The organism is Lachnospira pectinoschiza (genome assembly GCF_900103815.1).
In the GTDB taxonomy this organism is placed as follows: Bacteria; Bacillota; Clostridia; order Lachnospirales; family Lachnospiraceae; genus Lachnospira; species Lachnospira pectinoschiza_B.
Genome location: NZ_FNHZ01000001.1, coordinates 634,385 through 692,055, shown reverse-complemented (window position 1 = coordinate 692,055; position 57,671 = coordinate 634,385). Strand labels below are relative to the sequence as shown.

The window sequence follows — 57,671 nt, the reverse complement described above, 5'->3', positions numbered from 1 at the left end:
TTATCATCTGACCTAGAAAACTCTTTACCAAATAATGAATTGAAATAAACCTTAGCAGCATGTCCCTCTCTATTATTTGCGTCACCGAATTGCATCTCTTTAATATAGTTGAATAGCATTTCAGATTCTTTGTGTAAGCATTTTTCTTCTAAATGTTCAGCCTGCTTTCTAATCTTATCTGAAACAACCTCTGTCCATACTGCTCTTTTTATATCAGTACTCCAGTTCACTTGTTTTCTAACTTTTGCGCTTGTATCATGTGCACCGTAATAAGCCAATAATTCTGATGACGGGTTATGTTTTTCATCACAAAAAATAACTTTTACTTTTCTTTTCACCAGCTCATTAAGTAAGGCTGCTGTTAAAGAGACAGCCGTTGATTCAATCATTAATGTCTCTATTTCATCAACATTAACTTTAACAACGTCGCCTCTTCTAACAACCATATAACCCATTTGATAATCTAGTTTAGCACTATTGCTTATTACTACTGTTCTCCAACTCATACAGTTTTTAAATCAACAACCTGATCTTTATAGATTCCTGCTGGTGATTGGTTGATAAGTTTAAACACAGTATATTTTGTTAATTCTTTTGATATTAACATTTTTCCTGCATTTTTTGATTCTTTCAATAATGTCAAATCACAATCAGAACCTTTTATACTTAAAGATTGTATTATTTGATATAAAACCTCTACTTGATCATTTATTTCTAATTCTTCAAAGTATTCCTTTTTCTCTAATAATTTTTTATAAATACTATTTATTCTATTTTTAAATAGTGTTTTTTCCAACTTACTTAAGATTATCTCATATAAGCTAACATTCTTATCGTAGTCTAATTCTTCTTTCTTTTTTCCTTCATTTATGTATTTTTCAATATACGAAATATACTCATAACAATCAACTGAAGCTTTAAAGTTCACTGCGTTCTGAATAATAAACTGTTTATTAGTCTTTCCTGTTATATACACATAATAACCATCAATCTTCAATAATGACTGAACTTTAATCTTTCTATATCTTATTGAAAAATTCTTTAAGCCCAATTCCTTTTCACAAAACATTTCAAGTTCATTAGGATTATCTTCTACCCTCTTCTGCATATATCCTGGTAAACATTCTATAGTTCTTATCTTTTTACCTTTCACTTCATGTTCAACTAGGAAATAATAGCAAATATTAACACTAGTAAAACCACCATACTTTGTAACATCAGCCATTTTAGGATCACTTGTCTTTAAAGGTATATAACTCTCAGGATTTGCTTTATTCTTGCCATAAAGTGTTACCTTATTAATTACTCCTTGCTTTTCAAAACTACGTCTTGTAAGAATAGGAGTATTTTTAGCCATCATCTCTCTTACTGTATTAATTGTTGGCTCATAGTCAGCTCCTTCTCTTTCAGGTAACCAAGCAACATAACCATTACGTTCAACTTTATATTGGAACATCTTTTTTACAGCTAAATGATAGTTATTCTTTTCCTTATCCTTTTCATATTCATTCTTAATAAAGTTTCTAGGACTATCTGTAAATTTTGTAAAATAAACATTACCAACTACAATATTAAGATAGGCATCGTGAGCATGATGGAATTCATTAACTATTCTTGACTTTCTAAACTCATATATTTTTCTAAATTCAGAAACATTACCTGCCTTAGAATAAACTATCTTAGAATTTGGTAATGTCATCTTTAATATATCTGCTATACCCTTAGTTGCTTGTCCTGTTTCTACTAACTGTCTTGCAATAAATCCTGCTAACTGATCCTCTGTAAATGGCTGATTATTCTTAAGTCTTGCATACTTAACATCATTAATCAAACCTGCCTCATGTAATCTTTCCCATAAAGCTCTTACCTTAGGATTAGTTCTTATAGTGTCTGGTATAGGATAATAATCCTTCTTAATATTTTGGTTAGCATTCTTACTTACAAGAACTAAATTGTTCTCTAAATTATCATCTTTAACAAAGTGACGTGGGTGAATATGATCTATATCATATCTACTATCATCAAATAGATAATCTAAATCAATTTCTTCACCAGAATACATATCCATTCCCATCTGTTTAATGTATAGATACATTTTCTTGGATTTAAGACGTCCTGATTTAGCTTCCTCATTGACAAGATTTGTCCAATAATCCTTATTATCAAACTCTTCTTTTATCTTGTTTAATAGATCATTTTTTCTCGAATCTTTTCTACCTTTGTCACCTTTTTCATCATCAGATCTTGTCATTTCAATAAAAATCTTAGTTGGTTCAGATTTCATGACACTACAAACTTCGTTAATAACTTTACTTGTTTGTAAAATCATTCTTTTTACTGGTGCACTAAAATAAAACTCATCTAAAAATTGAGGTGTTATTTCAGATAAAGTCTTAATAGCATTATCCTCTATAGCTTCTAACTGTTCTTTATAATCAAATTTATCACTGTGTAACAATTCCATAAAATTATTATTAGTGTCCCACATAGCATCTAAAATAGAATACACTTCGCCTGTCTCTCTATTGCATCCATTTAAGTCTAGAACATTTGCAGATAATCTACCCCAATCTTTAAATTTACAACTTACAATCTTTCTAATATTCTTTTCATTTAAAGCTGGATACTGAGTCTCAGGATATGTCTTACCGATATAATCCTTAAGCATTTCCGTAGAATCACCAAATATAGTACATCTAAAAATGATATCTTCAATTACTGTCTTGATTGAATCTTTCTCAATATCCTCTCCAAATATTTCCTTAAACTTACCATAGCTAGTAAGTCCATTATTAATTTCTTTATCTATACCTGTAATAGTTGCGTTTTTAGAAACTCCATTATTAAATAAGTATTTTTCAACAGCTTTTCTTGTTGGTTTCTTTCCCTTTTTATAAACCTCATTATAAAGTTTCTGCTTTAATTCATTATCAATTCTTACATCATCAATTCTGATATTGTTAATTTCATTTAATACAGCAAATCTCTGATATTTCATTGATGATTTAGCTAATACCTGCTCTTCTCTATAGTATGTACATTTTCTTACCATTTTCTGAATAAACTCTGCTCTAGTTTTTTCAACATCAATAACATCTTTATAATTCCATGGATATATTGTTTTAGTATTCATTCCAGCTCTTCTAATAGCCCATCCTTTAGAATCCTTACTAGATGAAATTGGTCCAACATAATAAGGCAATGTAAATGTAAACAACTCTAAAATTCTTTCTTTAACTGTTAAACCACTTTCATCCTTATCATTTAAGAAATCAAGATAAGCTGATGCATTATCAAGTATAACTTTTAATTCTGCGGCATGAAGCTGATTAGGAATAACACCATTTGCTGCCGTTAACTGCTTTGGCATAAAGTTCTCAGTTTCAATAGAATCTAAAATATACTGCTTATCCTCACAATCTTCTACATTCTTTAACACCTTTTGCACATACTTACGGAATGTATCATAATCGGATCTAATACCTCTTCTGATTTTAGATTCACCCTCATTCTTATCACTATTATTAGAATTTACATATGCACTATAGGAACCTGCCTTTTCTGATCTAAACATTTCATCATAGGCTTCTGGACCAAGTGTTTTAACTAACTTCTTAAGAATTGCTAAATCCTTCTTATGCTTTTCATAATCCTCTACTCTAGCAAATGATAAATATTTCTTGCCTCTAAGTGTTTCTACAAGTGTTCCAATATCATAGATTTTCTTAATAGCTAATAAAACTTGAGCATATTCATCACCTAGTTTTTCTAATATTTCTGGTTCTGACTCTGAATATGAAAAATCTGAAAACTTTGCCTTAATCTCATTATCAGTCTTATCTATATCAAAAAGCTTATTACAGTCTACCTGCAAACCAACAAAACCATTAATGACCTCTATCTCTCTCTTACTCTTTTTATCAACTTTTAAAAGTTCTCTTACTTTTTCACTTTTTGCTTTTCTAGATAATTTTGATGATGCTAATGTATCTCTTAAATTTAAAAGCAACTCATTAGTTATTTCATTATCATGTGGAAATACTAAAGATAGGTCTCCAACCATAGTTTCATCAATTGTGCTAATAAATTCGTTATAAGCATCATTAATTTCTATGTTTGAACTTGCATTCTCTATAGTTAAACTAGAATTAAGGAAGTGCCCTCTTCTTTTAAATAAGTTCATTACTGCTAAATATATTAATCTTACATCATAAGGTGCATGATTATTTTCAATTAATTCTTTTCTTAAATGAAAAATTGTAGGATATTCCTTATAATAATCTTTATCTGTATAGTTTTTATCATCAAAGATAGCATTAGGACTATTTAGTTTTTCATTCTTATCCTCTTCATAATACTTACTATTATCTAATCTGATTAAGAAGTTAGAATCTACCTTCTCTAATTCATTTGTAAAATAAGACTTTACTAAAGCCCTTCTTGTTACTTCTCTCTGTCTGTTTCTTCTAGAAATTCTATGTGTTCTTCTTTCAGCTGCAGTACTCGCTTCTTCAAATTCTCTAATCCCCCATAAATCTTTACCTTTTCTTCTTAAAATTCGATATTTATTATCTGTTACAGCCCATCCTACTGAACTTGTTCCCATATCTAGTCCTAAATAATATTCTTTTTCCATAATTCCTCCCTTAAATTTATTGACATTAATAATTTAACTTGTTATAATTCATCTGTACAAATTAACAGGTGAGTGCAAATAAGGATTTTATCCGAAAACACCATTTGGAGCGCATTGTGCGCATATAAAAAAAGACTTGGTAACAAGTCTTTTTTTATTGTTCTATATATTATATTATCACATTAATTTAATATTTCAATTAAAATGCAACGACTCCTTTAACTATTATTCTTCAGTTTCCTACATTTTAAGCAATAGCCAATCCCTTAACAAGACAGCATTATTATGTTCTTCATCTTTTGCTCCATAAACTAGAGTCAAATTACCCTCTTTAAGCCATTTCTTGCACTTTTCTATAAAGGCCTTTGCCTCTTCATTCTCCTCTAGTTCCTTCTCATACGCTAATTTAAATGCATCATATTTTTCTAGCTCATGATTAAAAGCTTTTCTAATCTCATTAGATGGAGCTATAGACTTTTCCCAAGAAGTTAGTTGAAGAATATCTTTACTCTTACCCCTTGGCCAAAGTCTATCTACTAGTATTCTAGTTCCATCGGTTTCTGATACATTTTCATAAGCTCTCTTAATTAAAATCTTATTATTCACTATATCATCTTCTTTACTTTAAACTCTGCCATTCCTCTTCTTTAAAGCCTAGCAATACGGCATCTTCTGTAATAACTAATGGTCTTTTTACTAACATGCCATCTGTAGCTAAGAGCTTTAGCTGTTCTTCTTCTGACATATCCTTTAGCTTTTTAGAAAGTTCCATGCTTCTATAGAGCTGGCCGCTTGTATTAAAGAATTTCTTTAACTCCTTGCCACTTTTAGCATAGGCTTCTTTTAGGGTCTTAATATCTGGATTGTTCTCCTTAATGTCAATTAAGTCATAACTAATCTTGTTGTCATCTAGCCACTTTAGGGCCTTCTTGCATGTTGAACATCTGCTATAACAATAAACCTTCATATCTCTACCTCCTAGACTAAAGCTCAATTTCCTTGCCAAGGCCTACTGAATAAATCACCTTTCTTAATACCTTAAGTCCAGTAATCTGCTCTATAGCCATAGCATAGTAATCTAACTGAATCTTATAACGTTTCTTTAATTCTTCAATTCCTGCTTTTCCGAAACGTACTCTATCTGTCTTATAGTCTACTATGATTATGCCATCATCTTCAACCATATACATATCGATTATACCCTGTACTAGCTGTCCATCCACATCAAACACAAATGGCTGTTCTCTTTTTAACTTGCCCTTTGCACTAGCAGCTGCTGCCATCTTACCAATATCTGTCTTAGTAAATTTATAGATGTCTTCTGCCTTAACGCTTTTATATTCTGCCATGCTTATCTTCTCATCTGTAAGCATCTTCTTGATATTCTCTTTAACTTCCTCTAGGCTTCCTACCATACTATAATCAAGACACTCAAATACTCTATGGTATGCGCTACCTCTTTCAGTAGCCACAAGCTCTTCCTGCTTATTCTTAATGAAGTTAGGAACGTATTTATTCTCGTATTCTTCTGGCTGCTCTAAGGAATTAGAAGATTCTTTTGAATCTAAACTTTCTTCAATAGATAACTCAGACTCATCACTTGGCGCACCAACTTCTAACTCATCTTCGTAATCTTCCTTAACCACAGACATTGCCTCACTATCAAAGTCTTCATCTGCCTGCATCTTCTTTAAGGCGGAAACAGTTACCTTTACAGGACGTTCTGCCTTTGGATCTATTACATAGTCTGGAAGTGGTGGAAGGCTACCAGCTTTAAGGTCTTCCTTTGTGATTGTTGTTTCGATTTCCTCTGCGTCTGATTTAGCATTTTCAACAACCTCAGCAACTGGAATAACATCAATCTTAAAGTCCCCTGTTAGATTCTCCTTAGGTAAAAGGGCAACTGGTAAAACCATGTCTAGATAGCTACTCTGTTTATTAAGCTGCATGTAGCTAAAACCCTTTGCATTATTAACTAGTTCTGCCTGCTTTGTGGCCTCTTCTATTGTCTTAGTTGCATCCTTAAGGGCTGCAACCATATATAACTTTTCTCTAGCACGAGTCATGGCAACATATAATACACGCTGCTCTTCTGCTCTTGCTTCTCTATCGATTCTATTCTTAATAGCACTTTTAACGATAGTCTTTGTCTTAGTTCTAGTCTCTAATTCTACGTAATCCATACCCATACCAAGATTAGAATCTAGGATTAAAGTTCCTTTTGAATCCGTTAAATTATAGCCCTTATCCATAGCAGCCATAATTACAATAGGGAATTCTAGGCCCTTACTCTTATGGATAGTCATAATACGAACTAGGTCTTCATTTTCTGAAAGTGTTGAGCCTTCTTCAAAGTCGATGTCGAATTTTTTCAAACGCTCAATATATCTTAAGAAGTTAAATAGACCTGTATAACTTGTCTTACCATAAGCTGCTGCCTTATCAAGGAAAATTTCTAGATTAAGCTGGCGGCGCTTACCTGCTGGCATTGTACCTACATAGTCATAGTAGCCTGAATTATAAATAATATCCCAGAGTAAATCGTATACATTTTCAATATTAGACTTCTTACGATAAGTGTTTAATTCCCTAAGGAAAGTCTCAATCTTGGCGTTAAGCTTTAGGATTTCATCATGGCTAATGCCTTCTAAATCTTCATCAAGCACACCATCAATCTCTGCATTAATTGCAAGCATCTCATGATAAAGGTTAGGATGCTCAAGGCAATTTTCCTTCTTTAGGTAGCGACCAAGAATTCTAATGTTAACAAGGTCTGAAGAATTAAAGCCACCAAAGTAAGAAAGAAGGGATGCTGACAATGGAATCTCCTGAACCGGATTATCTACAATAGTTAAGTAGCTAAGTAGCACACTAATCTCTCTTACATTAAAGTAACCCTCGCTATAATCACTATAAGCTGGGATATTATTATTCATAAGGACATTAACCAAGCTATCTGACCAGTTCTTATTAGATCTAACTAAAACTACAATATCTCTGTAGCTTGCCTTTCTATACTGTCCTAAATCTGTATCAAAAACTAATTGATTGCTATTAACAATATTTCTAACAAGAGACACGATGTGAAGAGCCTCTAATTCCTTGTTGTTATAAGTTCCCTCTTCTAGCTCCTTCGCTCCATCAATGTTAGGATTATCCTCTTCTGAATCATCTACTAAGTCAACGCCCTTACCATCTATTAAATGAATCTCTACGGGACTATTCTCATAAATATCCTCTGGGGCATTAGAATTTTCAGGGTATGGAAAACCTGGATTAAGTGCCACCTCTGGTGTATAGGAAATGCCACAAAAAGCCTTATTAAACACATTTAAAAAGACATCGTTAGTTGCAAAAAGTACTTCCTTTCTTGAACGGAAATTCTTCTTAAGCTCTATCTTTTTAAAGTTCACATCTGTAGGGCTATAACTGTCATACTTTTCAATGAACAGGTCTGGGCAGGCAAGTCTAAATCTATAGATACTCTGCTTTACATCACCTACCATATAGACATTGTTTGGTTCTTCTTCAAATCTTACGGTAGAAACAGCATTTAGAATTACTTCCTGTAACATGTTAGAATCCTGATATTCATCAATCATTATGTATCTGAAATTCTTTGCAAGTTCATTGGCAGTATCTGTATAGACAATCTCTCCCTCTTCCTTCTTTATAAGGATTGAAAGAGCCATATGTTCCATATCATTAAAGTCAATAATACCTCTATCCTTCTTTACCTTAGATAGGGCCTCATTATACTCTCTTGCAAGCTTGATTATTGTATTCACATAAGAATAGCAGTGCTTAACATCATCAATTAAACCCTCATAGTCTCTTGAAAAAATTTCCTTAAGCTTATCGATATACTTCTTAAAATCTGATCTTGATTCCGTAACCTGATTCTTTAAAGATTCATCTATATCGCCATTTACACGAATTGATGGCATTCTATCAAATTTAAATAGTCGTAATTTTTCAATAAATTCTTTAAGGTTATGAGTTTCAAGTAAGGCATTAATTCCCGCTAATTCTCCCTGAATTGTTGAGGTATACTTTTCAGGTCCCATAGGTCTTTGGCAAATGTCAATTAAGCCTTCATATAAATCCTTATAACCTTCTAGAGAAAGTACAATACTTGATAGACAATCGCTTATGGCAGCATTCTCACCATCAGATTCTATAGACTTATAGACATCTAAAACCTGCTCATACCATTCATCTGGCCATGGATTAGATCTAGCAAGTTCGTAAACCTTCTCAATTAAATCATTAATCTTAGTGTCATCTCTACCTGTTGCATAAGCCTCTACTAAATCAAGGAATTCCTTGTCCTGACTTTCATAGTGAGCCTCAATTAACTCATCTAAAACATCAGCCCCAAGAAGCTTAATTTCTCCCTGATCAGCAGTTCTAAAGCCTGGATCTAGATTAATTTCAGAAAAATGATTCTTAATAATCCAAAGACAAAAACTATCAATAGTTGTAATCTGAGCATTATTAAGTAAAGTCTGCTGTTTTAAAAGGTTAGTATTAAGAGGGTCTGCCTCAAGCAAATCCTCTAAAGCCTTTCTAATTCTATCCTTCATCTCACTTGCTGCTGCCTTTGTAAAGGTTACTACTACAAACTTATCAATATCTGTGATAGGATCCTTTGTAATCAAAGATACAATACGCTCAACAAGTACAGCTGTCTTACCTGAGCCAGCTGCTGCGGATACTAATATATTCTTATTGCGTTCTGTTATTGCTAATAACTGATCACTAGTCCAACTCTTTGCCACTTTGATTCATTCCTTCCTCTTCTTCTGATTCTCCAAGTTCCTCTTTTATATTCTGCCAAATAAGCTTCTCCTCTAAGTTAGCTAATCGTCTAAAGCCCTTCTTAGATAAGTCACTACTAAAACCACAAATAGACTTATAAGGACAATAATCACATCCTGTCTTAGTGCCTCTAATATAAGGGTTAATCTCAATATTACCCTCTATGATTTCATTGGCCTTCTTTATGTTCTCCTTAGTTGTGTAGTCTGATAATAATTCTAACTGCTTTGTTGACATTACCTTACTTGTCTTAGCAAGGCTGCCATCCTTCTTAAGCTTTAAAGGAATACTAATAGCGCTAGTCTTATCTGTCATGTCCTCCATAAGGTTATAGACATGCTCGTTGTCATTAACTACGCCCTTCATCTTAAGCTCTTCAAGCATTGCATCATCTATATTATCCTGATCCTTAGCATTAGCCTCTACTATTGGATTATCCACGTTATAGTAAAGAATTCCTGCAGGAACATAATTTTTCTTCTTGTAATGTCTCTTCTCTAACTCAATTGCCTCTTTTAGGTAGGTAATAAGCTGAATCTTTAAGCCATAGTAAATAGATAACAGATCAAGGTCTTGTTTACCTGACTTATAATCTACAACTCTTACATATAGATTATCTTCATCTTCGCAAACATCTACTCTATCGATCTTACCATTCATAAGAAAACGCACGCCATCTGGCATCTTATCTACATCTGATAAGAAACCAGCTTCAAACATATCTGGCTTAAATAGGCCTGTAGCTAAATGTTTACCAATAGTCCAAATAGACCTATCCACTATATCTGTCATTCTCTTAATTAGGTACTCACTTCTCTTGCTATCTGTAAGAAGTGACTTAGCATTCTCATCGATTGCTGCCTCCATTCCCTTCTTAACAAGTTCTTGTCTTTGCTCTTCAGTAAGATTAGTAAAAGATAGTTTTCTCTTAACAATCTCAGTAGAGATGTGCTCTAGAGCTCCATGAATGATGGTACCAAAATCCTTAACTTCAAAAGAATACTCTTCTCTTTCCTGTAACTTAAGACCGTAACGAAGGAAATAGGCATAATGACATCTTTCATAATCCTCAAAGGAAGTTACACTACCCTTTAATTCCTTGCCATATAGGCTAAGAGCCTGGGCTGCTGCCAAGGCATCAATAACACTCTCATCATCAAAGCTAAGGTCTGACTTTGGAAATGTAAGATAGAAATTATTGTAATCAATATCCGCACCATACTTAACCTCAAGCCTTGGATACATCTTTCTAAGAGTTCTAATCATATAGGAAGGAAGAATTGACTTACCTTCTGTATTCTTATTGGCATAAGTAATATATAGCTTAGAAGATGCCTTAGTTAAAAATAGATAGAGATAGAAACGCTGAACAAAAGCCTTCTCTCTACTTGTTGGAGAAAGAGTAATATCCATTGCCTCAAGGCTTGCTCTATCTGTCTCTGATAAGATACTTCTAGTATCAGATCTAGCAGGCACTAAGCCATCATTAACACCAAGGAAGAATAAAATCTTAACGTTATCAAGTCTTGTTCTGTTAATATCACCAATTACTACGCAATCATTACTTGGTGGAATAAGACCAATCTTGATTTCCTCAAAGCCTGAATCAAGAATCTTAACGTATTCTGCAATTGATACCTTCTCTGTTCCAAGAAGTTCTACAAGCTTATCTAAAAGGTCAATTACAAGAGCATAAACCTTCTCAAACTCCTCGCTGTAATCCGTATCCTTACCAAGTTCTATAATCTTTCTCTCGCTGTCTGAATCCACTAAGAAATTATAAAGGGCTAGAGTTAAAGCATGGACATTGCCATTAGCTTCTTTAAAGCTCTCCTTTAGACTAACTAAAGGACTTATAATCTCTTCTCTTAGGGCATTTAACTTTTCAAGGTCAGTTTCATTAACACGACCTCTAAACTTTCTAGTCCAAGGATTGACCCATCTTTTATTACCCTTAATTCCAAGAGCTCTAATATAGTTATCAATTAAATCAATGTCATCTACTGCTAGTCCTGTCATGCCAGTTCTTAAATAACGCATAACCGCATCATAACTAAAGTTCTTAGTTACAATTTCAAGGGCAGCACGAATAAACTCAACTAAAGGGTTAGAGCTAACATGTCTCTTATAGTCAAGGAAATAAGGTATATTATTCTGTTCTAGGATATTAGCTGTAAGCTTTCCATAGCTCTCCATATCTGAAGTAACAATGGCAATATCCGCATAACGAAGACCTGAAAGTCTTGTTAACTTTAGGATCTCATTAGTTGCAAAATGTATCTCATCCTTAGGATAATTAGCCGAATAGATAGAAATATTCTCTACCTCATCCTTATAATAAGCCCTCTTCTTTCTAAATAAATTAGCCTCAAGGAAGGCCAATTCTTTATTATCCTTAAAGCGATAATTATTAGTAAGCTTAATGTCCTCAAGCATCTCCACATGCTCTTCATCACAGATTTCATGAAGTTTAAAGATACAATCCTTAGTCATAAAGAAAATGTTCTCCATACCCTTAGAAACACTCATCTTCTCAGATACATCTGCAGTTAATGTCACATAAAGCATGTCTGTTATATTCAAAAGAATTCTAATAAGTCTGTACTGAACTGGTGTAAAACCTGTAAAGCCATCAAGAACAATACTGGTATTCTTTAGCTTCTTAGACTTCTCAGCCACACGACATAAAACATCTAGAATCTCTTCACTTGTTATATAGCTCTTATCAATAAATTCCTTAAAGCCATTATAGATAAGTTCAATATCCTCTAGCTTATAGCTAAGGACAGTATCTCCCTTAACATCCTCTCTAATCTTAGATAACTTATCCTTATCAATGTCATACTGTAAAAGCTCAGAAATAACAGACTTCATCTGTTCTGTAAAGCCTGTATTGCTTGTATTACTAGCAAAATAGCACATCTTAGACTTATTCTGCTCTAAAACTCTTCTTATAATTAAATTCTTACCTGTATCATCAAGGATTGGAAAATTAACTCCTCCAACCTCTTCAAAGACCTTAAAAGCAAGTCTTTGGAATGACACAACATCAATATTTAAAATACCCTTATTAGGGTGTAATTCTACCACTCTCTTCTGAATTGCCATTGTATACTGTTCTGGCACAACAATAATGTAATTCTTCTCTGGATTCTTGATAGATTCATCTATGATCTTCTGATAGATAAATGTTGACTTACCGGCACCTGAGCCGCCAAAAATGAGCTGTAAAGCCATAAACCCTCCCGTTAATCTCTAGTTAGTATCGCTAAGAAAAATTATAGCATAGTCATCTAAAAATAGAAAGTATGTTCGACATATTTTTTAATTTGTCCGATTAACACAAAAATTTCTTCTTAAATTCTAGGCTAAATTTTCCGATATACTTTCTAGATATTCGAGAAGGAAAATATATAGGGACTTATAACGGGGGATAACTATGAAGATAAACACATCTAGCAAGATTCATATCGTTCGAGAAAACATTTTCTATGCCATCGAACCAACAGTTACAGATAACACCTCTAAGCTTAATCTATACGATTGGATTATGCTTATATCCATAATTACTGGTATTGTGCCACTTGCCTTTAAGTACTCAACACCAGGTCTTAGCATTTTAGATAAGGTGGTTGCTGGCATTTTCATCTTTGATTATGTCTTAAGATTTTGCACCGCCGACTTTAAATTTAACGATTTTAGACCAATTTCTTTTGCCAAATATCCCTTCACCATAGGGGCAATAATTGACCTAGTTTCCATACTTCCAGCCTTTACAATTCTTAGTAATACCTCAACTCTTATTCGAATTTTTAGATTTGCCAGATTACTAAGAATCTTTAGAATTTTCAGATATTCAAGAACAATTCGACTAGTTAAAAATGTGTTAAAGAGCCAGAAAGGAGCCCTTGCTTCCGTATTTACATTGGCGGTAGCCTACATTCTTATTTCTGCTACCCTGATGTTTAACATGGAGCCTGATAGTTTCGGGGATTTCTTTGATGCTGCTTACTGGTCCTGTCTTACTCTTACAACCGTTGGTTACGGCGATATTTATCCCGTCACAGACCTTGGTCGCTTCATTGCCATGATTAGTTCTTTCTTTGGAATCGCCATGGTTGCCATGCCAAGTGGTATCATTACTGCAGGTATTATGACCGAATTAAATAAGGACAAGGGTAATGAGGAAGAGGATGAATTTGAGAAGTTAAAAGAGTCTCTTCTTAATGGTACTTATCACGCTGAAGAATATCAGGAAGTGCATGAGAAATATAAAATTAAGAAAAACGGCTGGGGATACATTTTCCATAAGCTCTTTAGTAGGTATTGAAAAAATAAGACATGCCATATGTTCTATGGCATGTCCTTTTTTATGTCTATTTTATTCATTTTTTATGTCGCTTTTATTCAAAAGTTATTTTATCACCAACTTCTTTCTTAGCATAAATGCTACATAAATTGCTACTATTAACTCAGCTATAGGAATTGCAATCCACACACCATTTATTCCAAAGATAAGTGGAAGTAACATAACTAAAAGTCCATTTACAAAGAAGCCTCTAGCTAGGGAAACTACTAGGGATACGCTTAATCTATTAACTGCCTGGAAATAGTAAGTTGAAGCGATGTTAAACATAAGAAATATTAAATCTAGGCAATAAAGTCTTATAGCTCCTGCACCAATTGCGTAAACTTCAGCAGTTGGCTTCATATATAATCTAAGTATTGCGTTTGGGAAAAGCATTGCAATTATGCAAAAGAAAATTCCACCAACTAAGGCAGTTGTTAACATTACACGTCTTGCCCCAATAACTCTTTTAGCATTTCCAGCACCATAATTAGTTGAGATAATTGCCTGTCCTGACTCGCCTACTGCATAACTTACTGACTGTACAGCAGTAACATAAGAACTAATTACGCCATAAACTGCTAGGGCTGTCTCTCCTGAATAGCGCATAATCTGGTTATTTACAAGGATTGTTACAACGCCAATGGCAATATCTACAATAAAGGTAGCGCTACCTGTGGATATAACCTGTCCGATTCTTTTTAGTAAATGTAAGTTTTTAAAGTTAAGTTTGAGATTACATTTTCCCAATAAAATATGAGCAAGTAAAATCAACACGCAAATAAGCTGGCCAATGGCAGTTGCAAGGCTGGCGCCAAGAATACCCATATCAAGGCCAAAGGCGAAGTAAATGTCACCAAAGACGTTAAAAATACCGCCTGCCATTACGGCTACTGTGGTAATAAAGGGCTTTCCATCCACTCTTACAAGGGGGATTAACATTTGCCCAATGATGAAAAGTGGTGAAGCAAATGCTATATAAAAACAATACTTAGTCGATAAATCAAGAACTGCGCCTCTACCACCTGATAAATATAGTAATTGTCTATCCCAAATATTATATACAATAAAAATAATTATTGATGCAATTACTGAAAGAACTACTGATGTTGTAAAGTACTTATTAGATTCCTCAAATTTACCTGCACCTCTTTTATGGGCTAAAAGCACAGAGCCACCTATACCAAAACATATTCCTAGGGCATACATTATTGACCACATGGGCATGAAATTAGCTACCGCCGCAGTACCGTTTGGTCCTTCGTATCGCCCGATTACGATTGTATCTACCAAGGCATAAATTGAAACTATAAGAGCGCTGCCAAATGCCGCTGCTAAGTACTTAAAATAAATCTTGCTTATTTTTCCTGTTAATAAATCCATACATTACCTCTCTTTGTTTTAATTTAGTCTCTTATCTAATGTGAAAATAAAAAAGCACCGGAAAAGACACACAGAAATAAATCTGTCATCTTATCCGGCGCGTAATCTTCGTTTACACATCCTCCGATGAACATAAACCATTATACATAATTAAATTTTAAAAGCAATACATTTTCATAAGGGAAATATTACTTATCTTCGCCAAAGTAGCTAATATCCTCGCCATTTTGTACGTTAACGAAGCCCTTATATCCTCTTTCTTCAAGCTTTCCAAGGAACTTACCCATCTTCTTAGGCTTAAGATAAAGTGAGCAGCTCTTGCCTTCGGCTCTATACTTTTCAGCAATCTTATAAGCCTTAACAACTTCGCCCTCATCATACATAATAGCAATTCTTTCTGGACGAGACTTAGCATCTACGCCGTTTTCCATAAGGATTGAGAAAATTCTTTCAAAACCGATAGAGAAACCAACAGCGCTAACCTGCTGACCTAGGAACTTACCAATAAGGTTATCGTAACGGCCACCACCTGCAATAGCGCCCTTAAAGTCGATGCTTTCTACTTCAAATACAGTACCTGTGTAATAACCCTGACCTCTAACTAAAGATAAATCAAATACTACATCAAAGCTATTATCATCTCCTGCAGTCATCTCCTTAACTGTGTTAATGATGTACTTTAAGCTATCTGCTGGAGTTTTATCCTCTAAAATTGCCTCAACTGATTCAAGGCTAATCTCTGATGGTGATGAAACACCTGTTAAGAAGTCTGTAAACTTAGCAATTGCAGCCTCTTCAAAAGCCTTCTCAACTAATTCAGCCTTAACGCCCTCAAGTCCGATCTTGTCCATCTTATCAAATGTAATACAAACACTATCTAAATCTTCATCCTTAAAACCGCAGTTTGAAAGGAAGGCTCTAAGTAATCTTCTATCGTTAATCTTAACCTTAAAATTCTTCATACCGATTCTCTTTAAAGCCTTAGTTGTTGTAAGGATAAGCTCGATCTCTGAATCTCTTGAGTCTGAACCAATAATATCAATATCGCACTGAACAAATTCTCTTAAACGACCTTTCTGTGGTCTTTCAGCTCTATAAACTCTATCCATCTGAATACACTTCATTGGAAGAGATAACTTTTCCTTATTATTAGCAAAATATCTACTAAGAGGAAGAGTTAAGTCATATCTAAGACCCATATCTGCAAGGACGTTCTCATTCTTTGAGCTAACGCCTGAAGCAATAGCCTTATCAAGCTTGTCGCCTCTCTTCATAATCTTAAAAATAAGATTTAAGTTATCGCCACCCTCTGACTTATCAAGGTTTTCAATATCTTCAATAGCTGGTGTTGTAATATGTTCAAATCCGTTAGCAACGTATGTCTGTAAAATTTCGTTCTGTAAATAATCTCTAATTTCCACTTCATTAGGTAGGTAATCGTTAGTACCCTTAACTGATGTAATCTTCATATTTCGGATCCTTTCTTATTTCATCTATACTTTGCACTATCGCCTAGTCCTATATATTCTACAACAAAGCTCTTAAGATTTCTAGACTTAATTTATCGTGTTAGCAAACTAAATTGTACTATCCTTCTTTATAAAATAACCGTAACGCTTATTAAAGCCTATTAGCAAGCTCCAAGCCACTACTGTTGCTGCAAGTTCTGCCACTGCCACAGCGCCCCAAATACCATTAAGTCCAAAGATTAATGGAAGAATTATTACGGAACTAAGCTCAAAAACCAAGCTTCTAAGAGTAGAAACAAGGGCTGAAACCGGGCCGTTATTTAAGGCTGTAAAGAATGAAGATATGAAAATGTTACCTCCTGCCAACAAGAATGCGAATAAGAAAATCCTAAAAGCATGTATTGTTAATGCCCATAATTCTGCATCGTAACCTACAAAGACAAAAGAAATTGGCTTTGCAAGTAACTGCGCAATTATAAATAGCACAACTCCACCTATGTACTCTAATTTAAGGCTTCGTTTAAGCAAGTTATTAAGTTCCTTCTTATTGCCAGCACCATAATGATAGCCAACAATAGGTGTAGTTCCCAAAGTATAACCAAAAAGAATTCCTATGAAAATGAACTGCACATACATTAAAACTCCATAACTTGCCACTCCATTTTCACCAGCATATTTCATAAGCTGTAAATTATAAACCATACTTACAATAGATGAGGCGATACTTGTCATAAGTTCTGAAAGGCCGTTAAAAGCAGACTTTATAACAGCATCCATCTTAATCATTGTAGCTTTTATTCTTAAATTACTTGTATTCTTTCTTATAAAATAAATCAAAGGTATAACGCCACCTACAGTCTGACCTATGCCTGTAGCAAGGGCTGCGCCAATAACGCCCCATCTAAATATATAGATAAACACAGCATCAAGAACTGCATTAGTTAGTCCTGCTGCAACTGTAACATACAAACCAAGCTTTGGCTTTCCAGCCGCTGTCATAAAACTTTGGAAAGCATATTGAAGGATAAGTGCCACTAAGAAAATAATAGCAGTTCTTCCATAATTAATGGCATTTTCCATTATTAAATCTGAAGCTCCAAGTAGGGCTACAATTCTTGGCATTAGTATAAAGCCAATGACTGATAAAGTCACACCCACCAAGGCTGCAACTTCAATAACCATTGAAAAATATTTATTTGCAAGTTCTTCCTTTTTCTGACCTAGTGTCATTGAAACAAGAGCTGTACCACCAGTACCAAACATAGTACCAAAACCACCTAGAATCATTAAAACTGGCATTACAAGATTAATTGCTGCAAATGCATTTTTACCCACTACGTTAGATACAAACAAGCCATCTACCACACCATAAATCGAGGTTAAAACCATCATACACATAGATGGAAGACTGTATCTAAGCAGTCTCTTATAATCAAAATGATCTGATAATCTAATAATATTCTTTGTCATAATTTCCTCCTAAATTTCTTCCTATGTCCTTTTTATTCAAAATTAATCAAGTCATTTTTATTCAAAACTTAGTTTATAATTTTTCCACTTTCTTCTTAAACTGCACTAAGAAATCTTCATTTAATCTTTCCATTAATTCTCGTTCTTCTTTAGTCCAGCTATCATAGATTTCATTTTCAATCTGAATAATCTTTACTACAGTATCTTTTTGTAATATCTTTCCACTAGGACTTAAATATAATCCAAACTTCTTACCATCAATAGCTTGTAATTTAAGCAAGCCATCAACTTCCATCTTCTTTATCGCCGTGTTAACCGTTGACTTAGTAAGACCTGTAATATCACAAATTTCCTTCTGGCTTAAACCATCTCCCATCTCGTAAAGCACATATAATATATTAAAATAACTATCTGATAGTCCTAATTTCTTAGACGCTTCATGATAAGCTATATCAGTCTTACCAAAAAGTTCATTGAGTTTTTTAAATTTAACTTCCATATTCTTATAAATCCTCCTTTAAAGATTCTTCCTAGCCGATTTCTTTAACTAAAACAAAAAGTCCGAAACCGTACCATTTATATTAGTACGGTTTCGGACTTAAGTCAAGTCTTTTAATTTGCAAATTTTATAATAAGATTGTCTACTAACTCCATAACAAGAAGCAATACATTTACAAAAAGAAACATTAATAGCCTCATAGGATAAATAGTAACTGCACCAGTAAGGAAATAGAATCCTAATAGTAAAAAGAAAACTAAAGATGTCCATAATATAACTTTCACTGTATTATAAAGGCATAATTTTATATAGTTCTTAATGCTAAAAGGCGATAATAAAATCAACTGATGTATTGTGTTTACTTTATATAATCTTAGTTGCTGAACCGAAGAGTTCCTATCACGCATAATAACTCTTTTATAGTTAGTAAAAAACATTTTCCCCAAATAATAAAACATATAAGTTACAATAAACATAACACCTAGCTCTTCTGTAGAGCACACAAATATAAGAGAAATTATAATAAAAAAACTAGTGAATACATAAGCTAGAATTCTTTGAATGAGCTTATAACTAGCCTTCTCATTAACTTTTTCTATAAAATCTTCAATCTCACACATTTCTTTATTTTTAAAGATATTCATCTGCCGCCTCCTCTATATTTTCTTTAAATTCACCTAAAACTCCATCTTTAATTACTGCGAAGAAATCAGTATTTCTCTTAATTTCTTCATAATCATGACTAGTTAATAAAACTGTTAAGCTATCAACTAAGCCCTCTCTAATTAAGTCATACATTTCCTTTTTGAAAACTGCATCAAGACCTGCACTTGCTTCATCCATAATTAATAATTCTGCCTTGTGGGCAAATGCAAAAGCTAACTGGGCTTTTATCTTTTCACCTCTAGAATAATCCATATAATTAGTGTTTAAATTAATTCCTAATTTCTTTGTCATTTCTTCCCATATTTCCTTATCAAAATCACTATAGGCCATAGAAAAAAGTCTAGCATTTTCAGCCATACTTCTATCATCTATAAAGCTAAAATCTTCTGAAATATAGCCTATCTTATCCATTGCGGATCTTCTATTCTTCTTTATATCAAATCCGGAAAATAAAACATCTCCCTTGTATGGCCAGTTTTCAAAATAAATGGATTTAAGAAGAGTAGATTTACCTGCACCATTTTCACCAACTAGGCCGTAAACATAACCTTTTTCAAGGGCAAAATTTATATTTTCTAATTTGAATTTCTTATTTTTAACAGTTACATTTTTAAGTTCAAGTATCTTATTCATAATATCCTATCCTTTTATACTGATTTATTCAAAGTCCTTAGTCATAAAGTGCCTTTATCATTTCAAGAAAGTCCTCTAGGCTTAGTCCTGCAGCCTTAGCTTCTGCTATAACTTCTTGTGTCATTTTCTCAATTGTCATAAGCTGTTTCTCCTTTAAATAATCTGTATTATATTCACATACATAAAAGCCTTTTCCTGCTACTGACCTTACAAGCCCTTCCTTTTCAAGTTCTTCATAAGCTCTTTTTGTTGTAATAACGCTTACGCCTAAATCTGCGGCAAGGCGTCTAATTGAAGGTAGTGCTTCATTTGCCTTTAAATTCCCTGAAACTATGGCATTCTTTAACTGCATCACTATCTGCTCGTAAATTGCAAGAGTGCCTTGGGGATATATCTTTATTGTCAAATCCATATAATCACCTCTACTTAGCCTTTTTTATTTCTTTATAAGTCATGGCATAATCAAATTCTTCTATTATTTTTTTCTTACAGCTATAAGCCATTGGTATAATGAAAATACACATTATAAGCCACATAAACACATGCACTGATATTCTTGTTTCATAAAACATATCCACCTCAATTAGTTGAGTTATAAAACATGCTACAACCACCATTACAAATCTTACGGAAACATATTCATTAAAGCCCTTTGGTATAATCATAAAACTTAAAATTATCACGTTTAATAGCATAAAAGTTGCTGTAAAAATGTTTACTCTAGCCATTATTAAAACAAAGCATAAAGGAATAATTCCTATAATTAAATGTATCAATACAGTAAATAAATAATTAGATACTATGGTTTTTCTTCTCTCTTCTAATGTCATTGGCAAAAGATAAAATACCTTGTCATAGTTTATTTTGTGAAAAAACATAGAAGCTACAATTAAAAACATGGGTAATAGTGCCCCAAATAAACCTAAAAGCACTGAGTTTGAAAAAAATTCATCACCATATTCATTCATTCTATCTATAACTATTATTAGCCATATAAAGCAAATTCCAAGGCCACGATCATAAAGTATTTTTCTTAATTTAAATCCTGATAAATATACTCTTAATTTTTCTTTCATTAATTAGCCTCCTTGGTATAAAAATACATAAAGTCTTCAATTGTTGCTGGGCTAAATTCTAAATGATTCATGTATCTTTCATCTAAATCTATATTAATTAAGTCCATATCAAACATAGCTCTTGTAGAATAGTTATTTACTTCCTTTGATAAAAGTGCTTCCTTCGTTAATCTATCTATATAGAATTCTTCTCCTACTGCTAACTTATACTTATCTCTAAAGCTTTCCAAATCTCCCATAAAGACTTTCTTTCCTTCATGTATGAATAATAAATAATCTCCTAATCTATCTATTTCAGAAGTTATATGAGTTGCAAATATAACTGTATGTTTTCCATCTGACATTAACTTATTTATTTCTTCATGAAATGCCTTCTTAAATTCTGGATCAAAGTTAGCTGATGGCTCATCGAGAATTAAATATTTAGGCCTTGTACTAATTGCAAAGGCAAACTGTACTTTTAACTTCTCACCTCTTGATAACTTATCAATAGCAATATTAGGATTAACTCTATACTTATTAAGTAAACATAGAAAACTAGTCATGTTAAATCCTGTATAATATCTCCCATAAAGAAGGCCATTCTCCCTAGCTGAACATAACTCATCTAATAAACCATCTTCAGATACTAATGCGATTCTACTATAAATTCCCTTGTTATCTTTATCATATTCTAATCCATCTATTACTACTTTGCCCTCATCCGGACTCATTAAACCTGTTATTAAATTAAGCAAGCTTGTCTTACCAGAACCATTCCTACCAATAAGACCACATATATAGCCTTCTGGAATTGTAAGAGACATATTAAGCTCCATAGAACCAAGCTTCTTCTTTAAATCCCTAATTTCTATCATATAAACTCCTTCTTGTTTGTGTAGTAGATATTGCAGCAAATGCTGCAATTTCTAACAGCTGTATTCGCTGTGTACATCTACTGTATATATTAATATATACACTCTATAAACAGATATGTCAAGGGGATTGGGGAAATTGATTTTGAGATGGTGTGGTGGGTTTTTTTCGGGGGTGTCCTTTTTTCCATATGTCGTCAATGACCGTTCTTTGATTTTTTAATTCAAAAGGTTTCTTAAGTATTACAGGTAAAGCATTATTTTTCTTTAGTTGACTGTATGAGAGAAAGTTTAAGATTTTTAAGTCCTACAGGTAATTCACCAAGAATTCTTATTTGAATGTATTGGCCTATAGGGCTTTTCGGTTCACTATACAGTCAATCCTTTAAAACCCACAAATTAACTGTATTCTTTCAGTACTAATTAGCAAGTTGGATTAGTTCCTCTACAATCAACTTATCAATTTTTTAGGATTACCCGTAGCTTATTAAATTCTTTTCATTACCCCACTACAGTTATATTTACTTTTTTCTTCCTTTACCCGTAACTGTTAAAAAATTAAAGCAAGTTTGATACCCCCAATTCTATAAATATAGCCAATTGACTGTATCACCCCAAAACAACAACTTCCCCAATACAGGTAAAAAGGGAAACTCGCTAAATTGCCTGCAAGAATTTCCAGTCACACTTCAGTTCAAACACACAGCAACCCCTATCCCCCCTTCACGCCCAAGGACACAGCAACTCCCAGTCCCCACTTCACTCCCAAACAAACCCCAACTCACACTACTCCTCAGCCCAATAAAAAAAGAGTGGCTGCCTTGCAGCCACTCTCACAAAAAGCCTTTATTACATATTCTCTACAGCCTTAGCTATATCAGTTCTCATGTACTTGTTCTCAAACTCAACCCACTCAGTTGCCTCATAAGCCTTACGTCTTGCTTCCTTAAGGCTACTGCCAAGAGCTGTTACACCAAGAACTCTACCACCGTTTGTAACGATCTTGCCTTCTTCATTAAACTTAGTTCCAGCATGGAAAAGGATGTAGTCATCCTTTCCTTCAAACTTCTCCATACCCTTGATTTCAAAGCCCTTCTTGTATGAAACTGGATAGCCATCTGATGCTAAAACTACACAAACACAAGCATCATCAACAAACTCTAAGTCAATCTTATCAAGTGTTCCATCGATACAAGCTTCAAATACATCCACAATATCATTCTTCATTCTTGGAAGAACAACCTGAGCTTCTGGATCACCAAATCTTGCATTATACTCTAATACTCTTGGTCCCTTTGGTGTAAGCATAAGACCAAAGAAGATAACTCCCTTGAATTCTCTGCCTTCCTTAGCCATAGCATCTACAGTTGCCTGATATACATACTTCTTGCAGAAGTCATCAACTTCATCTGTATAGAAAGGTGATGGACAGAAGTTACCCATACCGCCTGTATTTAAGCCTTCGTCGTTATCCTTAGCTCTCTTGTGGTCCTGAGCTGAAGCCATAATCTTAATAGTCTTACCATCAACGAAAGAAAGAACTGAAACTTCACGACCAGTCATAAATTCTTCAATGACAATTCTATCACCAGCTGAACCAAACTTCTTATCAAGCATAAGTTCATCAACACCAGCTAGAGCCTCTTCCTTAGTTTCACAGATTAAAACACCCTTACCTAAAGCCAAGCCATCAGCCTTTAGTACAATTGGGAATTCTGCCTCTTCTTCTAAGTATTTCTTAGCTGCATCTGCTGAATTAAATGTTTCATAAGCCGCTGTTGGAATGTTATATTTCTTCATTAAGTCCTTTGAAAATGCCTTGCTACCCTCAAGGATTGCTGCATTCTTTCTAGGTCCGAATACTCTAAGACCTTCCTTTTCAAATTCATCAACGATACCGCCAACTAAAGGATCATCCATTCCGATTACTGTAAGGTCAATTTCCTTTTCCTTAGCAAATGCTACTAGCTTTTCAAATTCCATTGCCTTAATATCAACGCATTCAGCAAGGCCTGCAATACCTGCATTACCAGGTGCACAATAAATCTTATCAACCTTAGCACTCTTAGATAATTTCCAACAAATTGCATGCTCTCTTCCGCCGCTACCTACAACTAAAACCTTCATAATTTTTCCTTCCCAAATTCCGATTTTGATTTAAACAAAAGATTTTACTTAAAAATAGGGGTCAAAGGCCAAAGCCTTTGGCCCCGTAAATTAACCTAAACACAGGTTAACTATTCAAAGCTATCTTATTAATTGCTGCTGGAAGTAACTTCCATTCAGCCTCTTCCATTATTCTTCTTTGTAAAGTTTCTGGAGTGTCATCTTCCTTAACCTCAACAGCCTTTTGGAAAATGATTTCTCCTGTATCCATGCCTTCATCTACAAAGTGAACTGTAGCACCTGAAACCTTAACACCCTTAGCAAGTGCTGCTTCATGAACCTTAAGTCCGTAGTAACCTACTCCACAAAATGATGGAATAAGTGATGGATGGATGTTGATGATTCTATGAGAATATTCATGAACCATCTTTTCTGGAATTCTAACTAAGAAACCAGCAAGTACTACTAAATCTGTATCAAGTTCCTTAACCTTAGCTAAAAGAGCATCATTAAAGATTTCTCTTGATTCGTAGTCCTTAGGAGAGATTACAAAAGCTGGAATATCCGCCTTCTTAGCTCTCTCAAGTGCATAAGCCCCTGCGTTATTAGAAATAACACCTACAAGCTTTGTGTTCTTAATTGTTCCATTGTTAACTGAATCTATAATAGCCTGAAGATTAGTTCCGCCACCTGAAACTAAGACTGTAACTCTTAGCATACAGTAACTCCCTTCTCTCCTGCTTCAATCTGACCGATTACATAAGCTTCTTCGCCTGCTGCCTTTAAAGCCTCTAATGTCTTACCTGCATCAGCTGGATCTACTGCAAGAACCATACCAATACCCATGTTGAATGTGTTATACATCATCTTTTCTTCGATGTCGCCATCATTCTGAAGCATCTTAAAGATTGCTGGTACTTCATAAGAATCCTTCTTAACTACAGCTCTTACACCATCGTGAAGCATTCTTGGGATATTTTCATAGAAACCGCCACCAGTAATATGAGAACAGCCCTTAATCTTAACGCCAGCATTCTTAACGCTCTTCAAAGCCTTAACATAAATCTTAGTTGGAGCAATTAATGCTTCTCCTAATGTCTTACCAAGTGAGTCATAGTATGTGTTAAGAGATTCCTCTGTAATTGTAAATACTGAACGTACAAGTGAGAAACCGTTTGAGTGAACACCGCTTGATGTAATACCAATAAGTGTGTCACCAGCCTTAATGTCCTTACCTGTAATTAAATCCTTCTCATCAACGATACCAACTGCAAAACCAGCTAAATCGTATTCATCAACTGGATAGAAACCTGGCATTTCAGCTGTTTCACCACCAATAAGTGCACATTCAGACTGAAGACATCCTTCAGCTACACCCTTAACGATTGTTGCAATCTTTTCAGGTTCATTCTTACCGCAAGCAACATAGTCAAGGAAGAATAAAGGCTCTCCACCTGCACAAGCAATATCGTTAACACACATAGCAACACAGTCAATACCTACTGTATCATGCTTATCAAGTGTGAAAGCAATCTTAAGCTTTGTACCAACACCATCTGTACCTGAAACTAATGTAGGCTTTTCCATTCCCTTGAACTTCTCTAAAGAAAATGCTCCTGAGAAACCACCAAGACCACCAAGTACCTCAGGTCTCATTGTCTTAGCAACGTGCTCCTTCATAAGCTCTACTGCCTTGTAACCTGCCTCAATATCAACACCAGACTTTTTGTAATCCATTTTCATACCTCATTCTTTATAAATAATTTTTTATTTGCCTAAGCTTTAAGCAAATGTGTCTATCATTCACACAAATCTCTTTGTGTAAATTACCTTTTAAATTGCCAACTGTAATCTACCCTAAATTACTTATTATAAATCACTTATCGTAAATTACTTTGTGTAATTCTTATATCCTACTTCCTGTAGTTTAGCGTCTTTAGCCTGAACGCCTTCCTTCATCTCTTTAGTATAATCTTTTAACTTTGATAATAATTGTGAATCAGATGTAGCTAAGATCTTAGCAGCGAGAATACCTGCATTAGCACCACCATTAATTGCAACAGTTGCAACTGGAATGCCTGAAGGCATCTGTACGATTGAATATAGCGAATCTCTTCCGCCGAGGGAAGTTGTATGCATTGGGATACCAATAACTGGCATAGGGAAAATAGCCGCGCACATACCCGGTAAATGAGCTGCCATACCTGCTCCTGCAATAATTACTTTAAATCCTTTCTCCTCTGCAGTCTTTGCGTAATCAAAAAATACGTCAGGTTCTCTGTGGGCTGAGATAATTGTCATCTCATATGAAATGCCGAACTTCTCAAGGATGTCTGCTGCCTTAGCCATAACAGGCATATCAGAATCACTACCCATGACAATTCCAACTAATGCCATAGTCTTCGTTCCTCCTAATTTTTATAAAATTTATCGTCTAAATGACAAAATATGGTGTTTTGTGATTTTGTTAATAATTCTTGCGGATTATCAAAACCTCAAAACACCATAATATTTTACTTGCTTTTACAATGACCGTCAAGGTAAAACCCGGGGCATTATCTGATTATTTGCAATCAATTTCAATCAAAGTCAAGATAACTAAGGAAAGCTTATCATAAACCTAGTTCCAAACTCTTCTCTTGAAAGGACATCAATCCTGCCCTCATGGGCATCCACTATCCACTTTGCTATAGAAAGACCAAGTCCTGTGCCGCCAGTTTCCGAATTTCTAACCCCATCGGTTCTATAAAATCTCTCAAAGATATGTCCTACTTCACTAGCCTTCATGCCGATTCCCTCATCCTGGATTAAGAAACCCTTAAAGGCCGTTTCTGCATTTTCATAATAGGAAAGCCTAATAGTTGAGCCTTCCCCTGAGTACTTAGCCGCATTAGATAAGAAGATTCTAGCCGCCTGCTTTAGCATGCCATAATCTCCATTATATTTATGAAAATGTATCTCATAAAGCCTATCTCTTGCTTCATCACTAAGGCCATCAGCCCTTGCTATCACTTCCTCTATAGCCTCACAGTTATCTAATTTGTACTGATGCTTTTCATCAATCATAAGAGACTCTTCCCAAAGCTCATGTAACATTTCCTCAAAAAAGAAATCCCGCCTGTTTAGGCTATTTCTGCCACTATCACCTCTTGCAAGGAAGAGAAGCTGCTCAATAAGTTCCTTCATGTGGTCTGACTCATTTTTTAGAGCCTCCACCGCTTCATTTAATATCTCTGGGTCGTCTTTGCCCCATCTATCAAGCATATTTACATAGCCCTGAATTACTGCGATTGGGGTTCTAAGCTCATGAGAGGCATCCGATACAAATCGCACCTGACTTTTCTTTGCTTCCTGAATCTTAGTAATCAAACTATTTAAGGCTATCTCTAGGCTCTCAAGATCTTTGTCGCCTGTTTTTATAGATGTAACCGACTCATCTGCCTGCATTAGCACCTTTTCTAGATGTTCAAGACTATCGGCATTCGTTCCATTTGCCAAAGCCTCTGCCTTAATAGCCAACTCGTTAAAGGGCCTAAGGGACTTTCTAATTCTTCTTGTATTAAGAGTCATCTGTAAAATGTAAATAAGCTCCGCTACTAGACAAACACATGCCATCAAACGAAATGGATTATAAAAATCCCTAATGTAATATCTGTATTCTTTAGTTCCTCTATCATCGTTAAAAGTTACATTTACATATAAATAAGCGCTGTTATAGAAGTTTCCGCTATCATCCCTATTAATCCTAATGGCATTAACTTCCTGCTCATAGTTTGTCACCTTGTTAACCACATCGTAGACATTTAGCCCTGAGGCCTCTAGGCCGGTGTAGATAAATACAAAAAAACTAACTACAAGTATAGCGATATCCATGATAATTAGATGTTTTACTGATTGTAGCCATATTTTCCAATTTATCTTTCTTGCAATAGATGTGGTCTTTTTATTCTTCTTGTTTTCCATATTCTATTCCTTTATTGCGTAACCCACACCACGAATGGTCTGGATTAGCTTTATCTGGTATTTGTCATCAATTTTAGTTCTTAAGTAACGGATATAGACATCAATTATGTTAGTTTCCCCCATATAGTCGTATCCGCAGACTTTGTTTAGAAGCTGCTCGCGGTTTAGGACGATATTTTTATTCTCCATTAGAGTCTTTAATAGTTCAAACTCCCTATTAGTAAGCTCCACTACATCCCCTTTTACCCTAACCTCGTGTCTTGGCACGCTTAAATCTACTCCTTTTATTGAAAATGTAACATCTAGCTTTTCTTTTGTATGTCCCGTATTTGTCACATTTTCTGAAAAGCTATTGTGCTTAAGGCTTACACGAATTCTTGCTAGCAGCTCTTCAATAGCAAAGGGCTTTGTTATGTAGTCATCGGCTCCTGCATCAAGGCCTGAAACCTTGTCCATTACTGCATCTCTAGCAGTTAACATAATCACAGGAGTTTTAATATTGTTAGCTCTTATGCGGCGCAAAACCTCAAGGCCATTAAGGCCTGGCAACATAATGTCTAGCAAAATTAAATCGAAATTGCCTGTAAGTGCCTTCTCAAGCCCTTCTCTGCCATCCGTTGAGGAATCCACCTCATAGCCTTCATGTTTTAATTCTAGCTCCACAAATCGAGCGATCTTTACTTCATCTTCTATAATTAGCAACTTACTCATAATCAAAACCCTTTTCTAATCTGTTTATTACTTATTTATCAATTATCAATTACTTATTAATTACTTGTTGATATTCTTCTTAAAATCATCCACGCCATCAGCCATTTTGTCGCATACATCATTTATGTCTACTTTTTCAGAATTTAACCCAACAAAACTATATCTACACTCAAAGAATAAGCCAATAATTAGAACTGGAACGAAAAACCAGAAGCCTAAAATTATTAATACCAAGAAGAAAAATAGTGGAATCTTTGCAAGCTCTGCCCCGCGTCTTTTAACTAAGAGGCAAATCTTAAAGCTCTTATCTACCATTTTCTTAGTCCATTTAAAGAAGCTTGATAATATGTCACTAAATTTTTCTTCCTTGACTGACTTCTCGTAATCTGCTTGTGCCTTAGCAAATTTCTCATCTGTTTCATTACCACCTGGAAAGCTTGTATAACTTGCTGTGTAACTATTCTTAATCTTGCCCTCCTTTTCAAGCAAGCAAATGGCATCTAGAATGTCGTCGTTGCACTGATCAAGGGCATTTTTAGCATCCTCATAACTAACCCCTGTCTTTTCAATTATCTTTTCAACTTTCTCTAACTTATCCATAATGATATCTCCTTTATTCTATAATTAATTTTAATATTCCCTAGAAGTTATGTCTATAATTTTCTTTAATTAGTTAAAGAGTGTGCACTACTCTTTAGCTTGTGGAATTTCATATCCTTAACTTGATTATAGAATACAAGAATTAAATTAAAGTCAAATGTAACTAAGATTAAAATAAGATTAAGAAATGCAGTAAGCATTTCCTAATCTTATCTTTAATCTAAATATTCTTTTTTGCATTAGTTACTTCTATAACACTTTAATAGCTCTTACACCACATCTAAAAATGTTTTGTGATTTGGTGCTGGGAACTGGCTTGAAACAAGCTTATAATCCTCGTCAGATAGTACAATATCCCTCATTTTAGCATTTGCCAAAACATGACTTGCATTTCCTGAACGTGGAATTGCAGATACATTATCAATATGCATTACAAATGCAAGAAGGAGCTGCATTACGCTAATATCATATTTTTTAGCCACTTCCTGTAGTGTAGCATTTGACATTAACTGTCTTCTTAGGCTACCACCCTGGGCTAGTGGACAATATGCCATTACTCCAATGCCCTCTTCTTTCATATAAGGCAATAGGTCATATTCTATACCTCTAGAACCTAGATGATATAAAACCTGATTTACAACACAGTTACGGCCATTAGGAACCTCAAGTAACTCTTCCATATCAGCTGTATCAAAATTAGATACACCCCAACGAAGGATTTTACCCTTTTCTACCATTTCCTCCATTCTATCTACTGTTTCATCAAGAGGAAATGATCCGCGCCAATGGTATAAATAACAATCAAGATGATCTGTTCCTAAACGCTTAAGGGTTGCATCAAGGCTTTTTTCAAGCTTTCTTCCACCTGCATTAGATGGTAGGACTTTAGAAACTAAATATAAATCATCTCTATTAAAATCCTTAATTGCATCACCTACTAATTGTTCTGATAAACCATTACCATACATTTCTGCTGTATCAATAAGTTTAATACCTTCTTTAATACCTGTAATTATGGCATTTTTCTCCTCTTCATAAGTTGATGGTGTCTCCCCTAAATACCAAGTACCAAGACCTAGTTTAGGAAATGTTGAGCCATCCTTTAATTTTAAATCTTCATATTTCATTGTCCATACCTCCTATTTATATTGTATCATTATTTTATGTAATAGGTGCTGGGTTAAAGATGCATAGGTCATTGTGGAAGCCCCAAACATCGCTATAAGGCTTCTTAATTCCACTTGCTACATCAATAATCATATTAAAGATTTCGCAACCAACTTCTGCAATTGTCTTTTCACCTGTTGCCACATCACCGGCTGAAATGTCAATTAAGTCAATCCACTTTTTCTTCATTTCATTACGGGAACATACCTTAATTACAGGAGAAATCTCAAGTCCATAAGGTGTGCCTCGTCCTGTCATAAATACCTGTAAGCCAATTCCTGATGCAAGCTGTGATGGTCCACAAACGATATCACTTGCTGGTGTACATGCACAGATTAAACCCTTCTTAGTTGGCTTTTGAGCAGGTCCAATAACCTCAACGATTGGTGATGTACCTGATTTAGCAATACTTCCCATAGCCTTTTCTACAATATTAGATAGGCCACCAGCCTTATTACCTGGTGTTGGGTTAGCATCTCTATCTACCTTTCCTGTTTCAAGGTAATTATCATACCAAGAAACTTCCTTAGCTAATTTATCTCTAGCTTCCTTGTCTACACATCTTGCAGCTAGCATATGTACGCCATCTCTAAACTCTGTAATTTCAGAAAACATTACAGTTGCGCCACCCTTAACTAGCATATCTGCAGCATATCCTGCACTTGGATTAGCTGTTACACCAGAAAATGCATCAGAACCGCCACACTGCATACCAACAAGTAGGTCTGATAGTGGTAATTCTTCACGCTTTCTTTTATTTAAGCGTTCAAGTTTAGTTTTAGCCATATCAAAAATTGCCTTCATCATAGGCTCGTAACCATCGTAGTCTTGAAGCACTAATACATTTTCAGGAGTATTCTCCTCAGGAGTTAATACTTTATCAAATGTTAATTTCTCACAGCCAAGTCCAACAACCATTATTTCACCACCAAAATTAGGATGATGAATTAAGTTTCTTACAGCTCTAATAGGTAAAAATGCATCTTTAGCATTAATTGCCACACCGCAGCCGTATGGATGTGTAACTGCTACAATATCATCTACATTTGGATAATTAGGAAGTAATTCCTGCTTTAGTTTCTGAACTGCAACCTTTAAAACACCTGCTGTACACTGTACTGTTGTGTTAATACCAAGTATATTTTTAGTTCCTGCAGGGCCTGTCTTATTTTTATATCCAAGCCATGTCTTTCTTATAGGATCTGGCAAATCCTCTTTTTTCTTTAAATTAGTTCCCCATTCCATGTCCTCTACACTAGGTCTTTCAGGTAATTCAAGGGAATACTCATTTATCCACGAACCAGCTTTAGTATCTTCTTTTACTCTACCTAGTTCTACTCCATAGCGATAAACACTTTCACCCTTTTTTAAATCAACTAAGGCAATTTTATGGGCCTGTGGAATATCACATTGTGTCACAACGCCATCCATAATTTCAGTGCCGGCAGTTAAATCCTTAAGGGCAATAGCTACGTTATCTTTATGGTTAATTTTAACGTATAGCTTTTGTTTTTCCATGTAGTTCCTCCAATCCTTTATTTTTTGCTCATTTATAATTTTAGTTTTCTAAAATCTTAAAAACCATAGGCATATAAAACAAATATCCTCTCTTCTTTTGAAAAAAATCTACAATTTTGCAAATTATGAAATCCCAAGTGAAATGTTTTGCAAAGAAAAAAGACCCACCAATTTTCTTGATGAGCCTTAAATTTACTATCTATTTACTTCCTCTAATATCTCTTTCTTAATTTTCTTTATGATAATTAGCATTTACTTTCTCATATACTAAAACTGCTACAGCAGCCATAGTTGCTAAAATGCTAATTATGAATAAAAGATTCATTCTTGTAGCATTTGAATCACCTACCTGAGATGTATCTGCTGCCACTTCATAAGTTGCCTTTGTTTTGGCACTAGCAACTTGATTCTCTTCCACATAGACATCTACTTCCTCAGCTGCAACCTCCATAGCCACTTCACCTTCAGCCTCAACACCTGCAGTTTCATCTTTTAAAATGTCATCCTCATTTGCAGCAACTTCCCCCTCAGGATTGGTTTGCTCTGACTGTGTGGTATCTTGATTTGTCGCTGCTTCTGGCTCTGACTGTGTCTGTGCTTCTGACTTCTTAAAAGTAACCTTCACTTTATTGCTTTCTTCATTCTTGCTAACTTTACCTGTGCCTAATAATTCTACAGTTCCCTCTTCGTCTACATTTTCAAAAGCTTTAGAATACTTTACGAGCTCGCTTGCCTTATCCATGTATGGAATGTCCGCATCTAGATAGCTTGAAGCCTTTACTATATAGCTTGCCTCACTCTCCCCTTCAAGGAAATAATCCACCTCGTAGGGATACTTGTATCTATACAAAACCGTTACGATATTATTATCAATGTTTGGGCCTGTAACACCGTAAGTTAAATAATTGGGATAAACATCAGTGTTGCCGATAATTATAACATCCACGTCCTCCCCGATAGTCTTAGACAAATCGCGGTGCTTATCGCAATTGATTGTGTCTGCATTAAAGACCTTGCCCACCTTTACATTAGGAATATTTTCTGTTCCCTTGTAATAGATGTAATCAAAGTGAATATCTTTTTCATTGCTAATCTTATCCCTGTAGTAAGCCACTTTCATACTATTAACGGGATTTATGGAAAATGTTTTATCACTCTTTTGTGTCTTACTTTTCCCGCTTTCTTTATAGTTATATTTATATGAGACCTTAAGCGTCTTGTAAAGGTTGGTCTCCCCGGCCTTCATCTTTTCCTTATCAATAGGTGTTATAGTAAATGTGATCTTTAGATTATCAAACGCATCAATGTCTCTAATGCTTATTTTCTCATCCTTCTTTGAATAGCCATAAGTGTTTAAAAGCTTTAGCTCTTCATTAGAGTATTCTGTTCCATTAATAGTCATCTTTATAGAATCCCCATCTATATTAGAATAAGTAAACATATCTGCATCAATGTAAGCTTGAAAATCATTAATGGATATTTTCTGACTTGCCTTATTGCTTTTCTTATTTAGATTAATCTGGATTTGATAAATCATCTCTTCTTCATTTATCAATTCAATGTCGTAGCTTGAATCAATGTATTTCTCTGCCTTCTTTGCTGCTAATACATCTTCTTTTGATAGCTGTAAATCAATAGCTAATACAGTTGTAAGCATCAAAATAAAAGAGCAGATAGTTAATGCCACTCTTTTTAATCTGCTTCCCCTAAATAATAATTTCATATAAAATTCTCCCCTCATTAATAATATTGTTATATTACTTTCACTCATATTAATTTATATATTATTACTAATTTAATTGATATTCAACTAGTATTAAAAAATATTAGCAAATCAAGACTCGCTCGCGAGTCTTGCGCGCCGGATTCGGGTCTGCTTCAAATGTAGCAAACACTCCGTGTTTGCTACTTAGCGTCAGCCTAATTTTGCGAAGCAAAATTCTAATGGCTGATGTTCCTACTGCAGACAAATTCCTGTCCGAATCCGTGCGCATCCTCGCGGAGCGTTTAACGCAGTCGGAGCTTGTACTCCGACTGCGTTAAAAAAGCCCTTGCCACATAAAGTGGCAAGGGCCTAATTTATAATTTAGTTCTCTAGAAAGTTCTAATTAGTTTTCTTCCTTTGAAGACTTCTTGAAACTTACTACTGCTACACAACCTGCTAAAAGCATAAGTGCGATTGAGTAAATTACATTTGCATTAGAATCTGATGTTCCTGTGATTTCGCCTGAAACACTATCTTCATCAGCTGCTACTTCTGCAATTGGTGCTACTACAGTATCTGCAACTGGCGCTACTACTGTATCTTCGTCTGCTGCAACCTCAGGTACTACAAGCTTCTTATAGTTAACCTTGATTGTTACATCTCCTGATAATGTATCTGACCCAGGATATTCAACAGTAGCTAACTCATAGCCTTCTACTGCAGCTGGTGTTAATTCATTAATTGTTGTAGCAAAGTACTGTTCTGTTGTTGTTGTCATGCTATCATCGATTTCATCATCGAAGTAGTATTCAGTAGTGATTGTATACTTTTCAAGCTGATATACAATCTTAATTGTATTATCTTCTAATCCAAGCTTATCACCCTCTGGACCTGTAACAAGAACTTCTGACTTATAACCTGCTTCTAAATAAGCACCAAGGTCAATAGTAAGCTTATCTGTTTCTCCTGTTGTGGCAAATCTTGTTGCACCATCTGACTGAATGTACTCAATTGGTGTTTCAAATTTTGCTGTTGACTTTACTGGCTCTCCAATCATTTCTTCTGTGATTGTATCAGTATCTTCGTTATATACCTGCTTGTAGTATTCAATAGTATAATCTACATCTGACTTAGTCTTGTAAACTACATTGATTACATTGTTAGCTTCATTTGCTGTAATTGTAAAGTTACCTGTTTCAATTACACCTGCTTCGTAACCATCTGGCTTAAACATTGTTAAATCAACATCTTCAGATTTAATTACTGTGTCATATAAAGCTTCATGTGAAGCTGGATCAGTATCTAATTTATTATCTTCTGAAACTGAATCCTTGTAGTAATTAACTGTGTAGCCGAATGTATCTCTATCGTATACTACCTTAATTACATTCTCTCCTGCTTTGACTGTTGTATTTCCTTCTACAATAACGCCTTCCTTATAACCTTCTGTTGGCTTTTTAGCATTAACGTCTACGTCAATTGTTGACTCAAATACTGCGCTTCCTGTTACTGTTCCAAGTTCTACTTCTTCATCAGAAGCTGACTTTTTGTAGTAGTTAATTGTGTATGGGAATGAATCCTTTTCGTATACTACATATACAATATTATTGTCTCTATCTGATGTAACTGTTGTTGCACTATTAGACTGAATTACGCCTGATTTATAACCTTCACCCTTATGAAGATCTACATCAAAATCAATTGTTGTTTCAAATACTGCTTCTTCATTTACATATTTATCAATATAATTCGAATCATCTACTGAATCATGATAATATCTTACTTCGTATCCAATCTTTGCCTTTGTTGAGTAAAGGACATTGATAACATTCTTATCAGCATCAGATGTGATTTTTAAATCAGTTGACTGTACTGCACCATCTTCGTAACCATCTGGCTTATATAATGTAACATCAACATCTTCTGCCTTAATTACTGTTTCAAATTCTACTGCATCCTTAGGATCTGATCCTAAATAGTGATCTTTATCATCTAATAAGTCATCCTTATAATATTTAATTGTATATGGGAATGAATCCTTTGTATATACCACATTTACAACTGTCTCGTAATCTTCTAATGTAACAACTGTTGAACTTGAGCTATCAACAGCAGCTGGTGTCACATAACCATCTGGCTTATGCATTGACATCTGCTCAGCTGTTAATGTTACATTTGAACCTACTGGTAAATCAATAGTTTCAGTGTTAATTGGTGTAGCATCCTTACTATATGAATTCTCATAGTAATTAACTGTTACTTTTGACATTTCTTTCTTATAATAATTAAATGTTACTTCCTGTTCTGAATTATCAGCAGTTAAAACTACTGAGACCTTATCTGTATCTGTATAATTATGACCATTGTAATCAATGCTCTTTAATACATAATTATCAGATGTAAAATCATCTGCCTTAACAACATATGTTTTAGCATATGTTAATAAGCTATATTCGCTTGATCTTGAATTATCACCTGATACATACTCAGAAGCTTTTTTTGTAGTAATTACATTGCCATTTTCATCAACTACATTGAAGTTAAGCTTAATAGATCTCTTAGAAACATTTACTGTTGCTTCTGGGAAACCATCATTAATTGTTGCACCATTCTTATTAGTATAACTAATTGATGATGTCTTACTAATAGAATAATCTGTGTTCTTATCTAAAGTAGCTAACTTATCATTCTTAACTTCTACTCTATAAGTTAAAGTAGCAGGCTTTGAAGATACTGTATCTACTGACCAAGTAAGTGTGTTTGTTGCTTCGTCATAAATTACAGGATTTCCATTAGAATCTGTTAAGTTACTTGCATTTACTAAGTTGAAGTTATCAGAAACAACTTCTGTTACTGTAGCGTTAGTTATTTCTTTCTTGCTACCTGCAAGAGCTACAAATGTATTTGTAATTTCAGATGTATCATTTGCTTTAATTTCTTTTGTAACATTATCTCCTAAAGCCTTAACTGCTTCATTATTAGAGTCTGTACTGCCAATACTGTATAATAAATATCCAGATTTTGTAATCTGTGAAGATTCATATTCCATTGCTTTTATTAAAACATTTTTAATGAATATATCTTTATTATACATTACTCCACTAGATGTTTTATTATAGTTACTATCGAGTGGTCTATATGCTTCTAATTCTGATGTATCACCTTTACCTACTCTTTTCTCATAATTCATTGCTGTTATCTCATAATCTTGGTCAGCTTCTATAAATCGAGAAAAACCTCGAGAAAAATATGAATGCTTTTTCTCTATAAATTTCTTATTCTTATAATATTTATCTAAATTGATTTTAATACTAGCAATTTCATAACCATAAGTTGGCTTTCTATCAGAAAAAAGAACAATTGCTTTGTTATCTGCAGCTGATTGATCTAATATCTCTTTAGCTTCATGAACTCCTGCCTGCATAAATTTGCCTTTGATATTTTTAAATTGAATATTATCAATTGCAGCATTCAACTCATTTAAATTCTCACACTTCACAGTAGGTTCTAATTCTTTACTATCACTATAAGTAACTACATCAACTACTGTATATTCATTTGTCAAAAGACTTTCTGCTGCTGTTTTTGCAGCCTGTTTAATAGATTTTATATATTCTTTAGCGTTCTTTGTAACATCAATAACAAAAACCACTTCAGTTTCTGTGATGTCTGGTTCTTCCCCCGTAAGTGACAATGTCACATCCCAAGTATTCTCCTTACCATCGACTAACTTTGCTGTCTTATTAAGAGTTACGTCTTTCTCATTAGTTGTTGCTTCATCTGCTAATACGACTGTTCCTGCTGCGCCGAGGGCAGTTGAAAGAACTAAAATCATTGATAGAATGAAGCTTAAAATTCTCTTACTCTTATGTTTCTTAGTAATACCTATCATATATCCTCCTAAATATGATTTGTTGCTTTTATCAATAAAGTATATTAAATTCTTGTCTCCCTATGACCTATATCGTGAAAATATAAACCATATCCCTCATCTAGCTTCACCTTACCGACTAGACAATATAATACGTTTTATTTACATTTTCCTATACCCTCTTATGGTGGGTATATCTAGTAAAATGTTGCTAACATTGTATTATTATGGATACAATTTGTAAAAAATAGACATCTTTAGAACTATGTGTATAGGATTATGGTACTAGTTGGTAAATTTTATTCAAAAATAGTTTTATTCTGTTTAAATATGAACTTTTTTGTATTCTTTTTTGCACAAAAACGACATAAAAAAGACCCCACCAACGTCTTGTTGGCAGGGCCCCTTTTTTGAGGATATATATAAGTGTGGGTACACTATATCCAATTAGTAACATAATTAATTTCTTAATTATGTTTTGTCAAATGTATTTCTACATCTAACTCTTATCTTAAAAAGGCTGATTATTAATCTTCCTTCTTAAAATACTTGTTACCTGTTATTGCTAGGCAACCAGCTGATAACATAATTGCTATGAAGTAAATAATCATGTTGTTTGTGTCACCTGTCTGAGTTATGTCAGCTGCAACTTCTTCAACGATTTCTTCATCTGCTGCAATTTCTGGTTCTAATTCTGGTGTTGGAGGTAATACTTCATCTTCATCTGCTGCAATTTCTGGTTCTACAATCTTCTTGTAGTATACCTTGATTGTTACATCATCTGTTAATGTGTCTGAATCTGGATATTCGATTCTATCTACCTCGTAGCCTGCAATTTCTTCTGGTGTTACTTCATCAATTGTTGTGTCATAATACTGATCTGTTGTTGTTGTCTTGCTATCATCGATTTCATCATCGAAGTAGTACTCAGTAGTGATTGTGTACTTTTCAATCTGATATACAATCTTAATTGTATTGTCTTCTAATCCAAGCTTATCACCCTCTGGACCTGTAACAAGAACTTCTGTCTTATAACCTGTTTCTAAGTAAACACCGATATCTACTGTTAACTTATCTGTTTCTCCTGTTGTAGCAAATCTTGTTGTACCATTTGATTGAATGTACTCAATTGGTGTTTCAAATTTTGCTGTGCCTGTAATTGGATCTACAATCATTTCTTCTTTGATTGTATCAGTACCTTCTACATAAACCTGCTTGTAGTATTCGATAGTGTAATCTACATCTGACTTTGTACTATAAACTACATTGATTACATTTTCTTCTACATTAGCTGTAATTGTTAAGTCTCCTGATACAACTATACCATCCTCATAACCGTCTGGTTTAAATGATGTTACATTAACACCTGCTGCATTAATTACTGTTCCAAATTCTTCAGGGTCATGTTCTTCAGTTCCTAATAGGTTATTACCCTCTTCATCAATTTCATCCTTATAGTATTTTACTGTGTAAGGATATGAACCTTTCTTATAAAGAATAATTACCTTGTTATTATCTCTTACTTCAGTAACTTCTGTTGCACTACCAGGCTGAACCTCACCATCTAGATATCCTGCTTCTGGCTTATATGCATTTAAAGCATCTGATACATCAATAGCATCTCCAAAGCTAGCATCTACTGAAACAGTTTGTATAGGATCACCTGATACTTCATCTACATAGTAGAGAATATCGTATCCGATTACTTCTCTTAAATATAATACCTTAATTACATTAGCTGTAGCATCTGTTGTAATTACGAGTGGTAAATTATTAGTTGTACCATCTTGATAACCCGCAACAGGTTCTGGCTTCTTATCATTTAAATCCTCACTTGTTAATTCACTTATTGTTGAGCCAAATTCTGCGCTTCTTGTTGTACTTTCACCTAAATAATGATCTTCATCATCTTTTATTTCATCCACATAATACTTAATTACATAATCAAATGAATCTTTTGTATATAATACCTTAATTACATTATTAGCTTCATTAGATGTAATTGTTAATGTAGCTGTTTTTATTACACCATCTTTATATCCTTCTGGCTTCTTAGCATTTAAATCCTCACTTGTTAATCCACTTATTGTAGAGCCAAATTCTGCGCTTCTTGTATCACTTACACCTAAATAGTTAGGGCTTTCTTCATCCTCAACTATTTCATCCACATAATACTTAATTACATAATCAAATGAATCTTTTGTATATAATACCTTGAATACATTTTCATCCTTATTAGCTGAAATTGTAATTGTATCATCTCCAACTACTGTACCAGCCTTATAACCATCAGGTTGTTTTGCATTAATTTCATCAGCTGTTATTGTTACTGTTGTTTCAAATGTAGCTGAATTGTCTTCATCTTTTTCAAATGGCTCACCATCTGTACTATCTTTATAGTACTCAATGATATATCCTACATCAGCTTTTGTGCTGTAAACAACATACACAATATTTTCTTCTGATTTAGATGAAACTTCTGTTGCTCCTGAAACTGAACCTGGCTCTGCGTATCCTTCTGGTAAATAATTATTTATTTGTTTGTCCGTAAGTTCAATATCTGTTCCTACAGTCTGATTTTCTAATACTAGATCAGCTCCAATCTTATTATTTTCATTAATAGAGTCTTTATAATACTTAATTGTAACATCTGCCTGTGTCTTCTTCTTATACTTAATTACTACTTTATTAGTAGCTTTTTTAATTGTAGGTGTAACACTTACAGTTTTATCTGTTGTTGTTACTCCATTTACATCAATTCCTACTAAATCATATCTATCATTTTCATCCTCATATATTTCTTCTGCTGTTATTGTTCTTTCAACATTAACAGCTGCTTCTGTCTTTTCATCTACATAATTTCCATATACATCAATATACTTATCACTAAATGTCTGTACAACTGCGCCGTTATCATCTACCTCTACCATTCTTACATTAAGAGATGGCTTTGTGATTTGTACTTTAGGGATATCAAAATCCTGTGTTGCTGCTTCGCCTTGATTATTAATGTATGTTATGTATGTTCTCTTATTTGTATCATATTCTTCATCTTCAGACATTGTATTAAATAATTCAGGATCAACAGTTACCTTATAAGTAAGTGTTGCAGTTACTCCTTCTACAATTGTTCCAGCATTCCAAGAAATTGTGTCAGTTGCTTCATCATAACTAATAGTACCCTGTGATGGAGTTACATCACTAGTATTAGTTGCATCCCCCACAATATTAAATTCAGTCCCCATAGGATCCGTTACTACTGCATTCTCAGCTGCATTTCTAATTAAACCTACAACATCAACAAATACATTTTTAATGCTTTCAGGATCATCCTGAGCATTATATGCATATCCAGCACCTGAAGAAATGTTTTCTAATACCTCTGGCATATTATCAAATCCTACCCCAATACCATAAATAGGTATACCAGAATTTTTAATTAGATTTGCCTCATAATACGCTGCTTTTGTACAGCAATCATGAATTTCTGCATAATTAATTGTGTATCCATTATATGTATTCTGGCCTTCTGGAATTGCTCTATATAATGTATAATTACTAGATTCATTTGACATATTATATGGATCAAAACCGATTGAATAATTATAGTCTAAAGAAGTAACTTCATAATCATAAACATTAGTTAAATATGTTATTTCAACCTTTTCACTTGAACCTGGCTCAATTACTCTTTTCTTTGTTTTTAAATAAAATCCATTATGATAATACTTGCTTAAATCAACACTAATAGTATTAATAGAATAACTGCGTGTTGGGTCACCATCTGTCATTAACATAATATACTTATTATCAGCGTCTGATTTTTCTAGTCTTTTTCTTGCCTCATATAAGCCCGCATTAATATTAGTTCCAGCACTAGTTGATAAATTGCTAATAACGTTCTTTAAAGCTTCTTTATCATTTTCTTCACCATTTTCTTCATATACTCCAAGATATTCTGCGCTGTAATTATAAGTAACAAGAGAAACTTTAGTTGAAGAATTAGTAAGTAATACATCTGCTGCAGCTTTAGCTGCTTCCTTTACATTAGCAAGTCGATCACCATCCATACTATTTGATGTATCAATTACCATAACTACTTCTGTTGTAGATTCAGCATTCTTACCTAAAGCTGTTAAGGTAATTTGCCAAGTATTCTCTTCACCTTCAACAGGCTCTGCTTTCTTTGACAATTTTAATTCTGAACTTGTTGTTTCGTTTGTCCCTCCGGAAACATCATCGGCCAGTGCTACAGTTCCTACAGCCCCAAAAACTGTAGTAAGAACTAAAATAGCCGTTAGTATAAAACTCAATATTCTCTTGCCCTTTGATTTCTTTACTAATTTAATCATACATGTACCCTCCTTAATATGATTTTCTAGTCGACTTAAAACCTTCCTTTTCTTGTACTACAAAGTCACTGGATTATCACTCCCCAAATAGTATTTAATCTGTATTACTTTGTAGGTCACTGTTTTTTTGATATATATTATAATAATAGAGTTTATTCTTTTAACATACCTCTTTTAAGGGGGTAAAACTTTTCATTTTAAATTAAATTGTATTTATTCGAATACAAAGAGAACTAGTACTAGTATATTTTTCTAGCCTTATAGCACATCATTTTAGTACTTCTCTCCTATTTTTTTATCATTTTCCTCTTTAATAATTAGAGGCAGAGGGCCTTAAAATCATTTTCATAGGTTTAAAAAAGTGCTATCATATTCATTTGTCTAGTACATATTTACTATTTTTTAGGAGGAAAGGTCATAGACCTACATTTATGGAATCTCAAAACACACAAAAAGAAATAACAAAACAAACCATGGATATGACAAGTGGAAGCATTTTTAAATCAATTCTTATCTTCTCTATTCCACTTATCCTTGGAAATCTTTTACAACAGCTCTACAACACCGCCGATTCATTAATCGTTGGTAATTATGTAGGCAAACAGGCCCTTGCCGCAGTTGGATCAAGCGGTATGCTTATTTATCTTTTGTCTTGCTTCTTTTTAGGAGCTGCAAGTGGCGCAGGTATTTTACTTGCCCAATATTACGGTGCTAAGGATTACAAGAAGCTTGATAAAGCCCTTAAATCCACACTTTTTATAGGTGTAGTTATAGGTCTTATTACAACAATTCTTGGTGTATTTACTGCAAAGCCTCTTCTTATATTAATTAACACTTCAGAAGATGTTTTAAATGACGCTAGTATTTACCTAAGACTTTACTTCATTGGAATTATCTTTAATGTTATTTACAATATGGCATCTGGTATTCTTAATGCCTTTGGTGATTCTAAAAGATCTCTTCTATATTTAGCAATCGCCTCAATCGTAAATATCATTTTGGATTTTGTCTTTGTAAAATTCTTAAATCTAGGTATTGCAGGTGCTGCTATCGCTACTGATATTAGTCAGTTTATTTCTAGCACCCTTGCTTTAATCTACCTAGCAAAGACAAGACTTCCCTATAAGGTTAACATTTTCAAAGCAAAACCAGACTTTGATATGTGTATAAGAATCCTAAAGATTGGTCTTCCAACTGCCATTCAAAACGCAGTTATTGCCTTCTCAAATGTACTTATTCAGGCTGGTGTTAACTCTTACGGAACTAATGCCACAGCAGGTTTTGCCGCATATATGAAGGTGGATGGCTTTAATATCTTACCTATTCTTAGCTTTAGTTTGGCAGCTACTACCTTTGTTGGTCAGAATATCGGCGCTAAGAGGAAAGATAGAGTTTATAAGGGTATGTGGGCAGTTCTTTTTATGGGAATTATATATACCTGCATGATTACAGTTATTATGCTGTCCCTTAATAGACAGATTATTGGACTATTCTCTAGTGATGAAAATGTAATCTATTACGGAATTCTTTCAATAAAGGCATTGGCACCATTTTACATGTGTCTTAGCATTTGCCACTCCTTGGCAGGAACTATTAGAGGTACAGGAAATACCTTCGCCCCTATGGTTATAATGCTTTTATCCCTTTGCCTATTTAGAATTCTTTGGATTTTAACTATTGCAAAGCGCTTTAATTCTATGTGGGGTGTTTTACTTACATATCCAACATCCTTTGTTGTTTGTGCTGTATTAATGATAGCCCTTACTGTTTATATATTTAAGATCAAAGGGAATAAGAATTCTTCTATTGCCTAACAGCTTTGAATATTTATTCACAAATTATGCATAAATATTCACAAAAACCTTTACTTTTTAAAATGCATGCAGTAATATTAATACCTGCATGCATTTTTTAACATTTACTTATAGGAGGAGCCATTATGAGGGCTAAAAATAAAAAATATTTTGCCTTAGCAGCTTTAATTCTTGTGGCAATTGTTGTGGCAGTTACTGCATTTGTAAAGCTAAAAGGCAATAATAAGGAAGAAAAAACTATCAGCTCTGTGGAGGATTTAGCTGGTTCATCTATTGGTGTTCAGTTAGGTACAACAGCTGATATATATGTAGCTGATGAATACGAGGGAGACGATGCAGGTACTAAAGTTGTTAGATACAATAAAGGTACAGATGCAATTCAGGCCCTTCTTCAAAGCAAAATCGACTGCGTTATGATTGATGAGCAGCCAGCAAAGGCTTACACAGCCAAGAATTCATCACTATCAATTTTAGATAAGGCATTCACTGAAGAAGAATATGCCTTTGCAATTTCAAAGGACAATTCTAATTTAACTGCTTCTATTAATCTTGCACTTGAAGAGTTAAAGGCAGATGGAACAATTACTTCTATAATTAATAACTATATTGGTTCAGAAGATGAAATTGGCCAGACACCTTATGTTAAGCAGGATGTATCTCGTGAGAATGGAAAGCTTGTAGTGGCTACTAATGCTACATTCCCACCTTATGAATATTATGAGAATAACAGCATTGTAGGTATCGATATCGATATTATGCAGGCTGTTTGCGATAAATTAGGTTACGAGCTTGTAATTGAAGATATGGAATTTGATTCTATTATCACATCTATTCGTACAGGCAAAGCAGACGTTGGTGCTGCCGGTTTAACAGTAACAGAGGATAGACAAAAGAACGTAGATTTCACTAGTTCTTATACAACTGCTAAGCAGGTGGTTATTGTAAAATCTAGTGATAGCGCAAGTTCACTATCTCTTTCAGAAAAGTTCTATCAGAACTTCATTGAAGATGGCAGATATAACTATTTATTAACAGGTTTAAGAAACACTTTAGTTATCACTTTCTTTGCCTTAATCATTGGTATTGTGCTTGGTTCTTTACTAGCTATTGTAAGAACTACACACGATAGAAACGGGGGCCTTAGCATTCTTAACTTCTTTGCTAAGCTCTACCTTACAATCATTCGAGGCACACCAACTATGGTGCAGTTACTTATTATATACTACGTTGTATTTTCATCTGTAAATGTAAGCAAGATCGTTGTTGCAATCATTGCCTTTGGTCTTAACTCAGCCGCTTACGTAGCAGAGGTAGTTCGTTCAGGTATCATGTCTGTTGACCAGGGTCAGTTTGAGGCAGGACGTTCTCTTGGACTTCCTTATAACAAGACCATGAGATTAATCATTTTACCTCAGGCCTTTAAGAACATTTTACCAGCCCTTGGAAATGAAATGATTACCTTACTTAAGGAAACATCTATTAGTGGTTACATCGGTCTTATGGACTTAACAAAGGGTAGTGATATTATCCGAAGCGTAACTTATGAGGCTTTATTACCTCTTACAGTTGTAGCTATTATCTACCTTTTACTTGTAACAATACTTTCAGCACTTGTTTCTAAACTCGAAAGGAGTCTAAGAAAAAATGAACGATAATGAAATTTTAATTGAAGTTAAGGATTTACATAAGTCCTTTGATAAACACGAGGTTTTAAAAGGAATCTCAACAACTATTAGTAAGGGCGAGGTTATTGCAATCATTGGTCCATCTGGATGTGGTAAGTCAACATTTCTTCGTTCCCTTAACCTATTAGAGGTACCAACAAGCGGAACTATTACATTTGAAGGAAATGACATCACAGATCCTAAGATTAACATCGATAAGATGCGCGAAAGAATTGGTATGGTTTTCCAGCAGTTCAACCTCTTCCCTAATATGACTATTAAGGAAAATATAATGCTTGCTCCAGTTCAACTAGAAAAGATGACAAAGGAAGAAGCCTCTAAAAAGGCAGATGAGCTTTTATTAAGAGTTGGTCTTCCTGATAAGGCTAATAGCTATCCAGATATGTTATCTGGTGGACAAAAGCAGCGTATTGCCATTGCTCGTTCCCTTGCTATGAATCCTGATGTAATGCTTTTTGATGAACCAACTTCAGCACTTGATCCTGAAATGGTAGGAGAGGTTTTAAGCCTCATGAAAGAGCTTGCAGCAGATGGCATGACAATGGTGGTTGTTACTCACGAAATGGGCTTTGCTAGAGAAGTGGCTAACAGAGTTTTATTTATACATGAAGGTGTAATCGCAGAAGATTCTACACCTGAAGAAATCTTTACTAATCCTAAGTCAGAAAGACTTAAGGACTTCTTAAGTAAGGTTTTATAGTAAAGCTTTTATCGTAAATCAAATTTTAAGCATTATTAAAGGCAGTTACCAGATTTGGTAACTGCCTTATTTTTATAGTTAATTGAAGTTTTTAATCAAACCCGAATCCGGCGCGCAAGACTCGCGAGCGAGTCTTGACTCTAACTAGTTCTCAAAGGCATCATTAAGTCCTAGAGTTCCCTCAAGAACAAATCTACCATCTCTAATAATATCCACTCTCTTACCATCATACTCAACAACTGTGATATTACCAATTTCATCATAAGGAATTGTAATATCTGTATGGCAGTTAAAGTAAGCCTTATCAAGCTCTGTCTTTCTTAAGATAGATACTTCGTTATCTCTTGAGATGATTTCCTTGCCGTTTGGATTATAAACCTTAACGTCCTCAGACTTTGAATAGCATGTATCACCAATGGCAAAGTGTGGTCCCATTTTCTCAACAATAAGAATTGGAAGCTTATAAACAATGTCATACTTGTTAGCCATTACATAAGCTGTTGTATTAGTTCCGATGGCGAATTCTCCAAGTGGTAGTGTGTCGTGGTTATAAAGTACATTTGCCTTAAACATCTCTCTACCCTTTTCCATGCCGCCTTCTTCGTCTTTGAAGTTATCGCAGCTATAATCTGTAACGAAACCGTCCTCAAACTTAACTGTAAGGTTTGTGAAATTAAGGTCGTTTAAGAATACAGACGAAACGTTTAAGACGCCTGTTGTACCCTTTAATACTGGTGATGTAAATGTTTCGCCAAGTGGAATGTTAACGTCTGCGAGACAATTTTCAAAAACAGTTTCCTTTTCGGGGTCCTTGACCTTCATAATAGAAACCTTCATGTCTGTAGTGTTGCCGTTAGTTCCCTTAACTTCTACATATTCTGCCTTATCAAGGGCGTCAATAATGTGTTCCTGAATCACCTTATACTTCTCATAATCAAGAGTATTAATCTTTACTGTTTCAGCAAAAATCTCTTCAAACTTATCGCCGATTTCTGCAGTTGGATAAGCAATAATTGTAAAGCTTCTCTCCTCGCCCTTGATGTAGTTATTGACTATCTGTGAGGCTTCGTTAGAGTACTTAACCACAAGCTTTTGCTGCTTATCTGATAACTTGTAGGCATCTGCATTATTAGCTGGCTCAAATGGAATCTCACCAAAGACTTCCATAACTGCTGGGCCGCCGTGTACTGCTGCCAAATCCTTATAATGCTCATAAGCTAAACGTGTAGCCCCAAGCTTTCTTTCAACAAAATCCCCATTAAAGTAAAGGGCATAATCCTGTCTATGATCAAATTCATACTGCTTATTAGGGCTTGCTCCATAGAAACCTACCTTAGCGCCGCTAATAGTCTTATTAATTGAATTTGTTGCTGCTCTATAAATTGTTGGTTTAAGACCAATCTTTGCAAATTCCTTTATCTCTTCTCTTACAAGTCTTTCAAAACCAAGGCAGAATCTAATGTTAACTGTCTTCTTCTTTGTAATATCCTTACCTGTAAGCTCAAAGCCCTTTCTATAGCCCTCTGTAAAGGTTCTTGCCATAGCATTAACTTCAGCCTCTGATAATGAGTTAATGAAACTAGCTGTCTTAATTTCATTATCAGTAATGTATTCACCAAACTTATAAAGATATCTAAGGTCTGTTAAGTCAGACTCCATAATAATCTTAGTTGCAAAATCGTAGTCTGGATCAAGTAATTCCTTGATTCTCTCCTCGATTAAGTCATCTGAATAATCGCTTACATACCAGTAAATAGACTCCTTAACCTGGCTTGCATCCTCGCCAAGGCAGTAACACTCAATGAATAATTCCATTAAAGCTACCATCTCATCGATTCTGTCCTCATATACTAAGACAATCATTCCTCTAATTTCTACATAAAGGAAAGATAGTAAATTACCTAACTTCTCTCCTAATTCCTTTTTTGAAAATGTAGGATTAGCGTAAGACTTATCATAATTCTCTACTAAAACGTCCTCGTAAAGGGACTTGTTAAGCTTTGATAATTCCTCAAGGCTTAAATTCTCAAGCTTTCCAGCCTTTAAGTCTCTATATAGACCTTCAAGCTTTACAATAAAAACTGCTACAGATTTATAGTAGCTAGCTAAATTCTTGTTCTCTAATTCTGGATTTAGACTTATCTCCTTAATTCTTTCAAAGGAAAGGTCAAATCTTTCATCTAAATTATCTTTAAACATATTACACTCCCATCAATAACACAGCTAGCATAAATACAGTTAATACGCCGCAAAGCATTGAGCCAATCTTTGATAAACCATAGAATTTATCTGATTCTCTAAAGCTAAGTAGGCCAATTACTGTACCGCTTACTGCTAAAACTAAACTTAAAAGTGCCAAAGTTCCAACCTTTAAACCTGCATGTCCGTTAGCCACTACGGAAATATGAATTCCGTAAGATAAACTTGCAAGGGATAAAACTCCAAGGGCTGTGGAAATTGTGCCGCCTAGAGTCTGATTTTTATTGGAAAATTTATACTTATTAAAAACCTTCATGTTATACTCCTTACTTAATTCTTAATGGGCCTTATAATCAAGAAAAGTATAAAGCCAAGTAAAGCTCCAAAAGTATTAAGAATAATATCATCAATGTCAAAGGTGCCAAGTTTTGTAAAAAGCTGAGTAAGCTCAATAAGCAAGCTAAGTACCACTGCAGACATCATTGTTCCTAAGAATCCAATCCTTCTAAGAATTGTTGGTAATAAAAAGCCTAGTGGAAGGAATAATAAAATGTTACCCCCTAGGTTAAGTATTGCCATCTCTCTATATTCTGGTACAGATAGACTATCAATAAATCTTTTAATTTCATTTAAAGGGATATAATTATAGCTATATCCATTATCAGTTGTTGTTGCCCAAGAACCACTTCTACCTAGGCTCTCAGCAAAAAATACCAAGTAAACAACAACTGCAATATAACAAATAAATGCAAACCAATAAGCTAGCAATTTAGTTTTTTCGTTCTTCATATTGTCTCCATAACTAAAGATAATGCCCTATTGCTAGGACATTATCTTCTAGTAATCTTATTAAAATAATGTATCAGACTTATGAGCTAATAATCTAGCACCATTCACAAGCATTACAATTCCAATGCCAATGCCTGCTGCAATTGTAATTATTCCAAACACAAGATTTGAAACACCTACTGATTTTACTTTTTTATAAAGCTTTTCATCCATTATCTCTACCTCCTAGTGTTTATTAGTTATTACATGTTAGTTATATCAATTATTACTGGCAATCACTAGCGCCGTACTGCTTATAATATTCATCAATAGCAGCCTTAATCTTATCATCGATTACAACCTTGCCATTAACTTCCTTGTTATATAAATGCTCAACAACATCAGCCATTGAAACGATAGCGTTAGCTGGGAAACCATACTTTTCCTGAATTTCAACTAATGCTGACTTCTCGCCCTTTCCTCTTTCCATTCTGTTAAGAGAAACCATAAGACCCTTGATTTCAACATCGCCCTGAGCCTGAATGATAGGGAATGTCTCTTCAATTGACTTACCACTTGTTGTAACATCTTCAATAATAACTACCTTGTCGCCATCCTTAATTGGGCTACCAAGTAAAATGCCTGCATCACCGTGGTCTTTAGCTTCCTTACGGTTAGAGCAATATCTGATTTCCTTGCCATATAACTTGTGGAATGCCATTACAGTTGCAACTGAAAGTGGAATACCCTTATAAGCTGGTCCAAATAATACATCAAAGTCATCACCGTAGTTATCATGAATAGCCTTAGCGTAGTATTCGCCAAGCTTTGTTAACTGCTGTCCTGTTACATATAATCCAGCGTTCATAAAGAATGGAGACTTTCTACCACTCTTAAGAGTGAATTCTCCAAATCTTAACACGTCGCTATCTACCATAAATTCAATAAATTCCTGCTTATACTGTTCCATTATCTTGCTTCCTCACTATATATTCTATGGACTCCTAGTAAGCCCATCATTATCTTCTCTATTCTACTATAATTCCTTAATAGTTTCAATGTGAAATTAGGCCTAGTGCAAATAGCAAAATAAAAGCGGACCTGCAAAACAAGCCCGCTTTCGTTACATTTTCATAAGTTGATCTTTAATTTAGTTTATCCGCCAATCTTGAAGTCTTTTGTAGCCTCTGTGAGGGAATCTTTCATATCCTTCATCTTATTCATATTCTTAGCGATATCTTCGATACTGCTTACAATATTTGCTACGTTAGAATTAACTTCCTGGTTTCTAGCTGCATTTTGCTGAGAAATTGCACTAAGCTCATTAACATCATTAATGATTTCGTCCTTAATATCATTAAGGGCTGCAGTCTTAGAATCGATTTCCTTAATCTTAACAACTGAGTCATTAATGGCATCATTAAGTTTTGCAAATCTATCTTGAGCATCAGCAATACTCTGTTTTTCATCAGACATTGTATTAATAATATCCTCTGCTAACTTAACGGATTCAGAAGAATTTTCAAGCATCTCCTTAGCAATCTCTCTAATTGTTGCAGCGGATTCGTTACTTTGTTCACTTAACTGGCTAATATTTTGAGCAACTACTGCAAAGCCCTTACCAGCTTCACCTGCTCTTGCAGCCTCAATAGATGCATTAAGTGAAAGTAACTTAGTTCTACTAGCAACACCAATGATTAAGGTAATTGCTTCGTTAATCTTATTTATAGATTCATTAGTTAAGAGGATCTGCCTATTAATTGATTCAACAGCATCTGAGCTTACCTGATTAGAAGATAATACCTTTTCCATGCAATCAGCTGCCTCAGCACTTGCTGTACTCATTTCATCAGAATTACTTGCTAATACTTCAATATTAGAACCGATGTCAGAAACTGTAACATCCATGTTGGCTACACTAGTATTTACATTTTGCACATTACCAGCCATGCCCTGAGCCATTGATGAAAGTTCGTCCATAGCAGTACCAATCTGATTTGCTGCATTAGCACTAGAATTAGCTGAATCCTCGACGCTATCAATTCCATTAGATAAGTTCTTTGTAACTCTTGTTACCTTACCAATTGAATTATGCAGCATCTCTTGTACTGATGTAAGAGCTGTAACCATCTGCTTATTTTCTTTAATCATAGATGGAATTGTAATTTCTGAATCTAAATCTCCAGTTGCTAATACACGGAGATTATCAGCAATTAACTCAAGTGTTTTCTTAATTATCTTAGACATGAAGTAAATTGCTATTGTAAATATAACTAATACCACAATTGTTGCAGCTATTAATTTAACAATCGCATTATTAATATCACTTTGAAGTACTGATGCCTTTTTACCAGCAAATGTCATACCAATAATCTGTCCACTACTGTCCTTAATTGGAGAATAATGTACAAAATATTTCTCACCATTAATTGTAGTATTATCATTAGCGTAAGTCTTGCCATTAGTTAAAACAGTATTGATAATTTCTGTACTCGCCTTAGTTCCTTCAATTCTATTACCAGAACTATCCTTTAAAGAAGTAAGTGTTCTTGTATCGCCGATAAATACTGTAAGTGCAATATTCTGACTTGAAAAGCTATCTACATAAGAATAGTCTCTATCTTCTTTAGTAAAGAAGGTAGTTCCCACATTAGCACAAAGTTCAGTTACATAAGTGTTGAACTGTCCGTCAATTACCTCTACTTGCTCCTCATACTGCTTGCTTAACTTTGAACTAAAAATTGAGCAACTTAAAACATTAAGTATCAAGGCGCAACAAACTATTGGTATAATAACCAACATCATTAAGAGCATAAGCATATTCATGCCGCCCTTAGATTCCCCTTTAGCATTACTACTAGGCATAATTAGACCTCCTACTATTAAATTTCACGATTCATGTAATTATATTATACTATTAGAAGTGTTTGATTTCAATGGATATAGTGAAGAAATTGGTGGGGTCGGGAGTTTAGCGTAAGTCGGGGGGTGGTGTGGGTCGGGGATTCGGCGTTTCTTGTAATTAGCTTGGTTTGTGAAACAACTTGCTTAATTGGGAGTTCGGTTTCCTACCTTTCTTGGCTGAACTAGTGGAGAGTGCCTAGGAAGTAAAGCGGACATTCGGAATCCGCTTCGCTACTTCCTCATGAACGCAGTGGCACTTTGTGCCACCTGTCAGAAGGGGCTTTAACCCCTTCTGACACTAGTAAGCTTTATACCCCCGCTTAAAGCTTACGCTTTTGAAGCGGGGGATTGCTTACACTGCGTTCAAATTGTGCGTGAAAAAGTCAACGGGCTTTTTGAATAAAAAAGACATGATGTGGCCATACTGCGAATTTCTCCTAAATACAGGCACAGCCTTTCCCTTAGTTTCTAAGCTCTCCACCACTTCCAAGAAGCTTTTTGTGCTTTTTCTTGCAATATGCTAGAAAAAAAGCACAAGCAATTTTTTCGGCTCTGGAAAAATAGTGACTTTATTAGAAAGAAAAGCTTGCAGTAGCCACAAAAGGCTATATAACAAGCCGATTGATTAGGGCTGCCGGAGGGCTTAGAAGAATTCTTCTGTGCCTTAGATAGGGTGTTTCGCTCCCCTTAGGCACAAGAGCCCGAAACTACAGGGTTCTCCAAACTAGAAAAGTGATGAAACATCATCTAATGCATCTCACCCCATAACAAATTGAGCCCGAAACTACAGCTCTCTCCAATAAAAAAGTCCCGGAAGCTACGCTTCCGAGACTTTAACCTCACTATATATCTTAAGACACAAACTAATCAAACACGACTACTTCACGCAACCGATTAATTCCTTAATGTCCTTAACGCCATTCTTGTCGCAGAATTCTTCTAAGCCCTCAACTACCTTGATAGTTGTAAGTGGGTCGTTGAAGTTTGCAGTACCAACAGAAACCATAGTAGCGCCGGCCATAATAAATTCAAGGGCATCTTCTGCATTTCTAATACCACCCATACCAATGATAGGAAGATTAACTGCATTAGCTACCTCATAAACCATACGCACAGCCACTGGCTTAACAGCAGGACCTGACATACCGCCAGTCTTATTAGCAACGGCAAATGTTCTTCTATTAATATCAATCTTCATACCTGTAAGAGTGTTAATAAGAGAAACTGCATCAGCGCCACCAGCCTCGCAAGCTCTAGCCATATCAGCGATGCTAGTTACATTTGGTGAAAGCTTCATAATAATAGGCTGCTTAGCAACGGCCTTTACTGCCTTAGTGATCTTCTCAGCAGAAGCTGGCACTGTGCCAAAAGCAATACCGCCCTCCTTAACGTTAGGGCAAGAAATATTGATTTCAAGCATATCAACAGGAGCATCCGCAAGACGCTTAACAGCCTCCACGTACTCTTCCTCAGAGTGGCCACATACATTTACAATAATCTTAGTATCGTAGTTTTTAAGAAATGGAATGTCTCTTTTTAAAAATGTATCAAGACCTGGATTTTGAAGTCCGATAGCATTAATCATTCCGCCGTAAGTTTCAGCGATTCTTGGAGTTGGGTTACCAGCCCAAGGTGTGATAGCAACGCCCTTAGTTGTAACTGCGCCAAGTCTATTTAAATCAACAAATTCTGAATATTCCATACCTGAACCAAATGTACCAGAAGCAACTGTTACAGGGTTCTTAAAATCAACGCCACAAAGGCTAACTCCTAAATTTACATTACTCATTAGATTTCCACCTCCGCTGCGTCAAATACTGGACCTTCTTTACAAACTCTTGCGTTGTTTACCTGTGAATGCTCGTCCTTTTTATGTGTCTTACAGACACAAGCAAGACAGGCGCCAATGCCGCAAGCCATCTTCTCTTCAAGGGAAATGTAGGCAGGAACGCCAAGTTCTTTAGCATAAGCCTTTACTCCCTTAAGCATTGGAAGTGGTCCGCATGCAAATATAACATCAGCCTTAAGCTCTTCTGCCTTAGCCGCATCGATTACATTTCCATGGAAACCAACTGAACCGTCATCTGTTGCGATGTGAACAGTTGATACATTTTCAAATTCATCCTTTAAGAAATTCTCCTGATCTCTATATCCAAGTACTACGTCAGTCTGGATATCAAGCTTTGCAGCAAGCTCAAGCATTGGAGGCACGCCAATTCCACCACCAAATAAAAGAGCCTTTTTGAAGTTTCCACCCTTGCTCTCAAGAGCAGCCTTAATCTTATCAAGCTCGTAACCGTTTCCTAAAGGTCCCTGAATTGTAAGCTTTTCGCCGGCCTTCATCTGTGAGAATTCGTCAGTTCCAGCGCCCACAACTCTATATACGATTCTTAGCAAATCCCCATCAATTCGACAAATACTAATTGGACGAGGAAGTAATCTCTCCCCGTGATTAGAATAAACCGAAATGAATTGACCTGGGATGGCATTCTTTGCAATATCCTTAGTCTCAAACCAAATTTCAAATACACCGTTGGCAAGCTTAGATGCCTTAGCAATAGTTGCATTTTCTCTAAAAGTCATAAAATCTCCTTCTTCAATCACCTGTAACAGCTACTCGCTTCTCTACTTACCAAGAGCCCCGTTAATATCCGCCTTCATATCCATCACAGCCTGTCTTGCTGCATCGCCAAAGTTCTTGTCACCAAACTTAGCATAAGCATCCTTTGTATATGCTGCAATAATTCCTCTTGAGCTGTTAACGATTGCACCTAAACCGTCTGGGTTAAAGAAATCTACTAAGTCCTTACCCTGTCCACCCTGAGCACCGTAACCAGGTACTAAGATGAAATTCTTAGGCATAATCTTACGAAGTGCTCTACCCATTTCTGGATATGTAGCACCGACTACAGCACCAATGTTAGAGTAATCTCCATCCATTGAAGCCTCGCCCCATTCTCTTACCTTCTGACCAACTACTTCGTAAAGTGGCTTGCCATCAATTAATCTATCCTGAAATTCTCCTGAAGAAGGATTAGATGTCTTAACAAGAATGAATAAACCTCTGTCATTCTCATTACAAACCTTAACAAATGGATCGATACCATCTGAACCAAGATATGGATTTACTGTTGCAAAATCCTCATCGAAAGGTGTGAATTCCTTAGAACCAACCTTAATCTTACCAATATGAGCGATTGCATAGCTCTCTGAAGTTGAGCCAATATCGCCTCTCTTAACATCACCTATAACTACTAAGCCCTTTTCGTGGCAATAGTCAACAGTTCTTTTAAATGCTACCAAACCAGGAATACCAAATTGTTCATACATGGCAATCTGTGGTTTAACAGCTGGAACAACATCATAAATCTTATCGATGATTTCCTTGTTAAATCTCCATATAGCCTCACTTGCGCCTTCTAAACTTTCGCCATACTCCTCAAAAGCAGCCTCCTTAATGTGCTGTGGAATGAACTTCATCTGAGGGTCAAGACCTACAACGATTGGTGCATCTGTCTCAACAATTTTCTTAATTAATTTACTAATCATAATTTTTCCTTTCTCTCTTAAACATAAATAGTATATGCTCTTAGGTCATATCTTCCTGTTTGGATAAAAAAAATTACGTACAACTTTCTTATCTGAAAAATTATACAGTAATAAAGCCCAAAATACAACATCAAATTTTGGGGGAATTCCTTAGAAGTCACCTTTTATGCCAGCTAATTAATCTTGTTTTTAATTAACTAAAAATGTATAATAAGTACAGTGAAAAACTGAATAAAGAGTAGAGGAAATGAAAGGACAACGACAAAATATGGGAGAACGAAACTTTATATCATGTGACCAAAAATCAAATGTACACGTGATGATTTGGAAGCCTGATAAGGCTCTTTATCCAAAACCAATTGCAATTTTACAGATTGCGCATGGCATGGTGGAGTATATCGAAAGATATGCGGACTTTGCACATTTTCTTACACAAGCAGGAATCTTAGTGGTAGGCAATGACCATCTGGGACACGGTCATACTGCAAGCTGCGAGGAGGACTTAGGCTACTTTAGACACGAGAATCCAGAGAATGCGCTGGTTCACGACATGCATCACTTAACTAACATAATCAAGGTGAAATACCCTAATGTGCCATATTTTCTATTAGGCCACAGCATGGGCTCTTTTATGACAAGAAAGTACATTAGCATTTACGGAGACGAACTTGATGGCGTGATTCTTTCCGGCACAGGAAACCAGGCAAAGCCATTGATTTCATTTGCATTAACATTAACTAACATTATCGGCTTATTTAAGGGGGAGCGTCACCGCTCACAGCTTCTTGCAAATGCCATGATGTCAAGTTACAACAATAAAATCAAGAATCCAAAGACTCCTAGCGACTGGATTAGCCGCGACGAGGAGATTGTGGACCGCTACGTGCACGATAAATACTGCACTTTCCTATTCACAATCAATGCCTACAAGGGTATGTTTAGAACTATCAAGTATATCTCAAAGCAGCACAACATCGACAAGATTCCAGCAGATTTGCCTATGCTTATGGCTTCCGGCACTATGGATCCGGTAGGTGGCTATGCTAAGGATGTGAAGAAGCTCTATCAAAGATATTCTAAGCGCATTAACAACATTACTCTTAAGCTCTACGAGGGCGACCGCCACGAGATTTTAAACGAGCTTGATAGAGAGACAGTTTATCAGGATATTTTAAATTGGATTTTAGTCCAGCTTGGAAAGTAGAAACTGCGCCGGTTCGAGACTTAAGACTTAAGCTATAGAAGAAAAGCGTTCAATCATAACAATAATAAAAGCCAACTAATTGAAAGCATTTGCAATCCGTTAGTTGGCTTATTTTTGACTTAAATTATGAAAATGTATCTAGCCCCACTATTCTGTCACAGCCGTTGCATTAGCTGCGCCCCAAGGGGCTCCTGTGACAAAGTCGCTATAATACTCTACATTTTCAATATTTAGGCAAGCGTTAATTCCTATGCTTACCATGTTTTTCGGGAAGCGAATTGTAGTTACACCACAATTTGCAAAGCACTCAGAGCCTACGGAAATTAGGCTATCCGGCAGCGTGATTTCAGTTAGCTTACTGCAATTATAAAAAGCTCTGTTGCCTATCTTTTCAAGGCCATTTGGAAGGCTGATGCTGGTTATATTGTTGTTGTCGCTAAAGGCATTGTCTGCAATTGACTCAACTCGCTTTCCATCAATAGTCTCTGGAATAACCACAAGGGCGGCATCCTTTCCCCAGTCCGATAAGCCAAGAATGGTAACTTCATCATTTTCATCAATCTCATAGCTAAAGGTCTTTGGCTTTATTTTGCTTTTGTTCTTGTTCATTAGCTGTATTACTCCGATTATGGATATAATCAGCACAATGCCAATCACTAGGCCAATTCCTATGGATATGAGATTTTGCTCTGTTTTAGATTTGAAATTATGTCTTCCCGTCTTTTTCATAGTGCTCCCCCACTCTTTATTTTGTAAAGCGGACATTCGGAATCCGCTTCGCTACTTACCTATGAACGCAGTGGCACTGCGTTCAATCGCCGATTCATAAGCCAATGTCGCCCACAAAAGCAAACCTTACCGAATCGGATATAAATTAACAAGTCACAAAAATCCTATCTTATAACCTTAGTTACAAAAACCTCCACTAGCTTTGGATCAAACTGGCTTCCGCTAAATTCTCTAAGTTCTTTTACAGCCTCTTCCTTTGTAAGAGTCTTTC

The 57,671-nt window shown here is 35.0% G+C and carries 43 protein-coding genes (2 of these 43 running past the window's edge); 5 read left to right on the top strand and 38 right to left on the bottom strand.

The window, feature by feature from the left end; genetic code table 11:
• The 6 genes from cas1 to BLQ66_RS02880 form a co-directional block, all read right to left on the bottom strand.
• A protein-coding gene (cas1, locus tag BLQ66_RS02905) for a type II CRISPR-associated endonuclease Cas1 (RefSeq protein WP_074520842.1) crosses the window boundary here: on the bottom strand, nt 1-506 show its 5' portion. It extends 370 nt beyond the left edge of the window; only the first 506 of its 876 coding nucleotides appear in the window; the start codon lies at nt 504-506; the stop codon falls past the left edge of the window.
• Complete coding sequence (gene cas9 / locus BLQ66_RS02900; RefSeq protein ID WP_074520841.1) at nt 503-4,636, bottom strand: type II CRISPR RNA-guided endonuclease Cas9; 4,134 nt, start codon at nt 4,634-4,636, stop codon at nt 503-505. The genes cas1 and cas9 overlap by 4 nt, the downstream gene beginning before the upstream one ends.
• 240 nt (nt 4,637-4,876) lie before the next feature.
• Complete coding sequence (locus BLQ66_RS02895; protein WP_074520840.1) at nt 4,877-5,242, bottom strand: DUF488 domain-containing protein; 366 nt, start codon at nt 5,240-5,242, stop codon at nt 4,877-4,879.
• A 13-nt stretch (nt 5,243-5,255) separates the two neighbouring features.
• A complete protein-coding gene (locus BLQ66_RS02890; protein ID WP_074520839.1) occupies nt 5,256-5,603 on the bottom strand; it encodes an arsenate reductase family protein in 348 nt (115 codons plus the stop codon).
• A 16-nt stretch (nt 5,604-5,619) separates the two neighbouring features.
• Nucleotides 5,620-9,417, bottom strand: a complete 3,798-nt coding sequence (gene addA, locus BLQ66_RS02885) for a helicase-exonuclease AddAB subunit AddA (protein WP_074520838.1) — start codon at nt 9,415-9,417, stop codon at nt 5,620-5,622.
• Complete coding sequence (locus BLQ66_RS02880; protein WP_074520837.1) at nt 9,398-12,694, bottom strand: PD-(D/E)XK nuclease family protein; 3,297 nt, start codon at nt 12,692-12,694, stop codon at nt 9,398-9,400. The genes addA and BLQ66_RS02880 overlap by 20 nt, the downstream gene beginning before the upstream one ends.
• Nucleotides 12,695-12,896: 202 nt before the next feature.
• Here BLQ66_RS02880 and BLQ66_RS02875 point away from each other — a divergent pair, with 202 nt between their 5' ends.
• Nucleotides 12,897-13,787: an ion transporter gene (locus BLQ66_RS02875; RefSeq protein WP_074520836.1), complete on the top strand. Its 891-nt coding sequence runs from the start codon at nt 12,897-12,899 to the stop codon at nt 13,785-13,787.
• A gap of 84 nt (nt 13,788-13,871) precedes the next feature.
• On the opposite strand, the gene BLQ66_RS02870 is transcribed toward BLQ66_RS02875, so the two are convergent.
• The 21 genes from BLQ66_RS02870 to BLQ66_RS02770 all read right to left on the bottom strand — a co-directional run bounded on the left by BLQ66_RS02870 (nt 13,872) and on the right by BLQ66_RS02770 (nt 41,848).
• Nucleotides 13,872-15,188 carry an MATE family efflux transporter gene (locus BLQ66_RS02870; RefSeq protein WP_074520835.1) on the bottom strand — a complete coding sequence of 439 codons (1,317 nt, stop codon included), beginning with the start codon at nt 15,186-15,188 and terminating at the stop codon, nt 13,872-13,874.
• A gap of 188 nt (nt 15,189-15,376) precedes the next feature.
• Nucleotides 15,377-16,657, bottom strand: coding sequence for a histidine--tRNA ligase (gene hisS / locus BLQ66_RS02865; RefSeq protein WP_074520834.1), 1,281 nt, complete (start codon nt 16,655-16,657; stop codon nt 15,377-15,379).
• 108 nt (nt 16,658-16,765) lie between these two features.
• On the bottom strand, nt 16,766-18,127 hold the full coding sequence (locus BLQ66_RS02860; RefSeq protein ID WP_074520833.1) for an MATE family efflux transporter: 1,362 nt from the start codon (nt 18,125-18,127) through the stop codon (nt 16,766-16,768).
• Between the two features lie 73 nt (nt 18,128-18,200).
• Nucleotides 18,201-18,626: a MarR family winged helix-turn-helix transcriptional regulator gene (locus BLQ66_RS02855; protein WP_074520832.1), complete on the bottom strand. Its 426-nt coding sequence runs from the start codon at nt 18,624-18,626 to the stop codon at nt 18,201-18,203.
• 113 nt (nt 18,627-18,739) lie between these two features.
• Nucleotides 18,740-19,270 (bottom strand): hypothetical protein, encoded by a 531-nt coding sequence (locus tag BLQ66_RS02850; protein ID WP_074520831.1) that lies wholly within the window; start codon nt 19,268-19,270, stop codon nt 18,740-18,742.
• On the bottom strand, nt 19,257-19,925 hold the full coding sequence (locus tag BLQ66_RS02845; RefSeq protein ID WP_074520830.1) for an ATP-binding cassette domain-containing protein: 669 nt from the start codon (nt 19,923-19,925) through the stop codon (nt 19,257-19,259). Before BLQ66_RS02845 ends, BLQ66_RS02850 begins: the two co-directional genes overlap by 14 nt.
• A gap of 37 nt (nt 19,926-19,962) precedes the next feature.
• Nucleotides 19,963-20,337: a GntR family transcriptional regulator gene (locus BLQ66_RS02840; RefSeq protein ID WP_074520829.1), complete on the bottom strand. Its 375-nt coding sequence runs from the start codon at nt 20,335-20,337 to the stop codon at nt 19,963-19,965.
• Between the two features lie 10 nt (nt 20,338-20,347).
• On the bottom strand, nt 20,348-21,001 hold the full coding sequence (locus BLQ66_RS02835; RefSeq protein ID WP_074520828.1) for a hypothetical protein: 654 nt from the start codon (nt 20,999-21,001) through the stop codon (nt 20,348-20,350).
• Nucleotides 21,001-21,858, bottom strand: a complete 858-nt coding sequence (locus tag BLQ66_RS02830; RefSeq protein WP_074520827.1) for an ATP-binding cassette domain-containing protein — start codon at nt 21,856-21,858, stop codon at nt 21,001-21,003. The genes BLQ66_RS02835 and BLQ66_RS02830 overlap by 1 nt, the downstream gene beginning before the upstream one ends.
• 846 nt (nt 21,859-22,704) lie before the next feature.
• Complete coding sequence (gene purD, locus BLQ66_RS02825; RefSeq protein WP_074520826.1) at nt 22,705-23,982, bottom strand: phosphoribosylamine--glycine ligase; 1,278 nt, start codon at nt 23,980-23,982, stop codon at nt 22,705-22,707.
• 106 nt (nt 23,983-24,088) lie between these two features.
• A complete protein-coding gene (purN, locus tag BLQ66_RS02820) occupies nt 24,089-24,679 on the bottom strand; it encodes a phosphoribosylglycinamide formyltransferase (RefSeq protein WP_074520825.1) in 591 nt (196 codons plus the stop codon).
• Nucleotides 24,673-25,698, bottom strand: coding sequence for a phosphoribosylformylglycinamidine cyclo-ligase (gene purM, locus BLQ66_RS02815; RefSeq protein ID WP_074520824.1), 1,026 nt, complete (start codon nt 25,696-25,698; stop codon nt 24,673-24,675). The genes purN and purM overlap by 7 nt, the downstream gene beginning before the upstream one ends.
• Before the next feature lie 153 nt (nt 25,699-25,851).
• On the bottom strand, nt 25,852-26,358 hold the full coding sequence (purE, locus tag BLQ66_RS02810; protein ID WP_027430331.1) for a 5-(carboxyamino)imidazole ribonucleotide mutase: 507 nt from the start codon (nt 26,356-26,358) through the stop codon (nt 25,852-25,854).
• A 201-nt stretch (nt 26,359-26,559) separates the two neighbouring features.
• Complete coding sequence (locus BLQ66_RS02805; RefSeq protein WP_074520823.1) at nt 26,560-27,924, bottom strand: sensor histidine kinase; 1,365 nt, start codon at nt 27,922-27,924, stop codon at nt 26,560-26,562.
• 3 nt (nt 27,925-27,927) lie between these two features.
• On the bottom strand, nt 27,928-28,635 hold the full coding sequence (locus BLQ66_RS02800; RefSeq protein WP_074520822.1) for a response regulator transcription factor: 708 nt from the start codon (nt 28,633-28,635) through the stop codon (nt 27,928-27,930).
• Nucleotides 28,636-28,695: 60 nt separating this feature from the next.
• Nucleotides 28,696-29,235 carry a UBA domain-containing protein gene (locus BLQ66_RS02795; protein WP_074520821.1) on the bottom strand — a complete coding sequence of 180 codons (540 nt, stop codon included), beginning with the start codon at nt 29,233-29,235 and terminating at the stop codon, nt 28,696-28,698.
• 269 nt (nt 29,236-29,504) lie between these two features.
• Nucleotides 29,505-30,362 carry an aldo/keto reductase gene (locus BLQ66_RS02790; RefSeq protein WP_074520820.1) on the bottom strand — a complete coding sequence of 286 codons (858 nt, stop codon included), beginning with the start codon at nt 30,360-30,362 and terminating at the stop codon, nt 29,505-29,507.
• A 34-nt stretch (nt 30,363-30,396) separates the two neighbouring features.
• The gene (locus BLQ66_RS02785) at nt 30,397-31,920 is read right to left on the bottom strand and encodes a UxaA family hydrolase (protein ID WP_074520819.1); all 1,524 of its coding nucleotides are present in this window, start codon (nt 31,918-31,920) and stop codon (nt 30,397-30,399) included.
• 226 nt (nt 31,921-32,146) lie between these two features.
• A complete protein-coding gene (locus BLQ66_RS02780; protein ID WP_074520818.1) occupies nt 32,147-33,643 on the bottom strand; it encodes a hypothetical protein in 1,497 nt (498 codons plus the stop codon).
• Nucleotides 33,644-34,028: 385 nt separating this feature from the next.
• The gene (locus tag BLQ66_RS02775) at nt 34,029-37,517 is read right to left on the bottom strand and encodes a vWA domain-containing protein (protein WP_074520817.1); all 3,489 of its coding nucleotides are present in this window, start codon (nt 37,515-37,517) and stop codon (nt 34,029-34,031) included.
• 506 nt (nt 37,518-38,023) lie between these two features.
• Entirely contained in the window at nt 38,024-41,848 is a 3,825-nt protein-coding gene (locus BLQ66_RS02770) for a VWA domain-containing protein (protein WP_074520816.1), read from the bottom strand.
• Between the two features lie 431 nt (nt 41,849-42,279).
• Between BLQ66_RS02770 and BLQ66_RS02765 the strand changes: the two genes are divergently transcribed.
• The 3 genes from BLQ66_RS02765 (at nt 42,280) to BLQ66_RS02755 (ending at nt 46,047) form a co-directional block, all read left to right on the top strand.
• The gene (locus BLQ66_RS02765) at nt 42,280-43,662 is read left to right on the top strand and encodes an MATE family efflux transporter (protein ID WP_074520815.1); all 1,383 of its coding nucleotides are present in this window, start codon (nt 42,280-42,282) and stop codon (nt 43,660-43,662) included.
• 125 nt (nt 43,663-43,787) lie between these two features.
• Nucleotides 43,788-45,317 carry an ABC transporter substrate-binding protein/permease gene (locus BLQ66_RS02760; protein ID WP_074520814.1) on the top strand — a complete coding sequence of 510 codons (1,530 nt, stop codon included), beginning with the start codon at nt 43,788-43,790 and terminating at the stop codon, nt 45,315-45,317.
• Nucleotides 45,307-46,047 carry an amino acid ABC transporter ATP-binding protein gene (locus BLQ66_RS02755; protein ID WP_074520813.1) on the top strand — a complete coding sequence of 247 codons (741 nt, stop codon included), beginning with the start codon at nt 45,307-45,309 and terminating at the stop codon, nt 46,045-46,047. The genes BLQ66_RS02760 and BLQ66_RS02755 overlap by 11 nt, the downstream gene beginning before the upstream one ends.
• A gap of 144 nt (nt 46,048-46,191) precedes the next feature.
• Here the strand turns inward: BLQ66_RS02755 and BLQ66_RS02750 are convergent, their stop codons facing one another.
• The 9 genes from BLQ66_RS02750 to pyrF form a co-directional block, all read right to left on the bottom strand.
• Nucleotides 46,192-48,246: an aminopeptidase gene (locus tag BLQ66_RS02750; protein ID WP_074520812.1), complete on the bottom strand. Its 2,055-nt coding sequence runs from the start codon at nt 48,244-48,246 to the stop codon at nt 46,192-46,194.
• Between the two features lies 1 nt (nt 48,247).
• Entirely contained in the window at nt 48,248-48,562 is a 315-nt protein-coding gene (locus BLQ66_RS02745; RefSeq protein WP_074520811.1) for a DUF6142 family protein, read from the bottom strand.
• Nucleotides 48,563-48,576: 14 nt separating this feature from the next.
• Nucleotides 48,577-49,035, bottom strand: a complete 459-nt coding sequence (locus BLQ66_RS02740; RefSeq protein ID WP_074520810.1) for a VanZ family protein — start codon at nt 49,033-49,035, stop codon at nt 48,577-48,579.
• Nucleotides 49,036-49,095: 60 nt separating this feature from the next.
• The gene (locus BLQ66_RS11970; protein ID WP_169449134.1) at nt 49,096-49,248 is read right to left on the bottom strand and encodes a hypothetical protein; all 153 of its coding nucleotides are present in this window, start codon (nt 49,246-49,248) and stop codon (nt 49,096-49,098) included.
• A 52-nt stretch (nt 49,249-49,300) separates the two neighbouring features.
• Nucleotides 49,301-49,984: an orotate phosphoribosyltransferase gene (pyrE, locus tag BLQ66_RS02735; RefSeq protein ID WP_027430318.1), complete on the bottom strand. Its 684-nt coding sequence runs from the start codon at nt 49,982-49,984 to the stop codon at nt 49,301-49,303.
• 185 nt (nt 49,985-50,169) lie between these two features.
• Nucleotides 50,170-51,879 carry a methyl-accepting chemotaxis protein gene (locus BLQ66_RS02730; RefSeq protein WP_074520809.1) on the bottom strand — a complete coding sequence of 570 codons (1,710 nt, stop codon included), beginning with the start codon at nt 51,877-51,879 and terminating at the stop codon, nt 50,170-50,172.
• Nucleotides 51,880-52,795: 916 nt separating this feature from the next.
• Complete coding sequence (locus BLQ66_RS02725) at nt 52,796-53,707, bottom strand: dihydroorotate dehydrogenase (protein ID WP_074520808.1); 912 nt, start codon at nt 53,705-53,707, stop codon at nt 52,796-52,798.
• On the bottom strand, nt 53,707-54,501 hold the full coding sequence (locus BLQ66_RS02720; protein WP_074520807.1) for a dihydroorotate dehydrogenase electron transfer subunit: 795 nt from the start codon (nt 54,499-54,501) through the stop codon (nt 53,707-53,709). Before BLQ66_RS02720 ends, BLQ66_RS02725 begins: the two co-directional genes overlap by 1 nt.
• Nucleotides 54,502-54,543: 42 nt before the next feature.
• Nucleotides 54,544-55,467 (bottom strand): orotidine-5'-phosphate decarboxylase, encoded by a 924-nt coding sequence (pyrF, locus tag BLQ66_RS02715; protein WP_027430315.1) that lies wholly within the window; start codon nt 55,465-55,467, stop codon nt 54,544-54,546.
• A 268-nt stretch (nt 55,468-55,735) separates the two neighbouring features.
• Between pyrF and BLQ66_RS02710 the strand changes: the two genes are divergently transcribed.
• Complete coding sequence (locus BLQ66_RS02710) at nt 55,736-56,671, top strand: alpha/beta fold hydrolase (protein ID WP_074520806.1); 936 nt, start codon at nt 55,736-55,738, stop codon at nt 56,669-56,671.
• A 147-nt stretch (nt 56,672-56,818) separates the two neighbouring features.
• Here BLQ66_RS02710 and BLQ66_RS02705 read toward each other — a convergent pair whose 3' ends face one another.
• Both BLQ66_RS02705 and BLQ66_RS02700 read right to left on the bottom strand, forming a co-directional pair.
• Nucleotides 56,819-57,280, bottom strand: a complete 462-nt coding sequence (locus tag BLQ66_RS02705) for a leucine-rich repeat domain-containing protein (protein ID WP_180364679.1) — start codon at nt 57,278-57,280, stop codon at nt 56,819-56,821.
• 284 nt (nt 57,281-57,564) lie between these two features.
• Nucleotides 57,565-57,671: the 3' end of an HD domain-containing phosphohydrolase gene (locus tag BLQ66_RS02700; protein WP_074520804.1), read on the bottom strand. It continues 1,903 nt past the right edge of the window; the window shows 107 of its 2,010 coding nt (coding positions 1,904-2,010); its start codon lies off the right edge, out of view; it ends in the stop codon at nt 57,565-57,567.

Coding starts and splice junctions, on each gene's coding strand:
- cas9 (WP_074520841.1), bottom strand. CDS start 4,636: ATGGAAAAAGAATATTATTTAGGACTAGATATGGGAACAAGTTCAGTA.
- BLQ66_RS02890 (WP_074520839.1), bottom strand. CDS start 5,603: ATGAAGGTTTATTGTTATAGCAGATGTTCAACATGCAAGAAGGCCCTA.
- BLQ66_RS02880 (WP_074520837.1), bottom strand. CDS start 12,694: ATGGCTTTACAGCTCATTTTTGGCGGCTCAGGTGCCGGTAAGTCAACA.
- BLQ66_RS02875 (WP_074520836.1), top strand. CDS start 12,897: ATGAAGATAAACACATCTAGCAAGATTCATATCGTTCGAGAAAACATT.
- BLQ66_RS02870 (WP_074520835.1), bottom strand. CDS start 15,188: ATGGATTTATTAACAGGAAAAATAAGCAAGATTTATTTTAAGTACTTA.
- hisS (WP_074520834.1), bottom strand. CDS start 16,657: ATGAAGATTACATCAGTTAAGGGTACTAACGATTACCTACCTAATGAA.
- BLQ66_RS02860 (WP_074520833.1), bottom strand. CDS start 18,127: ATGACAAAGAATATTATTAGATTATCAGATCATTTTGATTATAAGAGA.
- BLQ66_RS02855 (WP_074520832.1), bottom strand. CDS start 18,626: ATGGAAGTTAAATTTAAAAAACTCAATGAACTTTTTGGTAAGACTGAT.
- BLQ66_RS02850 (WP_074520831.1), bottom strand. CDS start 19,270: ATGAATATCTTTAAAAATAAAGAAATGTGTGAGATTGAAGATTTTATA.
- BLQ66_RS02845 (WP_074520830.1), bottom strand. CDS start 19,925: ATGAATAAGATACTTGAACTTAAAAATGTAACTGTTAAAAATAAGAAA.
- BLQ66_RS02840 (WP_074520829.1), bottom strand. CDS start 20,337: ATGGATTTGACAATAAAGATATATCCCCAAGGCACTCTTGCAATTTAC.
- BLQ66_RS02835 (WP_074520828.1), bottom strand. CDS start 21,001: ATGAAAGAAAAATTAAGAGTATATTTATCAGGATTTAAATTAAGAAAA.
- BLQ66_RS02830 (WP_074520827.1), bottom strand. CDS start 21,858: ATGATAGAAATTAGGGATTTAAAGAAGAAGCTTGGTTCTATGGAGCTT.
- purD (WP_074520826.1), bottom strand. CDS start 23,982: ATGAAGGTTTTAGTTGTAGGTAGCGGCGGAAGAGAGCATGCAATTTGT.
- purN (WP_074520825.1), bottom strand. CDS start 24,679: ATGCTAAGAGTTACAGTCTTAGTTTCAGGTGGCGGAACTAATCTTCAG.
- purM (WP_074520824.1), bottom strand. CDS start 25,698: ATGGATTACAAAAAGTCTGGTGTTGATATTGAGGCAGGTTACAAGGCA.
- purE (WP_027430331.1), bottom strand. CDS start 26,358: ATGGCATTAGTTGGAATTGTCATGGGTAGTGATTCTGATATGCCTGTT.
- BLQ66_RS02805 (WP_074520823.1), bottom strand. CDS start 27,924: ATGGAAAACAAGAAGAATAAAAAGACCACATCTATTGCAAGAAAGATA.
- BLQ66_RS02800 (WP_074520822.1), bottom strand. CDS start 28,635: ATGAGTAAGTTGCTAATTATAGAAGATGAAGTAAAGATCGCTCGATTT.
- BLQ66_RS02795 (WP_074520821.1), bottom strand. CDS start 29,235: ATGGATAAGTTAGAGAAAGTTGAAAAGATAATTGAAAAGACAGGGGTT.
- BLQ66_RS02790 (WP_074520820.1), bottom strand. CDS start 30,362: ATGAAATATGAAGATTTAAAATTAAAGGATGGCTCAACATTTCCTAAA.
- BLQ66_RS02785 (WP_074520819.1), bottom strand. CDS start 31,920: ATGGAAAAACAAAAGCTATACGTTAAAATTAACCATAAAGATAACGTA.
- BLQ66_RS02780 (WP_074520818.1), bottom strand. CDS start 33,643: ATGAAATTATTATTTAGGGGAAGCAGATTAAAAAGAGTGGCATTAACT.
- BLQ66_RS02775 (WP_074520817.1), bottom strand. CDS start 37,517: ATGATAGGTATTACTAAGAAACATAAGAGTAAGAGAATTTTAAGCTTC.
- BLQ66_RS02770 (WP_074520816.1), bottom strand. CDS start 41,848: ATGATTAAATTAGTAAAGAAATCAAAGGGCAAGAGAATATTGAGTTTT.
- BLQ66_RS02765 (WP_074520815.1), top strand. CDS start 42,280: ATGGAATCTCAAAACACACAAAAAGAAATAACAAAACAAACCATGGAT.
- BLQ66_RS02760 (WP_074520814.1), top strand. CDS start 43,788: ATGAGGGCTAAAAATAAAAAATATTTTGCCTTAGCAGCTTTAATTCTT.
- BLQ66_RS02755 (WP_074520813.1), top strand. CDS start 45,307: ATGAACGATAATGAAATTTTAATTGAAGTTAAGGATTTACATAAGTCC.
- BLQ66_RS02750 (WP_074520812.1), bottom strand. CDS start 48,246: ATGTTTAAAGATAATTTAGATGAAAGATTTGACCTTTCCTTTGAAAGA.
- BLQ66_RS02745 (WP_074520811.1), bottom strand. CDS start 48,562: ATGAAGGTTTTTAATAAGTATAAATTTTCCAATAAAAATCAGACTCTA.
- BLQ66_RS02740 (WP_074520810.1), bottom strand. CDS start 49,035: ATGAAGAACGAAAAAACTAAATTGCTAGCTTATTGGTTTGCATTTATT.
- BLQ66_RS11970 (WP_169449134.1), bottom strand. CDS start 49,248: ATGGATGAAAAGCTTTATAAAAAAGTAAAATCAGTAGGTGTTTCAAAT.
- pyrE (WP_027430318.1), bottom strand. CDS start 49,984: ATGGAACAGTATAAGCAGGAATTTATTGAATTTATGGTAGATAGCGAC.
- BLQ66_RS02730 (WP_074520809.1), bottom strand. CDS start 51,879: ATGCCTAGTAGTAATGCTAAAGGGGAATCTAAGGGCGGCATGAATATG.
- BLQ66_RS02725 (WP_074520808.1), bottom strand. CDS start 53,707: ATGAGTAATGTAAATTTAGGAGTTAGCCTTTGTGGCGTTGATTTTAAG.
- BLQ66_RS02720 (WP_074520807.1), bottom strand. CDS start 54,501: ATGACTTTTAGAGAAAATGCAACTATTGCTAAGGCATCTAAGCTTGCC.
- pyrF (WP_027430315.1), bottom strand. CDS start 55,467: ATGATTAGTAAATTAATTAAGAAAATTGTTGAGACAGATGCACCAATC.
- BLQ66_RS02710 (WP_074520806.1), top strand. CDS start 55,736: ATGGGAGAACGAAACTTTATATCATGTGACCAAAAATCAAATGTACAC.
- BLQ66_RS02705 (WP_180364679.1), bottom strand. CDS start 57,280: ATGAACAAGAACAAAAGCAAAATAAAGCCAAAGACCTTTAGCTATGAG.